This window comes from Pseudomonas sp. PDM26, from assembly GCF_019219185.1.
Lineage (GTDB): Bacteria > Pseudomonadota > Gammaproteobacteria > Pseudomonadales > Pseudomonadaceae > Aquipseudomonas.
Genome location: NZ_JAHUWC010000006.1, coordinates 172,632 through 230,302, shown reverse-complemented (window position 1 = coordinate 230,302; position 57,671 = coordinate 172,632). Strand labels below are relative to the sequence as shown.

General features: G+C 55.4%; 52 protein-coding genes. 21 read left to right on the top strand and 31 right to left on the bottom strand.

Translation table 11 applies throughout. The features are described 5' to 3' along the window. Positions 1–83: 83 nt before the first annotated feature. A complete protein-coding gene (locus KW849_RS14355) occupies positions 84–686 on the bottom strand; it encodes a hypothetical protein (RefSeq protein WP_218429971.1) in 603 nt (200 codons plus the stop codon). 135 nt (positions 687–821) lie between these two features. Continuing rightward, positions 822–1,265, bottom strand: a complete 444-nt coding sequence (locus KW849_RS14350) for a hypothetical protein (RefSeq protein WP_218429970.1) — start codon at positions 1,263–1,265, stop codon at positions 822–824. Between the two features lie 217 nt (positions 1,266–1,482). Here KW849_RS14350 and KW849_RS14345 point away from each other — a divergent pair, with 217 nt between their 5' ends. Further along, positions 1,483–1,728, top strand: a complete 246-nt coding sequence (locus KW849_RS14345) for an Arc family DNA-binding protein (protein WP_218429969.1) — start codon at positions 1,483–1,485, stop codon at positions 1,726–1,728. A 181-nt stretch (positions 1,729–1,909) separates the two neighbouring features. Here KW849_RS14345 and KW849_RS14340 read toward each other — a convergent pair whose 3' ends face one another. Next, positions 1,910–2,830 carry a hypothetical protein gene (locus KW849_RS14340; protein ID WP_218429968.1) on the bottom strand — a complete coding sequence of 307 codons (921 nt, stop codon included), beginning with the start codon at positions 2,828–2,830 and terminating at the stop codon, positions 1,910–1,912. Between the two features lie 62 nt (positions 2,831–2,892). Next, positions 2,893–3,252: a hypothetical protein gene (locus tag KW849_RS14335; RefSeq protein WP_218429967.1), complete on the bottom strand. Its 360-nt coding sequence runs from the start codon at positions 3,250–3,252 to the stop codon at positions 2,893–2,895. Positions 3,253–3,440: 188 nt separating this feature from the next. Here KW849_RS14335 and KW849_RS14330 point away from each other — a divergent pair, with 188 nt between their 5' ends. Beyond that, positions 3,441–3,776: a hypothetical protein gene (locus tag KW849_RS14330; RefSeq protein ID WP_218429966.1), complete on the top strand. Its 336-nt coding sequence runs from the start codon at positions 3,441–3,443 to the stop codon at positions 3,774–3,776. A gap of 486 nt (positions 3,777–4,262) precedes the next feature. Here KW849_RS14330 and KW849_RS14325 read toward each other — a convergent pair whose 3' ends face one another. Further along, positions 4,263–4,772, bottom strand: coding sequence for a hypothetical protein (locus KW849_RS14325; protein ID WP_218429965.1), 510 nt, complete (start codon positions 4,770–4,772; stop codon positions 4,263–4,265). Further along, the gene (locus tag KW849_RS14320) at positions 4,765–5,346 is read right to left on the bottom strand and encodes a hypothetical protein (RefSeq protein WP_218429964.1); all 582 of its coding nucleotides are present in this window, start codon (positions 5,344–5,346) and stop codon (positions 4,765–4,767) included. Before KW849_RS14320 ends, KW849_RS14325 begins: the two co-directional genes overlap by 8 nt. Before the next feature lie 281 nt (positions 5,347–5,627). Here KW849_RS14320 and KW849_RS14315 point away from each other — a divergent pair, with 281 nt between their 5' ends. From KW849_RS14315 to KW849_RS14300, 4 genes are all read left to right on the top strand, one after another. Then, positions 5,628–6,428 (top strand): phosphoadenosine phosphosulfate reductase family protein, encoded by an 801-nt coding sequence (locus KW849_RS14315; protein WP_256357224.1) that lies wholly within the window; start codon positions 5,628–5,630, stop codon positions 6,426–6,428. Positions 6,429–6,439: 11 nt separating this feature from the next. Continuing rightward, positions 6,440–7,213 carry a hypothetical protein gene (locus KW849_RS14310; protein WP_218429963.1) on the top strand — a complete coding sequence of 258 codons (774 nt, stop codon included), beginning with the start codon at positions 6,440–6,442 and terminating at the stop codon, positions 7,211–7,213. Between the two features lie 109 nt (positions 7,214–7,322). Next, positions 7,323–7,658: a hypothetical protein gene (locus KW849_RS14305; RefSeq protein WP_218429962.1), complete on the top strand. Its 336-nt coding sequence runs from the start codon at positions 7,323–7,325 to the stop codon at positions 7,656–7,658. A 316-nt stretch (positions 7,659–7,974) separates the two neighbouring features. Then, positions 7,975–8,337 (top strand): histone-like nucleoid-structuring protein, MvaT/MvaU family, encoded by a 363-nt coding sequence (locus tag KW849_RS14300; RefSeq protein WP_218429961.1) that lies wholly within the window; start codon positions 7,975–7,977, stop codon positions 8,335–8,337. 774 nt (positions 8,338–9,111) lie between these two features. Here the strand turns inward: KW849_RS14300 and KW849_RS14295 are convergent. Then, entirely contained in the window at positions 9,112–9,927 is an 816-nt protein-coding gene (locus KW849_RS14295) for a hypothetical protein (protein ID WP_218429960.1), read from the bottom strand. 211 nt (positions 9,928–10,138) lie between these two features. Here KW849_RS14295 and KW849_RS14290 point away from each other — a divergent pair, with 211 nt between their 5' ends. The 3 genes from KW849_RS14290 (at position 10,139) to KW849_RS14280 (ending at position 12,466) form a co-directional block, all read left to right on the top strand. Next, a complete protein-coding gene (locus KW849_RS14290) occupies positions 10,139–10,663 on the top strand; it encodes a hypothetical protein (protein ID WP_218429959.1) in 525 nt (174 codons plus the stop codon). Positions 10,664–10,823: 160 nt separating this feature from the next. Further along, positions 10,824–12,092, top strand: a complete 1,269-nt coding sequence (locus KW849_RS14285) for a DNA methyltransferase (protein WP_218429958.1) — start codon at positions 10,824–10,826, stop codon at positions 12,090–12,092. A 95-nt stretch (positions 12,093–12,187) separates the two neighbouring features. Beyond that, entirely contained in the window at positions 12,188–12,466 is a 279-nt protein-coding gene (locus KW849_RS14280) for a hypothetical protein (RefSeq protein WP_218429957.1), read from the top strand. A gap of 308 nt (positions 12,467–12,774) precedes the next feature. On the opposite strand, the gene KW849_RS14275 is transcribed toward KW849_RS14280, so the two are convergent. From KW849_RS14275 to KW849_RS14255, 5 genes are all read right to left on the bottom strand, one after another. Beyond that, a complete protein-coding gene (locus tag KW849_RS14275; protein WP_218429956.1) occupies positions 12,775–13,911 on the bottom strand; it encodes a hypothetical protein in 1,137 nt (378 codons plus the stop codon). A 583-nt stretch (positions 13,912–14,494) separates the two neighbouring features. Then, positions 14,495–15,979, bottom strand: coding sequence for an ATP-binding protein (locus tag KW849_RS14270; RefSeq protein ID WP_218429955.1), 1,485 nt, complete (start codon positions 15,977–15,979; stop codon positions 14,495–14,497). 189 nt (positions 15,980–16,168) lie between these two features. Further along, a complete protein-coding gene (locus KW849_RS14265; RefSeq protein ID WP_218429954.1) occupies positions 16,169–16,648 on the bottom strand; it encodes a hypothetical protein in 480 nt (159 codons plus the stop codon). Between the two features lie 145 nt (positions 16,649–16,793). After that, complete coding sequence (locus KW849_RS14260; protein WP_218429953.1) at positions 16,794–17,870, bottom strand: helix-turn-helix domain-containing protein; 1,077 nt, start codon at positions 17,868–17,870, stop codon at positions 16,794–16,796. A 687-nt stretch (positions 17,871–18,557) separates the two neighbouring features. Next, positions 18,558–19,250 (bottom strand): hypothetical protein, encoded by a 693-nt coding sequence (locus KW849_RS14255; RefSeq protein ID WP_218429952.1) that lies wholly within the window; start codon positions 19,248–19,250, stop codon positions 18,558–18,560. Positions 19,251–19,445: 195 nt separating this feature from the next. Here KW849_RS14255 and KW849_RS14250 point away from each other — a divergent pair, with 195 nt between their 5' ends. Continuing rightward, positions 19,446–20,264, top strand: coding sequence for an SIR2 family protein (locus KW849_RS14250; RefSeq protein WP_256357223.1), 819 nt, complete (start codon positions 19,446–19,448; stop codon positions 20,262–20,264). Positions 20,265–20,354: 90 nt separating this feature from the next. Here KW849_RS14250 and KW849_RS14245 read toward each other — a convergent pair whose 3' ends face one another. From KW849_RS14245 to KW849_RS14205, 9 genes are all read right to left on the bottom strand, one after another. Continuing rightward, positions 20,355–21,062: an alpha/beta hydrolase gene (locus KW849_RS14245; RefSeq protein WP_218429951.1), complete on the bottom strand. Its 708-nt coding sequence runs from the start codon at positions 21,060–21,062 to the stop codon at positions 20,355–20,357. Between the two features lie 253 nt (positions 21,063–21,315). Continuing rightward, on the bottom strand, positions 21,316–21,831 hold the full coding sequence (locus KW849_RS14240) for a hypothetical protein (RefSeq protein ID WP_218429950.1): 516 nt from the start codon (positions 21,829–21,831) through the stop codon (positions 21,316–21,318). Positions 21,832–21,917: 86 nt separating this feature from the next. Next, on the bottom strand, positions 21,918–22,310 hold the full coding sequence (locus KW849_RS14235) for a hypothetical protein (RefSeq protein WP_218429949.1): 393 nt from the start codon (positions 22,308–22,310) through the stop codon (positions 21,918–21,920). 133 nt (positions 22,311–22,443) lie between these two features. Then, positions 22,444–23,232 (bottom strand): hypothetical protein, encoded by a 789-nt coding sequence (locus tag KW849_RS14230; RefSeq protein WP_218429948.1) that lies wholly within the window; start codon positions 23,230–23,232, stop codon positions 22,444–22,446. Then, positions 23,216–23,605, bottom strand: coding sequence for a hypothetical protein (locus KW849_RS14225; RefSeq protein ID WP_256357222.1), 390 nt, complete (start codon positions 23,603–23,605; stop codon positions 23,216–23,218). Before KW849_RS14225 ends, KW849_RS14230 begins: the two co-directional genes overlap by 17 nt. Beyond that, a complete protein-coding gene (locus KW849_RS14220) occupies positions 23,568–23,909 on the bottom strand; it encodes a hypothetical protein (protein ID WP_218429947.1) in 342 nt (113 codons plus the stop codon). The genes KW849_RS14225 and KW849_RS14220 overlap by 38 nt, the downstream gene beginning before the upstream one ends. Before the next feature lie 128 nt (positions 23,910–24,037). Beyond that, positions 24,038–24,226 carry a hypothetical protein gene (locus tag KW849_RS14215; RefSeq protein WP_218429946.1) on the bottom strand — a complete coding sequence of 63 codons (189 nt, stop codon included), beginning with the start codon at positions 24,224–24,226 and terminating at the stop codon, positions 24,038–24,040. Continuing rightward, positions 24,223–24,615, bottom strand: a complete 393-nt coding sequence (locus KW849_RS14210; RefSeq protein ID WP_218429945.1) for a hypothetical protein — start codon at positions 24,613–24,615, stop codon at positions 24,223–24,225. The genes KW849_RS14215 and KW849_RS14210 overlap by 4 nt, the downstream gene beginning before the upstream one ends. Positions 24,616–24,629: 14 nt before the next feature. Then, positions 24,630–26,123, bottom strand: coding sequence for an AAA family ATPase (locus KW849_RS14205; RefSeq protein WP_218429944.1), 1,494 nt, complete (start codon positions 26,121–26,123; stop codon positions 24,630–24,632). A 633-nt stretch (positions 26,124–26,756) separates the two neighbouring features. Here KW849_RS14205 and KW849_RS14200 point away from each other — a divergent pair. Beyond that, the gene (locus KW849_RS14200; protein ID WP_218429943.1) at positions 26,757–27,650 is read left to right on the top strand and encodes a DUF4157 domain-containing protein; all 894 of its coding nucleotides are present in this window, start codon (positions 26,757–26,759) and stop codon (positions 27,648–27,650) included. A gap of 1,003 nt (positions 27,651–28,653) precedes the next feature. Here the strand turns inward: KW849_RS14200 and KW849_RS14195 are convergent. After that, positions 28,654–29,259 (bottom strand): hypothetical protein, encoded by a 606-nt coding sequence (locus tag KW849_RS14195; RefSeq protein WP_218429942.1) that lies wholly within the window; start codon positions 29,257–29,259, stop codon positions 28,654–28,656. Between the two features lie 207 nt (positions 29,260–29,466). Continuing rightward, positions 29,467–32,331 (bottom strand): autotransporter outer membrane beta-barrel domain-containing protein, encoded by a 2,865-nt coding sequence (locus KW849_RS14190; RefSeq protein WP_218429941.1) that lies wholly within the window; start codon positions 32,329–32,331, stop codon positions 29,467–29,469. 369 nt (positions 32,332–32,700) lie between these two features. Here KW849_RS14190 and KW849_RS14185 point away from each other — a divergent pair, with 369 nt between their 5' ends. After that, positions 32,701–33,090 (top strand): hypothetical protein, encoded by a 390-nt coding sequence (locus KW849_RS14185; RefSeq protein ID WP_218429940.1) that lies wholly within the window; start codon positions 32,701–32,703, stop codon positions 33,088–33,090. 86 nt (positions 33,091–33,176) lie between these two features. Further along, positions 33,177–34,379, top strand: a complete 1,203-nt coding sequence (locus KW849_RS14180) for an acyltransferase (protein WP_218429939.1) — start codon at positions 33,177–33,179, stop codon at positions 34,377–34,379. A gap of 298 nt (positions 34,380–34,677) precedes the next feature. Here KW849_RS14180 and KW849_RS14175 read toward each other — a convergent pair whose 3' ends face one another. Next, positions 34,678–35,928 (bottom strand): hypothetical protein, encoded by a 1,251-nt coding sequence (locus KW849_RS14175; protein WP_218429938.1) that lies wholly within the window; start codon positions 35,926–35,928, stop codon positions 34,678–34,680. Positions 35,929–36,120: 192 nt separating this feature from the next. Further along, a complete protein-coding gene (locus tag KW849_RS14170) occupies positions 36,121–36,636 on the bottom strand; it encodes a dual specificity protein phosphatase family protein (RefSeq protein ID WP_218429937.1) in 516 nt (171 codons plus the stop codon). A gap of 275 nt (positions 36,637–36,911) precedes the next feature. Between KW849_RS14170 and KW849_RS14165 the strand changes: the two genes are divergently transcribed. Continuing rightward, a complete protein-coding gene (locus tag KW849_RS14165; RefSeq protein WP_256357221.1) occupies positions 36,912–37,274 on the top strand; it encodes a hypothetical protein in 363 nt (120 codons plus the stop codon). A 145-nt stretch (positions 37,275–37,419) separates the two neighbouring features. Here the strand turns inward: KW849_RS14165 and KW849_RS14160 are convergent, their stop codons facing one another. Continuing rightward, the gene (locus KW849_RS14160) at positions 37,420–37,611 is read right to left on the bottom strand and encodes a hypothetical protein (RefSeq protein WP_218429936.1); all 192 of its coding nucleotides are present in this window, start codon (positions 37,609–37,611) and stop codon (positions 37,420–37,422) included. Positions 37,612–37,914: 303 nt separating this feature from the next. Here KW849_RS14160 and KW849_RS14155 point away from each other — a divergent pair, with 303 nt between their 5' ends. Together KW849_RS14155 and KW849_RS14150 are read left to right on the top strand one after the other, a co-directional pair. Then, positions 37,915–38,793: a hypothetical protein gene (locus KW849_RS14155; RefSeq protein ID WP_218429935.1), complete on the top strand. Its 879-nt coding sequence runs from the start codon at positions 37,915–37,917 to the stop codon at positions 38,791–38,793. Positions 38,794–39,108: 315 nt separating this feature from the next. After that, complete coding sequence (locus KW849_RS14150) at positions 39,109–44,379, top strand: hypothetical protein (protein WP_218429934.1); 5,271 nt, start codon at positions 39,109–39,111, stop codon at positions 44,377–44,379. A 109-nt stretch (positions 44,380–44,488) separates the two neighbouring features. On the opposite strand, the gene KW849_RS31350 is transcribed toward KW849_RS14150, so the two are convergent. Further along, positions 44,489–45,259: a hypothetical protein gene (locus KW849_RS31350; RefSeq protein WP_256357220.1), complete on the bottom strand. Its 771-nt coding sequence runs from the start codon at positions 45,257–45,259 to the stop codon at positions 44,489–44,491. A 258-nt stretch (positions 45,260–45,517) separates the two neighbouring features. On the opposite strand from KW849_RS31350, the gene KW849_RS14140 reads away from it, so the two are divergent. The 3 genes from KW849_RS14140 (at position 45,518) to KW849_RS14130 (ending at position 50,532) form a co-directional block, all read left to right on the top strand. Next, positions 45,518–46,498, top strand: coding sequence for a ParB/RepB/Spo0J family partition protein (locus tag KW849_RS14140; RefSeq protein ID WP_218429933.1), 981 nt, complete (start codon positions 45,518–45,520; stop codon positions 46,496–46,498). A 146-nt stretch (positions 46,499–46,644) separates the two neighbouring features. Further along, positions 46,645–50,001 carry a hypothetical protein gene (locus KW849_RS14135; RefSeq protein WP_218429932.1) on the top strand — a complete coding sequence of 1,119 codons (3,357 nt, stop codon included), beginning with the start codon at positions 46,645–46,647 and terminating at the stop codon, positions 49,999–50,001. Positions 50,002–50,115: 114 nt separating this feature from the next. Beyond that, positions 50,116–50,532 carry a hypothetical protein gene (locus KW849_RS14130; protein WP_218429931.1) on the top strand — a complete coding sequence of 139 codons (417 nt, stop codon included), beginning with the start codon at positions 50,116–50,118 and terminating at the stop codon, positions 50,530–50,532. A 90-nt stretch (positions 50,533–50,622) separates the two neighbouring features. On the opposite strand, the gene KW849_RS14125 is transcribed toward KW849_RS14130, so the two are convergent. Next, positions 50,623–51,054 (bottom strand): hypothetical protein, encoded by a 432-nt coding sequence (locus tag KW849_RS14125; protein WP_218429930.1) that lies wholly within the window; start codon positions 51,052–51,054, stop codon positions 50,623–50,625. Positions 51,055–51,635: 581 nt separating this feature from the next. Next, positions 51,636–53,033 (bottom strand): replicative DNA helicase, encoded by a 1,398-nt coding sequence (gene dnaB / locus KW849_RS14120; RefSeq protein WP_218429929.1) that lies wholly within the window; start codon positions 53,031–53,033, stop codon positions 51,636–51,638. 816 nt (positions 53,034–53,849) lie between these two features. Between dnaB (KW849_RS14120) and KW849_RS14115 the strand changes: the two genes are divergently transcribed. Then, the gene (locus tag KW849_RS14115) at positions 53,850–54,101 is read left to right on the top strand and encodes a hypothetical protein (RefSeq protein WP_218429928.1); all 252 of its coding nucleotides are present in this window, start codon (positions 53,850–53,852) and stop codon (positions 54,099–54,101) included. Positions 54,102–54,166: 65 nt separating this feature from the next. Here the strand turns inward: KW849_RS14115 and KW849_RS14110 are convergent, their stop codons facing one another. Next, complete coding sequence (locus KW849_RS14110; RefSeq protein ID WP_218429927.1) at positions 54,167–54,628, bottom strand: hypothetical protein; 462 nt, start codon at positions 54,626–54,628, stop codon at positions 54,167–54,169. 316 nt (positions 54,629–54,944) lie between these two features. Continuing rightward, on the bottom strand, positions 54,945–56,447 hold the full coding sequence (gene dnaB, locus KW849_RS14105; RefSeq protein WP_218429926.1) for a replicative DNA helicase: 1,503 nt from the start codon (positions 56,445–56,447) through the stop codon (positions 54,945–54,947). A gap of 276 nt (positions 56,448–56,723) precedes the next feature. On the opposite strand from dnaB (KW849_RS14105), the gene KW849_RS14100 reads away from it, so the two are divergent. Next, positions 56,724–57,653 carry a S49 family peptidase gene (locus KW849_RS14100; RefSeq protein WP_218429925.1) on the top strand — a complete coding sequence of 310 codons (930 nt, stop codon included), beginning with the start codon at positions 56,724–56,726 and terminating at the stop codon, positions 57,651–57,653. Positions 57,654–57,671 lie beyond the last annotated feature (18 nt).

Below are 57,671 nucleotides of genomic sequence, written 5' to 3'. Positions count from 1 at the left end.
TTCCTGCTGTGGGATCTAGTGCAGGAGACGATACTCAGCAGAGGGAACCGAAAGGGGCTAATCAGCCCCTCAAACTGGCTCGGTTACCGGGCGGCAACAAGCATGAGAGATGCAACTGAAGGCAGTATCGGGGAGTGGATTTGGGTGGCCTGACGCACCTCTTTTGGAACCACTATCAGCTCGCCACGACACGCCAACACACAAGCCAGAAGCGGACCCATTTCACCGCGGCTACAAGAAGAAGAATCTTCTGCCTTGTACCGAGTCACTAATTGAACAAGTGAAGCCGTCGTCCACCCAGCACCAGGTAGGCTTTTCGCTTGAGCGCCAACGAGATCCAGGCGCTGATCCCGCGTCAAGATTGGTGAGAGTGCGTCCATTAGTACAATCAACCTGTGGCCATATGCGCCGAGAGTAACCGCCAGGTTACTCATTCGCGTGGCAATGAAGCGGCTTTGTGCCAAATGGCTTTGATACACAAAGATGTCATCCCTTGGGAGTCCCTGCCCTTGCCCTTTCGCATCCAGAATTCCCAGCGCGCGTTCGGCAGATCGCAACTTCTGGCGCTCCTCGACGAAAAGGTGAAGTACACACCGGGCTTCTTTGCGCATCAACAACAGCTCTGCCCTGAGGGCGGTCTGGTCTTTCAAGTTAATGGTCCCGTTGTCTGACAGTTGAATGGCCATTATCACCTCTGGGCGAGTTGCGCCTGTGGCGGTTCGCCCCTTTTGGACTGATGGTTGCGTTCACATCCGCTCAGAACGCTTTAGGAAGTGGGGGTTGAACTCTCCACCGATGACGGAAGCCACCCCCCATGCCTCTCAGGCGGCGAATCGTGCCCGATGGCGGTCTCGAGCCTCACGGCGCTCCTGCTCTTCCACGCAAAGTTTGGCGGATGGCAGTACCAGCAACCGGCGCAGCCCGATTTGTGGCCCGGTTTCACAGTACCCGTAGCTGCCTTCTTCAATCCGGCTGAGAGCCTCCACGAGCTCATCCAGAGCCGATGAGTCACGTCGGATCGAGCTGGTTACCTTTTGACGCTGCTCTTCGATTGTCGCGGCGTCGCCAGGATCGGGAACAGTCTCCAAACGCTCCAACTCCTCCCGCCAACCGCCGATACGCACCCGCAGCTCGCTGATACGGGCGTTGATCAGTTCGCGGAAGAACTGAAGCTGCGAGTCGGACATGTAGTCTTCGGCACTCATGAGCAAAATTTCACTTTTCGTCACATCAACCTCCAGAGTGTTTTTTATCACCTGAATCATGCCGACAGTTTGAAATATGCAACCTGCTAAATGTGGCCCTATGGTGGCCATGTACTGGGGCGGATTCGAATCCCTCAATGACGCGTATCAACGAATATTACCGGCGATGTTGAACGAGGCCCGTTACCCCAATCGGGTGCGCAATAAGACTCTTTCAGTTCGACCTAAATTTCGACACGACCATGGAGCCATGGTCGTTTCAAAAACAGGAGTACGCATGACAAGAAAGACAACGACAGACCCAGATGAAAAATGTCCAGACGCAAAGTTTCCTGCGCGACTGCCAGGGATGCTTTTCGAGCGGATCAGGGAGAAAGCACGAGCAAACAATCGAAGCATCAACCAAGAGATTGTTCACGGAATGACCCAGTACCTTGATGGACTGGACGAACTGGAGTTGCTCATTGCGAGCGTGAAGCGCCAGCTCGTTGCTATTCAGACCACGGAAGAGCTGCCTGCCTGAGCCATATTCTACCGACCACGTACCGCAGACCATTGCTGGCGCAGAACCACATCACGCGAATTTCGTCCTCCACTAGAGAGATGGTTGGTCAAAGTTTTCTAGCGCAAAAAAAGCCCTCACGAGGAGGGCGATTTTATTGTCCGAGATTGATTAGGGACCCAACAGCACGGCGGACACAGCCTCAATAGAACGCAGATGGTCCACGCTCACTGTCAGGCAGATAAAAGGCCGTGTCCTTCGGCAGGTTCTTGGAAAGCGCGGTTGCCAGTTGCTCAGACGTCACTTCACCACGGGTTTTGAGCACAACCGAGTCGAAGAGCGACCCAGAGGCCGAGCCGTTCGTGGTTTCGTGCCCAACAGGGATAGCCACGATTCGAGCAGGGTAACCACCACGATCCACTGGGGCATAGCCATCAGCAGCAAGGATGCCTCGGTGCCCCATGAAGACTTTGGCCGCCTTCAGGCCCGCCGGGGTTTCAATTTTGCCCAATCGGAATTGTCCGTTCGGGAGATCATACGATTTGGTAACGTCGACCACCGTCTTGGTAAACATCGCTTCCATCCGCGATCCGCATCCTGCCACAGCAACCGCCATGTCCTGGCCATCGACCTTAGGCATGAAGCAGACAACATAACCCTGAGTGACGCGAGGATCGAACTTTGGTGAGCCGGCCACCAGGCTAAGCACCATACCGGCACCACCTACATCACCACCGATAGCGTTTAAGCCAATGGCTTCGAGATCCTTGCCAGTCGAGCCCGGACGAGACGAGTCAGTCGACATGTAGCGGATCGTTTCCTCCTTGGTCGACTGCCGCAACTGAGTGCCTGTAAACGAGCCGGCCGGAGCGGCCTTTAACGACGGCATCCCCATCACAGCAAAGACCTTGTCGGTCGCCGTTGCAGTGCTGGCAAATTTCTGAGGCTCGCTGTTAGCGTGTTTGATGGTCATCTCGTCAGCCGCACGAAACTCGTATTGGACTGACGCTGACTGTGCGGTGTCCAGTCCTTCTACTTGGGCCTTTTTGGCGCCGTCATACGCGGCGCACCCACCCAGGGAAGCGATACCTGCGGCGATCAGTGTGTATCCGATGGACTTCATCCTTGGACCTCTCTTTGGTTTTTCTAAATGAGACCACAGGGCCGGTAAAGTGCAAACTGGATCTAGTCGAACGCTTTGCTCTGCTGATCAACAGGTACACAGAGATCGCTTACCTTTTTCAGATCCCGATGAGTAATTTCTCGCCCCTCGCGATTCGCATCAGCGAGCATTTTTTTCGCACAACCCGACTCGACAATCACTGCCCGAATTTCATCGACGGAGGCCACTTGATTCCACTCGTTTACTGCTGTGACCAATAGATAGGCCATAAACACGTAGAACGCTAAACCTCCAATCCATTTGCAGACCAGGAGATAGGTTCCGGTCCGGGCTCCTGGCTCGCTCAACGATTTCTCGCCTTCTTGCGGGTGTTCAGAGTCGGCAGAATTGCCCAAACCAGCATCTGTTTGATTGCTCATCATTATGGTTTCCATAGCTCAAAGATGACGCTTATGGTCTCAGGTGTCACAAAGTTGTGAGCTTGGGTTTGCTCCTTGGGGCGGGGCAAACACGGCCGATGCGCCTAGTGGGGGAATGTGACTATGGTGCGAATCCGAGTGCAGACGAACCGCCACCCTGCACATCCACATTACTTTATGGACGAGTACGAATGACGGTCAAAAATCACATAGCCCGCGCCTTGCCTGCTGAGCGTGTTGCGGCGCTGATCTACCTGCTCTACATCTCCGGGTATTTCTTCGGGATCACAGCTCTAGTCGGGGCAGTCATTGCCCTCCTCTACAAGAAATGCCCTGATGAAATTCTGGCGACGCACTTTCGCCACCAACTCCGAATCTGTTGCTGGAGTCTGCTCTGGGTTGGGATGGGTGGGCTTACCGTTAAGCTGGGCCTTGGCTACCTCGTCCTCACCAGTTGGTTCATCTGGTCCGCATGGAGAATCGGGCAGGGCCTGTTCAAGCTTGCTAAGTACCGGCCCGCAACCTAAAAAAAAAACCCCAGCCACAGACGTGACCGGGGGTTTAATTACTTTGTGATGTCAGACGCTACAGCAGACAGATTACCTGCTTCAGAGTAGAGCGATGCCACGCCCCAAGCGGGAAGTGAAACACCACATGGGTTTGAGATGTCATTTGCGGTTAGAGGACGATTCGAAGATCCGAAGGCCGCACGGGGATCGCTTGCTGAGGGGTCAGTTCAATCCACTGACACTGGTATGGGCCACCGTACTGCTGGCACACGGGAATGGTTCGAGAAAGGACGGAGGTCGACGAGTGCTCGGCCGGGGGCATGTCAACGCAACCGGACATAACGATCGCTGCCAAGACCAGAAATTGGGAACTTTTCATTGGGACTCCATGGAAATTCACGAGTCCCTCCCCGAGCGGGAAAGAGCCCGCAAGGGTTGATGGTTGCTGTAACACAGCTGGTGGCCAGGTGGCCTCATGTCGGCAGATCAATCTGCAGTCATGCATTAGGAGACGAAAGAATACTCTGGCCGCAGGGTAGGGTCCAGAGCGCTGGCACGAACCCACAGATGCGCCTTGAGCACTGCCCCCGCGGCCTTCATCTCACTATCAACCCGAAGCGACCCGTTGCTCAGGACCGCTTCAAAACCTGTGGCCATGATGGAGAATTTAGATTGGTCAACGACCGCTCCTACCCTGGACAGTAGCTCCAGGCGCAGCGCGGATATCACGCTGATGGTGCCGATCGTTCCATACAGTCCATGGCCCATGTAAAGGCTGAAATCAAATCGCAAAGCGTTATAGCGGTCCGGCCTGTACTGAACTTGCGAGAGGACGGAATCACACGAGATTAAGCGCTGTGAACCATTGCTGGTCGTTTTTACGGGCTCCCCACGATTGAGCTTGTGCTTCGCGTGAGCCTCCTCAAGAAACCCCTTAACAAGGGTCAACAGCTCTGGCGCGGAATCCGTGTAGTCAGGCCAAACCACAGGTGCGGTTGTGTGTTGTTCAAGCATGTTTTGCTTCCCATTCCCCAGCGAGCTCAGCGAGCCGCTCAAGTGAGAATTGTTCGCCCGGCTTACCCGAGTCGGTTAGCCAAGAGATGAATCCATGAATCGCCTTGTGGTGCACTTCTTGGGGCTTGTCCCGGGCCTCAGCAACTTCTCCAGAGCTCGGAAACTCAGGGCCGGCGTTTTCTACCCCAGCCATGAAGGGCGTCACGGCCGCGACCACCAACTTTGTCCACATGGGCACCTTGGATGCGAGCTCCGGTTGCAATGACAAAACCGCGGAGACGCATTGAGCCAGGTCGGCGTGCACAGCTGCTGGGCCCACATAATTAGCCGCCTGATCCGCCTTGCTCGAAGCACCAGCAACTGGCATTTCAATGCCTGCCGCCAGTCGTTCAAACACCATCACCGCCAAGGCTGCATACCGGTGACCGAGATCAGTAGACCTGCAGCGAAATACGGGGTCATTGCCGGCAAAGATTGCTGGCGCTCCGCCCTCAAGCTCGCCTGGCGTTAGATGCAGAGTGGGGACAGCTTTGACCAGGGCCGCTAGGTCATGACTGAGAGATTCGGTTGTCATAGAGCACCTCCAATATTTGGCGTCATGTTGACACCAGTTTTGAAAATGCAAGTTCAGGGGTAACAGCTTTTCCTTGAGCGATCTGTTGAAGGCGGCCGATCCCCTATCTGGTTGAAGATCAAGACACCATCGGCGGATCTATTTGCAGGTACTGGCTTTGACCTGATGGTTTGAGGGCGTGGTTTGGGGCTTGCATATCCCATTGCCGTGGGAGAATTGCCACATCGAGTTGAGGTTTGGCGATGTGCCGATACTTCGCCTACCAGTACTGAGGAAAACCCATGAGTGTTCAGCTGCGGATGTTGTTTGGCGATGAAGTGGGTATTCGCCCCTTCTGGGTAGATGAAGTCGACCGGCTGATCGAGAGTGGCGCGCTGTTTGTGGCGAATCATTCTGGAGGCAAGGATTCGCAGGTTCAGCTGATCCGCCTGCTGGAGCGCGTGCCAGCGTCCCAACTGCTTGTCGTTCACGCTTCGCTGGGAGCAATGGAGTGGCCTGGTGCAATGGAGTTGGCCCGGGATCAAGCGGCCGACGCTGCACTGCCCTTCATCGTGGCCAAGGCCTCCAAGACACTGCTTGAAATGGTCGAGCGCCGGTTTGAGAGTCGCCCCGAAGTTCCAAGTTGGCCTTCTGCCTCAACTCGCCAGTGCACCAGTGACCTGAAGCGCGGCCCGATCCAGCGTGAAGTGCGGCGATACGCCAAGGCTAACGGATTCAAGTCCATCGTGAACTGCCTAGGTCTGCGTGCTCAGGAATCACCTGGCCGTGCCAAGCGGGCCGCGTTCAGCCGCATGGGAATAAGCAACTCAGTACATACATGGTTCGAATGGCTACCGATCCATGATATGAGTGCGACGGAGGTTTTCGACGCCATCGCGGTAGCTGGCCAGAAACCTCACTACGCCTATGCCTTGGGAAATGACAGGCTAAGCTGCGTTTTTTGCATAATGGCTTCCAAGACTGACCTTCGTAATGGTCGGACTGAGCGTCCTGAGCTGTTTGAGCAGTATGTTGAGCTTGAGCAGCGCACGGGTTACACCATGCATATGAATCGCATCCCGCTCGTTGAACTGGCGGCATAGGAACCGACGCAATGACATTTGAAGCCCCCCAGAAAGGCAATCCTCGCAGACTAACGGTGAACCAGCACACGTTTCCCAGCGCAAGCATCGCCCGTTTTGCCGGCGCCCGGGGAAGCGTCCAGGTTTTCCATAAGCGGACTCAAAAGGTTATCCCGGTGAAGCCAAAGGATCAGTTTTTCTGCGCCCAACGGGTGTGGGATCAGAAAGCTGAAACGGGGTTCATGAAGGGGGTGGAGGATGCTTTCCAAGAGCTGGCAGGAGAGATTCTCTCAGGGAAAATCCACCGGTTTGGGGCGAGCGAAGCGGAGGTGATCAACGAGTTCTACTGCCTATGGAACATCCGTGCGCGCCACAAGCAATTCCGCATCGCCGATCAAAGCCTGGCAGACTACGGTGCGCTGGCGGTCGCACGCGAGTACACGAAGGACGAGCAAGAGATCATGGAGCTCGAAGGTATTGGATGTATTCGCCCCGATCTTACAATGGCGAGTCGTTTGCTGGTGGCCCCCACCATTAGACTCAATCTAAGCGACTCGGTCCAAATGTTGCGTGGTGCACTGTGGCAAGTGCTCCGTGCCAGAGAGGGCGCGGGCGAGTTCATCGTGCCAGATAACTTCTACAAGCTTTGGGCGGTGCCGCTATCACCCACAGTGTGTCTGTGGGCCCATAGCAAAGAAACCAACAAGATGCTTGATCGTGCAGCACTAGCGGTGATCAACCGAGATGCTGTCGAAACAAGCCTTGAATACTACTTCGCACGCGATCTGTCTCAATGCCCACGCTAGCCCTACACGGCTCACCACATCCGCATCCAGGTAATGAATCGAAGGCTTCAAATCAAGAAGCTAAAAGGGTAACGCGCAGGCAGCACCCGTGAATCAAAGGACAATCGAAATGAAGCATGTTTTGCTGGGATTAACACTAGCTCTTTCAATGGCGGGCTGCTCTGATCCTACTGAAACCTCCAGCGGTTCCAGCAAATACGTTGGTACGTGGAGCAATGAATCCGGCGGCGGCGGATTGAAGTTGGTCATCGATCAAAATGGCCACCACTTTACCGTTAAGGAGCTTGCAAAAAATAATACAGTGCTCGGGGTAAGTGTCGGTGAGGTGGAGGACGGCTACTTAAACGCAAAGACAGGAATCGGCCCCAGGATTTTTTATTCAACGAAGGATGACGCTCTGATAATCGAGCCTTCACCGACCTTATTCTATCGCCAGGCCCAGTAACGGAAAATCCGTTCCACACCTGCCCGCACTCGCGGGCATTTTTGTTGCCGCCATATGCAACAGAGTTGTATTTTTTCTAAAGCTGACAGACTCAAAAGAATCTTTTCCAGTGCCGAGCGATTGTCGTGTGCGAGCTGATGATGAACAACTACAGTTCCAATCTGCGACGCTTATGTACGCAAACTAACCGATTGATCTCCTGCCCCAGGTGTAAGATTCTGTAAGAGAAGCCCGCCGACCAAATAGGTCGCTCTAAAACCGATCCCATTGCGTTTATCCCAACAACCTCGGTTTGAAGATATCTTGGAGAACTACGATGTCCCTGATCCACGAGTACCGTACAACGGAAGAAGCCATCAAGGAGTTGCAAAGCCGATTGGCACAGCTGAGCAACGATGACCGCCTGAAAACCGAGCTGGAGTTCGAAGAAAAGCTGCGCAAACTGATGGGTGAATATCAAAAAAGTCTGCGCGACGTTATCAACCTCCTCGACCCTCACCCGGCCAAATCCAGCCGGCAGCAGGCAGCACCTAAGATCCGTCGCGCCCGTGCGGTCAGGGTTTATCAGAACCCGCATACCGGCGAGCTGATTGAAACCAAGGGCGGCAACCACCGCGGCCTGAAGGCCTGGAAAGAGCAGTACGGTGCTGCCACAGTTGATTCCTGGTTGCGCGGCTAACTCTGGCGCCGACAAGCAAAACCAAAACCCCTGTCTTCAGGGGTTTTTTATGTCCGACGCTCACAGGGGGATAGCCAGCGAAACACTCGGGTCACCGCTTGCCTGCTGAGGGCCCCACTGGCATTATGCCCACTCATCCTCTGGTGCTTGCTCACCAGATCGGCGAAAGCCAAGCTGCTTGCAGCACCTACCTAGCGTTTTTTTCGATTGTTTTGGCCCCGTCCTGAACCTTCAGGATTCAGCCTCGCCCACATTCTAAAGCTGTTTGAACCTCGCCGCATAAAAGCCGCTTCGTTCATGCAGCTGAACCAACAACCCATATTCAAATGCCGTGACCTGGTCCGATTTCAGGTGCTGGCTTCAGATATCCAACATTTATCGACACCCTATTAGCAATGCCTCCAAGGTGAGTCATTGCTCCTGCTCACGCAGGAACAAATTCTAGACGTCCAGATGGCTGCCGCTGTCAGTAAGCGGGAACTCAACACTTCGGTGTAGTTCCGGGCCAAGGTTTTTCAAACTTGGTCAGCGAGGTCCGCAGTCGGTGCCTCGGGATGCTTTTAGTCCCGCAAAACAACTGCAGCTGCAGATGGTTCGTAGAGCTAGTTACATCAAGTAGGGTTCCCCCGAACGAAAGGACTAACTCGCCTCCACTCTGCACTGCAGAGTTTCCTCCAGGCGACTGGCGGACCAGGCTAAAGCACAGACCCTCGCGAAAGCGTGGTCGAAAAAAAACCCGGCAGAGATGTCGGGTTTTTTTTCGCCTGCACAATCTCAACTCTCAGCCGGCACCAGATCCTTCGCGGCTGATGCCACAAGGCTGCAATAGAACAGCCAACCGCAAATGCTGGCCAGTAGCAGAGCCACACCAAGTGAGTTCGTCGCAGCGTCAAGCCACTTCGCAGACGCCTGCAGGAGAACACCACAGATCACCAACAACCGCATGGGACCAAGAATCAACTTGTCGCGCTTCGACAGTCCTTCCTGCAAAAGCTTGGCCTTCTCCCAAGTGACACGCCCGGACATCATTGCCGCGACCAGGTAAGGCTCGACCCTGCCCCCCATGATAATAAACAGGGGCATGATGCTGAGCTGCTGCTCGACAGCACTCGTGTAAAGGATAACCAGGAGGTTCCTCTTCCCTTCTCCCAGCAACTGGTCAGGGATTTCAAACCGCGGGAGAGTCCCTGCCTGCCACGCCGAAATATCTGAACTAAGCATTGCCCCCAACGCTACGAGGTTTAGCAGACCGCCAATGATCAGCGCGAGGGGCGTGGCCAGCCTGAAAAAGTTCCGCCAGGGAGAACCTGGTCCGATTGCCTTTGTGAATACCGACGAGCTGGTGATGGAACCGGCTTTCCAACAGCACAGGGCCAGGACAATAAATACGAGAGGGCTCGCCAAGCTGAAGACGTGAAAGGCAGCCTTGCCCACTGTCAGCAACAACCCAATTGCAATCATCGCGGCCAGAAAGGTGACCAGGAAATAGAGCGGCAATACCCTGAGAAAAATGGGGAACGCGCCAGCTAACCAGGTTCGCCATTGGGCAATTGTGATCACGGCTGTCGGTCTCTGCACGAACGTTGTCAATCTCATATTCCCTCAAGTCGAAGGTGGTGTGGCCACCGACCTTTTCTCCATGTGCATGCAGGTACAAAAGGAGCTGCGCACATTCAATCCAGAGGCAAGACTACGGCCACAAGCGAAAAGCACAAGTGCCGCCGGCCAAGAGCGCCACGCTTGCATATTGAAAAGGTGTGAGAGCGTGGTTCCACTTACTACAGCTCAAGGGCGCCAAATCATGTCACAAACAGTCGATACCGCACTGCCTTTCACCACCACCCCGACCACTCCAGCTGCGCTCCATAAAAAACTGGGTCTGTACTGCGCAGCTTGGGAGCAGATGGTGCTCAACGTCATGACGTATCTCCTGGGCAGCGAGTATCAGGGTGGCAGCTATGAAATTCGTGAGTACCTCAATGGCGCCTTCGCGTTGATCCTTCCAGAACAGGGCCCGAAGAAGGTCGTCAGATTCCAGCAAAATGAGGAAAACATGACCCTCGAAGCCGCCTCGTTTGTCGCAAACCTCATTGCTTTCTCAGCTTGCAACTCCACGGCCTTTGAAAAGAAAGACGAGGCCGGCAATCAGATGCTGCACGACTACTATTTTGCGTTGAAAGATGTCGTCAGCGGCCGGTACGGCTTCATCATCGACGCAAGCACCGAGGATGGTACACGGCCGCTCAACGAGGATGAACTTGCCAAGGTCCATGCCGAAGCAAAACCTCACCCTGAGCGAGACGCCATTCTCCGCATGATCGACTGATCCTGCATCTCACCCAGTTTCTCAGCGGAGTATCGGACGGCGGATGGTGTGCCCTCCCCTAACGAAAGCACTGCTCCCTCGACCATAAATACGCCCGCTGCCAACAACGCTGCGGGCGTTTCAAATCTGCACCATCAGCCTAGTAATCCGAGGCAACCCCATGTCAGTTCCCCCGGCAAAACCCCAGCTCGATCTGTTCGAGCATGTTGAAAATGCGTTCAAAGCGAACCCAAACCGTCCTCTAAGCAACGACGAGCTTTATCAAATCGTTGGCCGCACGGCCGAAATTCCTCAGCATGTGATGATCGCACGTACCCCGATCGGTACCGCCGGCGATTTGCACTCCACTTCCCGTAGATCGATCCGCTGGCAACAGCAGACGCTCAAGGCTCTAGGAATAATCGAACGGGTCGAAGGAACCCGAGGGTTATGGCAGCTTGCCGGGGAGGCAAAAAAAGGCCTGAACAAGCCCACTCCAGGTGTCACGCTACTGGGATTTAGCACCAACCTCGGCCTTGCCCTTTGGGGTACCACTCCGGACGCGCTGGCAGGGCTCGAGGAGCCAATCGAGCTCGTCTTAACGTCCCCACCATTTCCGCTTAAAACCTCTCGAGCTTATGGCAATCCCACGGCGAACGAATTTGTCGACTTTATCTGCCAAGTTCTTGAGCCAATCGTGCCAAAGATTTCGGCTACAGGGTCATTGGTACTCAATCTGACAAACGATTCCTTCCTCGACAAATCCCCAGGAAGGTCAACGTATTTGGAGCGCACAATCATTGCCCTTGAGGATCGACTGGGGCTGACAATGATGGACCGTGTCCCATGGGTAAATAATTCGAAGGCTCCCGGCCCGATGATCTGGGCCAGTGGCACGCGCCAACAGCTCAATGTTTCGTGGGAGCCTTGCTTGTGGTTCGCCCGCGACCCCATTTTGTGTAAAGCAGATAATCGAAGGGTGCTCAGGCCACACACCGCTCGCCATACCCAACTATTGAGGCAAGGCGGTGAACAACGCAGCACCAGCTATGGAGACAACGCTTATCGACTCCGCCCTGGGAGCTTCGGCGGAACCACCACCGGCGCCATTCCAAAGAACACACTGCAGATTGGCCATTCCTGTGCCCGCGGCCGGGAACACCGAAAGGTCTTAACCGGCCTGGGTCTGACTCAGCACGGTGCAGGCTGGCCCTTTGCAGTGCCTGATTTTTTCATCAAGTTCCTGACAGAGCCCGGCGATTTGGTTGCTGACATTTTCTCTGGCCGGGCCATGACTGGCCGAGCAGCTGAGGAGAATCATCGTCGATGGATCTGCGTCGAGAGTGCTCTGCAATACGTCCGAGGCGCAGCAGAGCTCTTCCGCTCTTTCCAAGGCTTTTGGATCAACCCTGCATTGGAGGAGGCATTCAGGTCATCCCACGCCTCATAACTGGCGACCGATACCCCTGATATGGCTCAGATAGAGCATTTGCATCCAGGCCGAATGGGTAGCCTCGACGATGAAGATTCAACGAGGCCGCCGCTATGGTTACTAAAAAAACGATCGCAACCGGGATGGGCATTGCTGCGCTATTGGCGCTTGGGTTTGCCGCGACGATCAGCACCGGAATGATGGCCGGAACAATACCGGCGGCACTCTATGGTCAGAACGGTAGCGGCCCAGGTTGTCTTACGAATTTTAATCAAGGATCCGAGCAGTGGGCTGAGTTATCACGAGCCCAACTGCACTCCGAGCCATTAATGATAGATGGGACCTCCAGCGGATACTGCTTTAACCCGCCGACCAAATCCGGCCATCTCTGACGGTCAGATCCCTGCCACGCAGAGCATTCATCTTAAGCCCGCATAGCATCCCCCCTCTGCCCTGTCCACAGCGCAAAAGAATCTTCTGATCCCCAGTTTGCTCTCCAGCACAGCGTGCCCCGAGAGCATACGGGGCTCTCTTCTCTACGATTGACTCGTAGCCAATTGGCATCCCGTATTGAGGGACGCATGCGACTGGCCAAATCACCTTACTCCCGTACCCCAGGCCACCCTGCTCAAGAATGCCCTGACCGAGATGGGGATAGGCATGTTGGGCGCCTGAACCCTATGGGCTCATTCTCGACTGCTCAGTCATTGACCGAGTTAATCTGTCGCATCCAGTCCAAGACATGAACTTCAAGCTCTTTCTCGAAGTTACCCATGTACATGAACTGCACGTTGTCCTTGTGTGCAGTGGCAAGGAAGGCATTGGCCGCAAAGCCAAAATGACCGTCGTATTTCCTGATGAAGGGGATTGTGAAACTGCCGGATGGCTTTTTAACCTTGACCAGGTAACAGAGAAATTCGCCCAGAAAATTGACGCCCTCGCAATCATCTTGAACGTAGGTTTCTCGATACCGTGTGATCGGAGCAATGGTGAACGTCCGGTCATTTCTGGTTGTGTAACCCTCTTCCTCCTCGTCGTAGTGAATTTCCACGCTCCTGATTATGAGGTCCTCACCTTGGTAGGTGGACTTGAGCAGAAACTTTGGATCGTCGATCTGAAGAATTCCATCAGCGTCGAGCTCGGCCTCCGCATAGGCGTAAACTACATCTGGAATCTTGTGGAACTGGCCACTGTGGTACGCCACCACCTCGAACCCACCTCCAAACAGATCAGCAATGGTCTCGGACTGGAATTTTTTTTCGAATTCGCCAGTCAGGTGACGTGCAAACTGATCGAGAGCCATGCAGGTGCCCTGCACAACGATGTCCTCCACCGGAACATCGAACTCTTGAAGAGCGAATTGCTCATAGTGCTGAACGGCGTGTTCTAACCCAGATCCTCCCACGTGTAGCTCAAAGTGCTCGTTGGAGATTCCATACTCCGCGCAGTAGTTCGTGATTTGGATTTCATCGTTCTCGACACTCATAGCGATAGCTTTCAAATCAGCTGTTTTCAGCCGGTCGTCGGCAAGGAGGGCTTCCATGAAACGCTTGCCGGTCAGGTTAGGGGCTTGTGCCTTGAGCTTATCAATCAGCCGTATAGCGTCCTGGATGTCGGGAACACTCCCGGCAAAAGCGACGGCGAAGTGTTCGTTCACTACCAGGATCTTTTGGCAAAGCCCGACTACGGTATGAGCCTCCAGGTCGGGGGTGTCAGCAGTGGTTTGAAAAGATGGGATCTGCGAAGGGGGCATCCAAGTGCCCTTGGGGCTGGTGAGAAGAATGTCGGCCGTGAGGAAACCACCTTCCTTCAGACGAGAGCCTGTGATCATTGTCATTGCTATATCTTCGGCGGGAGCGGCTCAGTAAGTTAATCTCTATGCGTGTAGAGCGAAACTCATTTCTTGCGCTGAAAGTACCGTCCTAAACACGTTTTCTACTGCCCCGTGCCAGGCCTTGATCAGTCGCAGCCAGCGTCGACTGTCGTCTATAACGACCGGTGTCGCGCTCAATTCGACTCAATCAGCACTCCTTTACCCGGGCGCCCAATGACCTAGCATTTAACGCAGCTCGCCATTCAAGCTGGGTTTCAGAGTATCAATTGGTTGGTCCAACTGGAGGTTTTTGTAGAACCTGCTCAGCTGCAATGGTGCGGCACAGAGGCTTGTTAGACTCATCTGTCAGAGCAACCAGGCGGGGAGCTTTCTCCCCCTCCATGACACTCCACAGGCAGCCGCGGCGATCCTGCAAGATTGCACCCTTGCCAATGGGGAGGGAGATACGTTCAAGCCGATCTAACATCGCGGCCTCAGGCACAGGCTCAACTACCGGAGTCTGTGGGGCCGGGGCCGGCTCAGCAAATGCAAAGACCGGCAACAGAGTTAAAAGCGCGATTGGTAGAGTTTTCATTTTGCTGTCCTATTAGGCAATTGAGCACCAGGCCCAGTCGTTTTGCGTTTCACCCTTCATCTTCAGCTGAACCAGCATCGTCTTGGTCGAGGTCACCCATGCCAATGCTTCTTCTCGCAAGCGCAGCTTTGTCGCGCTTGGCCGCCAGTAGATCTCGTCAATACCCAGCACAATCTTGGTGGCCACAGAAGCGACGAAATCTTCGGGGAAGTGGGTTGGACTTTGCGAAGCGGCCACGAGCATCACGCCAAACTTCCGTGCCTCTTTCGCGATGGTGTTGATCGGATTATCAGGATCATCGTCGGCGTAGATATGGGCTTCATCCAGGATGATCACGTCCTGAATATGGTCCTGAGGCCCCCGCTCCACCGCGGCCATGAATAGCTCCTCGAGCTTGAACAGGACGAACAGCTTTCGCTCCTCCATGGACAGCGCATGGATGTTGTAGCGCCAGATCGGGTTGCTCATCTCGAACGGTGGGGGCGACGGTTTGAAAATCCCGATCGCATCAAGATTCTGCAGGCGGTCGACAACAGACTTGAGCACGTCAGTGCTGTCGTACTTCATCAGGGAGTTCAGCTCACGGCCCGTGGTGATGGATTCCACGTAGGTAGCAAATGCGTCGATTGCCTTCTTCTTCGCCTTGTCCAGTTCGAGCTTGCCGGCCTCATCCTCAAAGTTCGCCTCACCCTTGCGAAGGGCTTGAATCGCCTTTTTTCGGTAGGACTGAGCCGATCGGTTGGCAAGTTCTAGATAGGTGACAGCGTCGGCACCGGATCCCAAGAACGATTGCTGCAGGATGTTCTGGGCCATTCGTAGGGCGTCTTTGATCGACGGGTTTGTTCTGGCCATCAGCTTTGGTGGCCATCGAGTCACTGCCCCCTCATATTGGTCCTGATTGATGTACCAGGAGTAGAGAGGCCCACCGCTCCAACGGGCACCCAAGGCCTTTGCCTCGTCCTTTTCCGCCTTTGGTACATCAAGGAACAACCGATCCTCATGACCATCGCTCATCAGCACCGCGGTCTCGTCCTGGACATACCAGGTCGAAGGATCATCTTGTTTGAACCCGTACTGGGCATAGACGTCGGTCAGGATATTGCGCAAGCAGGCCTCTTGCTTGGGCCCCATCGTGCGCATCGTTCGATTCATGGTGGCCATGAAGGACTGAATACGCTTTCGCACGCCGCCAAAATGCGGATCAGGGTTCACCTTCAGCGGATTCAGCCCCCAACACGTCTGCTCGGAGAAGCGGACCTCGGAAGCACCAGGAATCTCCAAGTCTCCATGCACATCAAAGAGGTGAACGCGCGGAATCTGATGCCCGGCGGTTCTCAGCGCCTGGGAGATCATTTTTCGGAGCGTGAAGGTTTTACCCGAGCCGGACATGCCCACGATCAGGGTATGACCGTTCACAAGCTTTGAACTGTCCCAGAGAACAGGGACAGTCTTGCCTAACTTCAATTGCTGGGCGTCGAGGCCGAATCGAATCTGCATCTACGAATTGCCTTATCCACTCTTTGCCTAGCGACGCTAGGCCATTGATGGGAGCAACTGTAAACACCCGGCCGAGCCTGAGGGGGCAGGTTTGTACCAGATCAGGGGGCAAACAGGTGGTTGCGGGAAGCGGATGAGCCGGCGTGCCTGCTCCCCACCTTAACCAAACAAAAGAATCTTTCTCGCGACTCAAGCGGCCGTGACAAGACGTAGACCTCGCTGCATATGAGCCAAGCGCACCTGAGATTGCGCCAGCGGCTCACCCGACGCCGATGAAAGCCTGACCGCATCAACCAGACCCGCGCCGGAAATTCGTCTCATGTCATCCGATGCCTTCATAAGTGCAACTGCGCAGGCGCGCATGAGATCAGCGAGGGCCGCCTCGGAAAGCTCGCAATCGGTGCCGAGAAAGGCCCCCTCTACATCCTCAGCGTCAACGCACAGCAGATCGGCTACACGCTCAAGCCACGAGGAGTGAACTGCCATGGCCGCAAATGGGTGCACGTAGAGGTGCCCATCGCTGATTCGATGAAGAACCTGGCATTCCGCATCATCCAAGGCCTCCACGAAAAGCCCTTGAAGCTCACCAGCAGATACCGTCATCACCTCCATGGACAGCGAAGCGGACAAGGCCGACATGTGGGAGGCAAGGTTCAAAAATGGCGTCATCGTTAAAGCTCCTGAAAGGTTTGAGTTCACGATACGACGTAACCCCAAACTGCAACCTTGGATCGCGACCTGCTGAGAAAAATGTGGCGCTCCGCAGTGGGGTGGCATCAGCGTTGTGAGCAGCTACCAACTCAGCACCAACTGCTCACTCAGGGATTTCCTGACTGGCATCGATTAGTGCAGCTGCGAGCAAGGAAACTTGCTCCCGGTTTAGGACAGCAAACTCACCCTCCGTTCCCATCTGGAGGTGCACCGCTTTATCGACAACATCGACCCTAACAACTGTGGTGGTTGATGCCTCATGGTCACCGGTCGCCTCAACTGCCACGGGACCGCTCAACCGCCGACGCGAACGAACAATCGCCTCTTCTGCCCCAAGCGCTGTCGGCGTGAGGAGGTACTGCTTTGTTGCTTCGGGGAGCGATCCAAAAGCGAGCTCATTGACGCCGAAACGCTGCCGCATCTGCCATCCTTGCACATGAGCCCGATGCTCGATGAACGTTTCATCAATGGCCATACCCGGTAGCCCGACCAGGTCCCTCACCGGTAACCAAAGCCCTTTCGTGAGATCAAGCCGATATACCACTTGGGGATCGCGGTGCTCCGGCCCCTTAGCCCGAGTCCTTGCCTTTGGAATTGGTCGCCCCAAGGCGTCATAGCGCTCAGGCCAAATCTGCTCTGGCCTGACTCCCAAGCATCTGGCAACCAAACGCTGCAGGTTATCCAGCCTGGAAGAGCCCAAGGTATCCAGAGCAGAGCGCCTGATACCGAGGAACGTGGTAAGGCTGATCAAAACGAAACCTCGATTTCGCAAGGCGGACTTAACCCACGCCAGGCGCGCAGGCTCTTCACTTGGCAGCCCTTCCAGTTCGATTGGGATACCCGAATGATTGTCCATGAGATCGCTGAACTGCTGTCGCGCAGGTACCGCCACAGGGAGGCCAAAAAGCTCAGGTAACGTGACCTCAATTTTCGCCTGGAGCTCATCGCTCCAGACGACATCGTAACGCTCTGGGAAAAGCGTACCCTCCGTTACTCCGAGCGCTTTGGCGATTTCGGTTTGTGCCGCTGGGTAGTTACGATTTCCAGCCGAAGCGATGCCGGTCACACCTGAGGACTTGGAAAGGGAAGAAAGGGAAATTCCCTTCGCCAACAGCGCTACCTTGATTGCATGCCATCGAATAGCCAATGGAAAATCAGGGTATGTATCTTTAGTTGTCATACCAAACACCTCGCGTCTTTGGTACGACCCTCTCATGGACTTCTTAATGTGCAAGACCGGGCTCCACTACGGTGAAAAGGCCCTCCATTGCTTTCCATGCTGGTGGCTCGGCATCACATTTTATGATTAACAACAGGCTCCGCTGCAAGATATATTTTGCCTGTCATATTTCACCTTGTTTAGCGATATTTCAGATAGGACTAAATGATTTACAACCTATTTCAGGAACAATCGTACGATCTCCCTGTGATTAACCTTTTCCCCAGCAGCGCCTTCAATGAGTCGATTCACGCCATCTGTCTTGCTTCGCGAACCGTATTGATAGGCGCATGGCACAACAATAGCAAAGTGCAATTAACCAAAACGGACTATGGCCAGCATTACTATGATGACTGACATACTGAGGATTTTTTCCCATATAGAGCAAGGCGTAGTGGCATCTTGCGATCACGTCGCATACCACAGTCTAAAGGGGCAGCCCGTATAACGAGTGATAAACGCGACTTATAAGGCCGGTTCTGCAACTGACATCACAGAATCGCCACCTAATTTGGCGCCCACGATGGACGTCTCGGCTACAGGATATCCAGATCAGCGTCGGAGCAGAGTTATTAACCATGTAGACCGATAATTCTGTTAAATAACGCTCCACTCGGTATCAACTAACTATCCCCAATAACGGCAAATTTAAACATTAGATTTTTTCTTGCGCCTGCGGACCAGGCCAACCATTACGCAAAGAACGGAAAGAGTTCCGGCCACGCTGCCATACACTAACTTACCTTGAATAAGAGAGTTTATTGCATCGATTGCTGAGATGACTGCCATAACAAACAATACAGCTGGCGACGGAAGCCTCCGATAATAGTCGGTATATTTTTTATTGCTCGCCCTAGCCTCCACAAGAACTTTCCGCGCCGGCCCAATTAGTTCTCGCAAGTTTTCCAGACTGCGTTGGTCATCCGCCAATACGTTGTTCGGTAGATTGTAGAGAGCATCCGATATTGACTCGATCAGTGCTGGATCGCTGCCGGCGGCACCGCGAATTCTAGCCAACCCTTCGTGCATCAGGTTAGCCGCTTCTGCACGCAGAAACGCACGTTCATCGCCATTCGTGAAGGCATTGTCAAATGCAGGGCGGTGGTAGGTTTCGACCGCTTCTTCGCCCCCCCATTTCCGAAGACATTGCTGGACCTGTAACTCAGTCGCCCCAGGCAGGCGAACAAAATACCCACTCTTCCGAGCTGCCGAACTCATATCTTCAAGTAATGTTTGATTGCTCAGGCTTCCGTCAAGCACTGCACTCAAGCAATTTTGGTCAATTACAACGGCAATAATGCCAGCCTCATTGAGATCATTGAAAAGCGATCGAATTGACACGTCTTTGCTCCAGGGGACTTTCGCAAAGAATCACAGATCGCTGCTTTGTCTATGACAGCTATTCGCCCCAGCAATCGGGCTAAACACGTTCTGATATTTCGGCAAACGCTCTTTTCCTAAGAGAACCTAAAGACCGGGCTTGCATATTTCGCAAGCGCGAGAGGATGGAGTCTGAATTCTCTCAGGTACTGCGCAATGTCAGTCTCAGATACTCCATGGAAGTACGCATTCCATTCCGGCATGTCCTCATCAGCTGACCTGCGGGCCGCAACTGATCTCGGCTTACCCGTAGGCGTGGTCGCCACACTACTTACCACTCGCCAGATCTTCCTTACCCTGCCAAAACACCTGAACGCCGGCGGGAAGCTGTTCGTGGATTCCGGTGCGTTTAGCGCTTTCCAGAAGCGTACAAGCATGGACTGGTTGAAGGTTTTTCAAACCTACGAGACGCTGATTAATCAGACTGTTCAGTCTGGGAATCTTTCTATCGTTGCTCCCGACGTTGTTGGCGACCAGGCCTCCACGCTTGAGCTTTGGGCTGAGCATGCCCAACGTGTGAGGCGCTGGATTGAGGCGGGAGCTCGCGTCATTGTCCCACTGCAAGTTGGCCGCCTTAACGCCGGGGATCTTCTTGAGGAAGCGTTCAAGCTCTTTGGCACCCGCAAAGTCTGCGCAGGGGTGCCTTCTAACCTGGCAGCGATGTCTGCGAACGATGCCGCTACCATCAGGCATGGCGACTTCCACATCCTGGGCCGGGTGGTGCTCACCCCTGATCTGGCCGAAAAGGTATCCGCGATCCTTCAATCAAATCCGGATGCGCTACTGACAGCCGACGCTAACTGGCTCCGTGCAAGAACCGCGCGCATTTCCACCCTCGCTCGTGATCTCCCCCGGTCCAACCTGCCCTTTGACTGCCGCCGCTCGAGAGCAATTAAGGAGTTGCTGGTAGCGGATGGGTACCACCTCCAAGCCCCTCAGTTCGGTTCAGCTCCTCGAGTGCGGTCAGCCTGTTGAGGGACCTCCCGATTGGATTTTTAGACGCTCAAAAAAAGCCGGCGCATAGCGCCGGCCTTCGTTTCTTCAGAAATACATTGGTCGCGATAGCTATTTCACGCAGCTGGTAGGCCGTCGGCTATAGTCCGCCCAGGCGGCTGGCCACCCGTCCTGATGGTTCGCATGGACAGTGGCGATCTCGACGCACAGCGTGCTACCCAGCTCGGACAGGTACGCCGAGGAAACTGCCCGCGGGACTACATCGTCCTGATCCCCAACCAGATGGCGCTGAGGAATAGTCCTGAGCTTGTCGGCATAGTTCGCGGGGTCAAGCGATCCAATCATCGGTGTCACACCATGCAGCTGCGCCCAGGCCGTCACGGCAATGTTTCCTGCGAGGGTTTGCACGGAGGTAACGTCGTCCCTTTGGCTCGCCAGGAGCAAGGCCACCGCTCCGCCACCGGAGTACCCCACCAGCTCGAAGCCCGTCGCGCGGTAGCGTGACTTTATGGTGTCCAGCGCTGACGACATGGATGCAATTACCTGGGGACTGAAGCGCTGATCGGTCCACGCCTTGGGATTGCAATGTTCGTTCGTGACAAACTGGCAGGGCCTGGCCAGATACACCGCACCGACAGGATCGGTAGCAGCAAGACTTGCTACAAGACGTTCATGGGGCGTTGGATCAGTGCTGGGCTGACTGGCCGTCGCCCAAGCATGGCCATCGCCTTCGATGTAAACCCTCAACACCTCGCTTTTCACCGCCTTAGGGAGCACCGCTTGAACTGGGTAGAACCCATCGGTGTAGAGCTCAGTCATTCGGCCGGCAGCATGGGCATCGCCTTCAAGCCGAGCAGTGTAGTTAACACAACCGGCACTCAGGGAGGCCCCAACCACTACGAGGCTGATCTGTGCATACAGTCGGAGTTCAGCGAAGGGCATCGGGGGTTCTCAGTTTCCAGTGATTCGAAATTCAATGGTACCTGAGGGTTTTGGTATGCAAGCTGGGCGCCCACTCCGAAAGTTACCCCATAATCAGGTACGCATTCCCACGATGGGAATGGAGAAATCCCTATAATTCAATGAGTTGGTAATTTTCTACAGCCAGCGACCCTCGCCTTCTGAGCGTTGCTTGTATTGCCTCACCGCTCGGCTTTCTCATCCAAAAAGTCGCGGATTCGGCTCCGCCGAATTCCAAATGGATGACTGCCTCAACTCGATGGGTCATTCCAGCGTTCTTGTAGATGCGATCAAATCGTTGCACCCGCGCCGTCGTCGAACCCAGGCCCGCGCGTGGACTGCACTCACCGTGTGGCACCATGTTGGCTGAGTCCTGCAACGGCTTGCCTCGAAACCCATCAGAAGAGTCTTCTGGCCATAGGCAATTACGGCGGGTTTGGGAGGTCCAGCGTTGCACGAGATCGAACACTGCCCTTATAGGGTGAACTGACAAACCTCTCTCGAGATTTGAAGCCCTGAATGTCTGTCCGGTGCCTGTAGCCGTTTTGGCCGGGCTGAAATTACTGAGGTCTGGCATGGCAGCATCCTGCTTGGCGATTTGTTCCATTCTGATGACCCAGTTGGTCATTGATCCGTCAATTTGCCCCAAGACCCAGGGCATTTATGAACACCATTAATTCTTGAAGAGTGCCGGCCCTTCCATGGTCAACGCTCCTACTCGATCCGTGCTGGTGCATTCTCCTTGGCCAGCAGTGCCGCTACGACTATCAGGTAAATTCCAGTACCCAAAAGCACAACAATGGCCGAGGTAACTGCCAGAAGGTTCAGGCTGATCAGCAAATCCAAATGGCCGGCCATCGCATACACACCAAGGTAAATCGCGTAGGCCAAAACCACCATCAACAGCAGTTTCAGGACAGTCAGGATTTTCGTTCCGGCGAGAGTGTGTGCCAGGTATAAGCCGGACATGATGACCAATGCGGCAACTAGGTACTCAAGGAAACCGGCTGCCATATACGTCACACCATCGAGGCCAGACTTAATCGCAAACAGCTGAATCAGGATGTAGAACGCGGAGCAGCAGATGATCGGTTTGATGTACTTCATGGGACGGACCCTCGACTCGTCTTTGACAGGTGAAAGGGTCGCGCATGTGTGTAGGGAAAAGGCGTCTATTCGCCCCAAAGCGAGGGTGCTAATGCCGGGGCCAGTCGCTCAGAGCAAACGAGCCCCTGAAGTATCAATCCAGAAAAAGCCTTCGACCAGACGCAGGAGTGGGATCTGGTGGCAGCAGGGTCGATGAGGGCATCACCGTCGCGGAGGGCATTGGCTGTGCCGATGGCTCCAAAACCAGTGGCGGGGGTGTATCAACCCGAACTGTAGGACGCTGGGATGCCTGCTCATCCCTCAACTGGGCAAAGGTGTCACTGCTTTCAGACACGGTCGGGGACCTGAGTTTGTCTGGGTCGAGCACCACCATTCTGAAGATGAACAGAACTACAATCCCAAACCCGACTCCAAAGAACCAACCAAGGGTGGATTTGGCAAGCTCGTCCGCCTCGGTGGGATTACGGGTGGCAATCGAGCTGAAATCCGTTAAGGATGCCACCCGACCACCAGTAGCCTGGTATGAGAACTTGATCTGCAACCTGTTCTGGTCGCCGTTCTGGGTGATATCGAGAACCTTGGCAGTATCCCCCGCCATTTTTTTGATCGCGTCCTGAGCGGTCATGGACTCACCTGTGACCATGCCACCCAGGAGCCCATTGAGACCACCATCGGGCACTCGGCACCGTATCTCCCCATCAATTGAACGAAATCGCCCCGGGCAAACTTTGAGTTCGCTTCCTGCCTCATTACTCCACTGATCCCCACGTAGATTCAGCGTCTTGACCGTCGTAATCTCTTGCTTTCCAGGCTGAGTCGAGGACGCGCCCTCCTCTGCAGCCGCTGTCCCAGCGCCGCTACCCAATGAAACCGCCAACAGAGCAACCGCGATCCGCAAGAAACGATCAATCAACACTTTCATCACTCCCACCAAACTGCACAGAGCAACCAAATTTTCCTTGCCTGTAAATGAACTCCTTCTCGAAGAGAATCGCAGCCGAACGGCTTTCGAATGGCCCAAACGAGTTGTTGTCGATCTGGACATTCCACTGACAGCGCCAGAGCCGAGTCCACGTCGCGGCTTTGGACTCATCACTTACCACCGCACGAAGCACCAGGAAGCAAACTCGTTGAAACCGCCCTGTAGGAAGGACACGGGAGACGCGTTTCTTGTCGAGCCCCGTTAATGTAAGGCCCGCAAAGTTGACCTCATCGGCAAACCCGGTAACGGTTCCATTGCGTATGACAATTCGCCTTTTATGAGTCATGAATGCCCCTCTCAGATCGGTCATCATCGGAGTCATCCTCCAAAAACAGACGCCTACCTACGGAAGGCCTAACGTTCCCTTCTGTTGTTGCGGGCAACAGGGATTCCTCGGGCAATACCCGCGCGACAGGCGCGATGGAAGCTATTTCCGGAGCAACAGCACTGCTGGTGGTTTCAACTTCCCCGGCTGCACCCGAATCGCCGAACACTCCAAACGAGCCGAACAGTCCCAACAAAAGGGCCAAAAATAGAAGAACTCCCCAGCCAGTTACCACCCAACCAATGAGTGCCGCGACTGCACAGATGGCGAAGATCCGTTGTGCGATGTTCATCAAAAAACTCCGTTGACCTTGCTGCCAGAATCCGTCTTCATCGACCCATAACCCCAGACCAACCTCGCGATCCAGCTGCAGTCGATGCTCAAGCTTTGCTTGGTAAGGTTCTGGGGTAAATCAGCCGATTAGGATGAGACGTGCTCTGCCTGAGCGTTTTCGCTCTGAAAGTCATATTCAGGTTTCCGTTCGACCTCCTGCAGTTCGAGCCCTTCGGGGCGCAGACGCTGCTCCAGTGTTTCGCAGGTCTTGCCGTGGAAGCCCTGGAAGTCGCCGTTGATACGGCCGCCCTTGATCGTGATAACGACTTTCTTCACCACACAACCTCCTCGGCAACAACCTCAAGCGTGCCATCGGCCTGGGTCATCACCGTCACGTTATAGTTTTCAGCTTTGAGTTGTTTTTCGTAGTGGTACGCCAGGTAGCGATCGACGATTTTGGTGCTGGTCTGGGCAGTCCAGGTCCCATAGGCCCCATAGTCTTCCTGGTACTGATTGAATACGCCGCCCTCAAGACGAAACCCGATGCGGCGTTGATTGTCATTGGGGTCCACCAGTACCAGGGAGTAGCGCTCATCGGTGTAGCCAATACCCACTCGATACAGCTTTTCCTGCTCACGAACTTCGCCGAGCCCAGACAGAGCTTTGACCAGCACATCCAGGTCCGTATAGGACACCGATACCTTTCCTTTGACGATATGACTCATTGGTATTTTCCTTGTTAGTCGACGTTGAGCTGCCGCCCCATCGTCGAGCCGGGGACTTGGTCGTAGGTGTTGGCTGGGTAGAAACCTTGCTCACCCAGGCGCCGGATGCTGTCGATATCGGCCTTGCGCGTTACGCTCGTTGGCGTGATATCTCCCAATGCCTCCAGCAAAATAGCCTGGCTCAGCGCTGTATCCTTGGCATTGGCGATGTACAAGGCATCAACCACTGCTTGTTCAATTTCAGCCCCGGTATAGCCTTCACTTCCCTCGATCAACGCCGGCAGATTGAACTCGGCGGGGTTGGCCTTGGCCTTGTTGATGTGAATTTGAAAGATCGAGGAGCGTTCCTCGATACTCGGTAGGTCAATGAAAAAGCACCGGTCCCATCGTCCTGCTCGCATCAGCTCAGGTGGTAGCTGACTCACGCGGTTGGCTGACGCCACGATGAAGATTTTGCCCTTTCGCTCTTGGAGCCAGTACAGGAAGGTACCGAGGAGACGCTTCGAAACTTCATGCTCCCCTTCGGAGCTACCAAAGAACTTTTCGATCTCATCGATCAGCACAACAACCGGCGCGATCTGCTCGACGGTCTGCAGCGCCCGTGTAAATTTGGCCTCAGTCTCGCCGAGGTATTTCGAGTAGAAGCGGCCCATATCCAGGCGGACCAACGTCGTGCCGAAGACGCCCGCAGCTGCTTTGGCCATAAGCGTTTTACCGCCGCCAGGCACACCGGCCAAAAGCAGGCCTTTGACTGGAAGATTCTTTTCCCAGCCAGCCTTACGGATGTTAAGAAAGTCCTTGAGCGGTCCCAGTCCACCTACCGTGTCGATGGCCACTGGTTCCAGTACATCCAGCCCCACATCACGCAGGATGTGATTCTTCTCCCGGCGGATTTCACCAAGGTATTCATGCCCTTTACGCTTCAGATAGGCCGAGTAGATGAACACGTTACGCATTTGGCTGTGAGACAGTCCCATCGCGTGGTTCGCGATAATCGCGCGTTCTGGCCCACTGAAGATCGTCGGCATCTTCACTGCCCGGCCGACCAGACTTTCGCTCGCAAACTGAACGTCCCGCTCAGCACTTAGGAGTACGTCAACGACCTCCTGTTGATCCATCGGCGGGAGGTCGATGTGGTAAACAAACTCCTCCGATAGCGTATCTCGGCCGGCGATAACGTAAGTCACCCCCAGCTCCTCGATTGTGGTTAAGGACGCTTTCAGACTCGGCAGGTTTTCAGGATTGGACTTACTGCGGTCAAAAAAGTACTGGTCAAAAATCACCAGACCTCGTCCGCCTTTTTCAGCCTTGCCGGCCAGGCTCTTAATGTAATCGGGTGAAGGCACCTGCTTGAAGGGCATGGTTTCAAACGCCTTTTTTCGCTCCTTCGCTGCCGCCACGACGACTTGAACAGCCCGGCTCATCTCAAACGTGTTGATGGCCACCACGGGGAACGCGAGCATTAGCGGGATGCTGATGCGATCGTTGTTGGTGTCAGGTACAGACATCAATCTCATCTCCTGATGAAAAATCTATGGGTTCAGTCTTTCACGAGGCCATGGCCAACTGGGGCTTCATCTGAACCGGAAACTGGGGCAAACCACGCTTGCACTGGGTGGGCTCGCTCCTGCCAAGAGATGAGCCCGGGAAGGCATTGCGAGCATGCCACCCATCTCAGAAATGCAAGCTTGTGCAGGGGGTGCCCATGACTGGAGGGGCATCAGGAGAAGAGGTGTTGCTGCAGGAGGGAGTCGGCCACTAAGACGCACGGGTGTTTGCTTAAGCTGGGCCAGACGCACATCTCCTGACCAGAATCGCCGGGAGGGTTTATCGATCAACTTGGATTCAGAGAATTAAAACTGTCGCAGGAGGGCCATGAATTTCGCGGTCTTCAGCCTCATTGAGAGGAAGCGCAAAACTGTCGCGATCGCCCAAAACGCCGGTTTGGGCAGATGCGCTAGAGAATAAAAGCTGACGCAGCAACCACTTTCAGATCACCTCAGATTGACAACCCGTATGAGTGGGACTAACACCAGTAGAGCAAGCGGTTCATCATGAACCGACTCGACAATCGATCGTCCAGCGATTTATCGGTGGTTTGCTGTCCCGAGCGTGGATGACATTGCTCAAAGGGGATAGCTATGCGTGTGATTAAGCTCAATGGCCGTCGGCAGCGCCTGGCCGCCGGAATCGCCTCATTTCTCCTTTCATCATCGGCCATGGCATGTGGTGGTGTCTTGGACGTTGCCTGCAACTTGCAGAATGGCGGCATGAGCCCTGAGAACTTGGGTAGACAAGGTGAAATCATCGTCCAGGATGCAGGTAATACTGTTCAGAAGGCCGGTCAGGATGTCGCGAATGCCGTGAACGAACTACAAGCCAACTTATTGACTGGTCCGATCCTAGAGCAAGCCATACGGGCTTCGCGGGACACGGCAATCAATGGCTCTGTTCCTATACCGGACTCCATCCGGCGGCAGCTGACAGGGTACGCGTCGGAGGATTCCATGAATCAGGCCAGATACAAGATCGGGGATAATGGGTTTGTGAACTTAGCCCGCCTTCTTGAACAGGGTGGCGCTGCACAGGCAGTCACCTTGATTGACGTCATAGTGTTCAGAGATCCAACAGGCGCTGCTGACCCTTCGTTATGGGCACATGAGCTAGCACATGTTGATCAGTACAGTCGCTGGGGTGTCACCAGTTTTGCCGTGCGGTATGCCCGTAATGCCAACAGCGTTGAGGACGAAGCTTACGATAAAGGGGATGGCTTCTTCGCTTGGGCCCAGCAGGTGCGCCCAGGCCAAGTGGTGACTGCCACGGTGTCCTCACCTACGATACCTCTCCCCGTGCCTAATCCGATGCCAATGCCCGTCGGCCTGATGCGTGGCGCGGTAACCCAGCCTTGCGGTTGCTGGGGCCCTACGACTGGCGTTAACCCAAACTCAAACTGCGCCAGCGGCACAAACATAGCGGTGGCATGCTCAGGCTTCTGCTACGCAGGTGGTAGACCTTACGGATGGGTTTGCCAATGAAACGAAATTAGAGAAATAGAACTGTCGCAAGAAAACCGCGCGGAGGTGCAAGCGCAGGCTTGTGACCGTGTCCGGCGCTACGGGAGCATGGGCAATAGCACCACGCGGTACGCATTGGACCGGGTGCCTGGCAACGCCTCCGGTGCGACAGACTGCCGGCGTGGCCATCCAAAAAACCGCTGATCAAATGCGGCAGCACCGGAAGGTGCCGGTGGAATAATGTGTGTATACCCCATCATCTGTGGCTGGGTGCGCAGCTTTTAAAGGTCTGCGACAGTTTTAATTCTCTAAAACCAAACTCGCGGTGTGATCCATCGAGCCCTCGCCTTTTTTACCCCATAGTTAGGTAAGACGCACCTGGCGGACGTCTATGACGAGCCTTTCGATAGTAACGAGCTCTAAACCTACTTTTTGCCCTATAGAACTGACTTAGGGGTAAAACTCAATCGTGTAACCGAGATCAGTCCAAATGCAGCTTCCGCCCCACCCTCCCTGGTTGGTCCGGTTGAGTCGGCAGTAAGGGTTCAGTCTTGGTTATCGCAACCTGGTCGGCCCCCCCTGAGGTCTGCTGAAGGCCATCCACGGAGGACGGTATCGATGCTGGTATGTCAGCGCTCACTTCCTGTTCTACAGATTGCTCTGAGCCTCCTGAGATACATAGGTGGGATATGCCCCATAACAGAAACGCTGCGAGCATGAGCGAAGGCAGGAAGCTCGCATATGCGTCGAGGCTGTCGGTCATTTTACTGAGGCTAGGTTCAGCTGCGAGCGTAATCGCCGGGAAGATCGCGAGTGCTAATAGGAATGCAATCCCACAATGTTTACCGCGCATGAGGCATCTCCGAGTAGTGATGCCCCATTCTCCAATCAGCCCCAGTTGCCAGGGCTCTAATTGGGCCTCCGTACAGGGGCGAACCTGACAACCTCCCTCGCACAAGACAATGCGGTTGGAAGGTGCGTCTCGCGTTTACCGTACCGCTTAACTGATGCTCACATCAGGCAGTTACGCAGAGACTTTTTCAGGGTCACTACTTGGAACCTGAGCGGCGATAGATTCCTTCAGGTTGTCCCTGACATAGGCAATCGCTTCCTGCGCAACGGCTGGCCGAGCCTCCAGCCAGAAGCCAACTGCCGACGGGCTTCTCTGAGGGTTGTCCTGGCATTGGGAGCCACGAAGCAATAACGAAACATCCCCTTGCAGGGAATACCAACTGTAATTTTGCTTTTCCACATCCACCCAGTAACTCGCGCTGGGCACTTGGAACATCAACTCCAGGACTTTTAGCACCACACAGGCCAAAGGGTCGGTCGATACCTGCAGGTGACTCATCAACGGCCCCAGAGTACGCAGACGCTCGATGCGGACACGATTACCCCAACTGATCAGGCCGGGCGTACGCCCCTGTAGCTTGGGGAGGTCAATCTTATGGAAGCCTTTGCCCCGAAAGGCTAGCCAATCGGTAACTTTCTTACCGCACGCCCCGCACAAAGTAGCGCGGGCGTAGTTCAAATCGCTGCGCAGACCACTTTTATTCCTGTAGTGGAACGTGAACACATCGGTGTGAGCGCACACGCGTTTTGACGGAGCGCCATGATGATTCGAGGCCATAGGTTCACCACTGATTACGATAGTGAATCCAGTGTCACTCAACTTTTTAAAGTGCAAGGGGGGCGTTTTATTGTCTTGAATCACACTGAGGGGGGCACAGCCAGCAACTTTGCGATACCACCCAAGCCCCTGAGGCGGTCCTCAATGAGCCGATTCCTTGCACGAAAAAAAACCCGCCGAAGCGGGTTTTTCTCTTTGAGCTGGCCGCTAGAAATCGTATCGAACCCGACCAAGCACCGTTTGGCCGTCGAAGTCAGTTTTGGTTTGGTAGGTGTAGCTTGCACCCACGGTTACCGCACCGATTTTGTAGTTGGCGCCAAGGGTTGCTTCGTAACTGTCACGGACCGGCGAAGCACCCGAGGTGACAAATGGGCTACCGCCCAGGACGAAAGCGGAAGTCGAGGACACTTTGTCACCGATGAAGTCGTGCCAAGCCATCACGGTAGCCTCTGGTTCGAGGCTCCCCATACCCAGTGGGAAGTCACCGGCAACGCGAACCCCAGCACCTACCTCACCAACCTCAAAGCGCTGACCACCGACTTGCAGGGAGGCCGAGGAGCCGTGCTCTTTGAAGCCGTCAATCTTCACATTGGTGTAGCGGGCACCGGCGCGAGGCTCGACAACCAGATTGTCAAAGCGGAAGTCGTAACCGCCCAGGACACTTGCACCCAGCAGGTCAGAGTCATAGCTACCCTTGGCCTGAGTCCCCACGACGAAGCGCTTGGAATCGTTGTCGTTCTTACCGGCAGTCATGCTCCCGTCCACAAACCAGTTGCCAAGCTCGTAGCTGCCATAGAGGGTGAATGCGGTGCCCTGCACCTCAGTCTTATCGCCGCTGTCGCTGGTCACGTTGGTGTTCAGGTAGCTGAACGCGGCACCGATAGTGGTTTGATCATTGATCTTGCCGTCGGCGCCAATCGCAACACCAGCACTGTTGGACTGAAAGCCATCAACACCACCTCGGCTATTCTGGTCCGAGTTATTGGACAGCGCCTGAGCCCAGATACCGGTTTCCTTCAGCACATCACCCGACGACAGGCCGGTGCGCAAACTGCTCACACGATTGCTTACTGCCCCGCCAACAATGGTTTGCCCAGAGAGCGCAGCCGCAGTGCTCCCACCGTTAACTTCAGGGGTCAACTGCTTGGCGATCTTGAGGACTTCCTCACGAGTTTGTGCATTGCTCAACGCCTGGAAAACCGGGTCGGTCGGCTGCAACTGGCCGAGGATGCTGTTTTTCATTGCCAGAATGGCGCCAGTGGTGCCATTGAAAACGGTGCCGTTGTCACTGTTGCCGGTATCGCCGCCGGTATTGCCGCCGGTACCGCCGCTGCCGGTCTCACCACCGGTGCCGCCATTGCCGGTCTCACCACCGGTACCGCCATTGCCGGTCTCACCACCGGTACCGCCATTGCCGGTCTCAGCACCGGTACCGCCATTGCCGGTCTCACCACCGGTACCGCCATTGCCGGTCTCACCACCGGTACCGCCATTGCCGGTCTCACCACCGGTGCCGCCATTGCCGGTCTCACCACCGGTACCGCCATTGCCGGTCTCACCACCGGTGCTGCCATTGCCGCCGCCGCTCGGTTCTTCGATATCACCGATTTCATCGTCGGTCTTTGCCCGAACGACTGCTTTAACAGTCGTACCATCGACGGCAAATTGTTTGACGTTCAACAGATAGGAGCTGCTGGACACGGCCACGCCGTTATCGGCGATAGAACCTGCTTTCACCAGGACATATTCAACGCCGTCTTTCGTAGGTGTGAAGTCGAACGGTTTGGCCGAAACCGTCACCGCCGAACCCTTATCAAACGTTGCTTTGCCAGAGACATCCAGGAAGGCTGTGTTCGGGTCGGTGGCATCGGCGAGCATCAGATCCATGGCAGATCCACCGGCAAGGTGCAGATCACCCTTCAAGCTGCTTTGGGACGTCCGCAGATATAGGTGAGCATTCTCGCGAATGTTCATCGAGCCGGCCGCGATGTTCTTTGCTGTGACAATACCGGAAGTGTCCTGCAGGACATTCAATTGGCTAAGACCCAGCACGTCACCAGTTACCGACCCGCCCCCCAAGTTCAGGGTTGTGTGATCGCCACCGTCGATGGCCGCGATATTGCCCAGAATTGTGCCTCGGCCGCCATTGTTGATTACCAAATCAGACGCGCCGGTGTTGAGAATGCCAACGCCCGAAGAGGAGATAATTGAAGTGTTTTGAATGACAGCGGCACCAAGTTTACCGTCGTCGTATCCCTGAACGTTGTCGACATAGATAGCAGTCACACCCCGGTCTGGGACGCCTTGTGCGCCTACGGCGTTAATCACACCGGAGTTGACCAGCGGCCCAAATTTCGAATTTTGGAGCACAACCCCTCGGGCGCCCGAACCGTTTGCGTTAAGGGTACCTGAGTTGGCAATACCGCCTTTTACATCTGCCCCTGCCAATTTAAGGGCAATGGACTGTTCTCCGCTGACCGAAATCACTCGGCTGTTGGTTACCGAGCCACCGATCTGGTGCTGGCCGTCATCGACGATCCCCAGTCCCACAACGGTGTGACCGCTGCCGAAAATTGAGTTGGTGTTTTCAATGTTGCCTTCGATATCCGAGTTCTTCACCAGAATCCCGTAAGTGGCCGGGGTACCTACAGGAAAGATGCGACCTGATGCATTGATAGTACCTGCGTTCGACAAGGAACCGCTGACGGTGCTCATGTCGAGCAACATCCCGATGCTGTTTGCACCGTTGGTTTGGATTTGCCCGGCATTGTGCACATCGCCATCAACGATCGCATGATCCAACGCGAACGAGACACCACCGTCGGCAAGAGCCCGCAAGTTACCCTGGTTGGTGATGGATTTTGTGTCGGTGCCGTTGACTTCGAGTAGGCGCAGCGGACGGCCACTGATGTCGACAAGCGTCAAACCACCGGTGACAGTCAGGTCTTCAGCGATACTGGTATTCCACACTTTAGGTCCGGCATTGACCGCATAGTTTTCTGCATTGGCGAAGCTGGCCGAGGTCGCTACTGCGATTGCCAGCAAGGAGAGTGGAAGCGAGATACGATTCATGTGAGTCCTTGAATATGCTTTGTTTTTTCACGCTGGAATGCGTGGGAGCAAATTCAGAGTACCGACGCTTCGTAAACTGCAACCCCCCAATTCGACCCAATTCTAGAACCATCTGCCACGCCTAATTGGCTGGCCAATTCAACTACCGCAAGAACACGCAGTGCGCGAAGCGGACATCATCCATGAGGCAATCCGAAGCAAAACTGCGTAGCCAGGACACTCAACGACTCCCATAGCAACAACCGGTACCCCAAGCTAGAATCGGGGCCTCAGGCATTCCAATCCCTTTGCAGCGCACGCTCTTGCAATCGGTGATTACTGCCTTACTTTCGCCTGACCAGGCCGGAGATGCTTAAGCAGTCCTAACCCATGAACCACATCAAACTACTCGCCATATTCGCCTTGGCAACCATCCTAAGTGCTTGCCAATCGGGAGAAGATGATGCACTTGTTGTGCTCGATCAGCATGACAGGGCGACCATCTCGTCCTCCGTCAGTGACGAGCCAGTCATGTTTTTTGGTACATACAAAATTGAGCAAACGAACCATGGCCATTTTGTTGTGATTACGGCGCAGTGCGGTACCTTGAGGTTCATCTATCAGCGCACCCAGGGTTTGCGCATATTGGAGGACGAGGTGACCAACGAGTCAGCCTATCTGTGCGGTCTAGGCACGCAGGCAAGTAGTAAAGTTTGGCATTTGGCCTTGAAGCCTTTGACTGGCCCATCCATGATGCCACCAAGCGACTGGCCTAATTAGCTCGGCGATTCCCCAGGTCAAATTACTAAAGCAGGCAACCAAAATCTGGATGCAGTCCTGTATTGGCACAAAAACAAGAGATATAGATGAACGTTAGAAAAAATATTGAAATTGAATATTTGCGCGGGATCGCCATCGTTATGACGGTGGTGACGCATTCAAATCAGCTCTTGCCTTTCCATGCAGGATTCATGGAAAAGTTTTTTAACATCTATTCTCCCTGGACAGGAGTAGATTTGTTTTTTTGCATATCGGGGTACGTCGTCAGCAAGGCATACCTTGACTACTTCGATAGAAGTAATGCGCAAGGAAAATTCGGAATTGCAGCGGCATCCTTCTGGATCAGACGTGCTTACCGTCTTCTTCCTACTGCATGGCTATGGGTGCTTATCCCTCTCGTCTTTTCGATATTTTACAATCAATCGAATGCGTTCGAGTCCTGGTTTTACAATCTACGCAGCTTCACAGCCATTGCTACATTTACCGGCAACCTCGCGAACCAATACGGCTTACTTCTAGGCCCTAACTCTGTTTATTGGAGCCTGGCGCTTGAGGAGCAGTTCTACTTCGTTTTCCCTCTTTTTCTGCTATTGATAACTTCCACTCGATGGCGAGTAATAGCCCTGATCGCGCTAATAGCTGCCCAGTTTAGTTTAGATCGACAAGCCTTCAGCACTCCTCTCGCAGGCATGCTTTTCTCATTTCGCCTGGATGCCATGATGTGGGGGATTCTGTTGTGTTTGTTTACGCGCACGACTTTGTACAGGGAACTTGAGCCCACTGCACTCGGCACCAGTCTACTCAAGCGATTTACTTTGACCGCGTTTCTGCTTTACATGCTTGGTGCTATTGCCGGCCAACTAATGGCGATCCCCATAGCCGTAGGTCTGATTGCAATAAACGCTTTGATCCTAGTTTGGCTTGCGAGCTACCAAAAAGGCTACATTTACTGCCCATCGATGCTGAGCAACCTACTTCAATGGCTGGGTTCGCGCTCCTACGCTCTATATGTCATCCATATGTTTGCGTACCACTTAAGTACGGAAATTTGGAGCCGGGCAGCCCTGAAAGAAGGGCTGACGCTTGCCCAAGGCTACACCACTGAACTTTTGCTCACATCAGTAATCATTATGATAGTGCTCAGCGAATTGAACTACAGGTTTGTCGAGGTTCCATTGCGTCGGAAAGGTGCCGAGATAGCGCGTCAGAAGATGGAGAGCGTTTTCGACGATGGTGTGGCCAGCAACCACCAGGTAAAGACAAGGACACAACTGAAAGAATTTTCATAATCAGAAAAGTTAACGAATTATTGAAAAACGACTAATGAAATAGTCGAAAACTGGTGACCAATTAAATCCCGCTTCGGCGGGATTTATTGTTTTTTACGTATTTGTTCTGATTGCGAATGCGGGAAACGCAATATTGAGAATCGCAGCGTTGGGCTGTTTTCAGACCGTCGGGAGAAGCAGAAAACGACACAATTCAGCCGTAGGCTGAAAAGTCGGACAATAGCGCTAAGTAATTCGGCGGAGACTCATGATTCATAACGGCAGCGTCCAACAACTGCCGCAACCTTTTCGACCAGACCTATGAATTTTTACTGGTGAGGGAGGTATAACTCTCGATTTTTATAGCCGCCCAATTTGCAAGGGCTGCACGAATCAACTTAATACATTCGCGGTACCGGTGTTCGGACATTCTCTTTGAGCTTCCACTATAGATATTTAAGCGTCTCGTCTGTTCAAATTCGCCAAATGGAAACTCTCCAGAGTGGAAGTGTGCCGACCTAACAGAACGATGCATAAAATTCAGTAAGTGATCGATGTCGTGCGTTGGCATTGCGTAGTGGCGCACAAATGAACTTGGGTCTCTAAACTCGACCTCGGCTTTACACAGCGCGTCGATAGCAGCAACTAAATAGGATAGCTTCACCGTGGGTAGATATTTGCCTGCGTTCAGCGCTAGCTGATAGAGAAAGGCGCAATTATCGAATGCTGTTGCGGTGCGACTGTCGGAATTATCAATGGCACTTATTAACCTTCTGGTTTCAACGGGGAATTTAATTGTTCCCCCAAAATATGGAATCCTGTAATGCATTGAGTGTTCAAATTTTCCTAGCTTACAGATATCTCCCTTGCGCGGTAGTTCTGCCAGCAGCGGTCCATTATATCGATAACCAAGCTGTCTTCGCTCACAAGGCGACTCATGATCTTCAGGTATTGTCCATCGATGCTCACTTGAAGGGCTATATATTCCGACGTTCAAAATTAACGAAAGTCGGGCAGCAATGAGATTCGCGCGATTATTGGCAATCACGATTGCGCCATGAACGTCAATGGCTTCGACATTCATATCTATAGAGATGTAGCGCTCGGAACTTGCAAACTGAGGGTTTGGGTCTTCTGGATCTACCGGGGCTATCCGGATATTACTACCAAGCCAGTATTCACCATCGAGATGCTCACCAATATAACAAAACCAAACCCTTCTGAAGAATGGTTTCTTTTTGGCTCCCAAAGCGTTACCGAGCGACTCTATTATCAATGTGTTGGCAAGCTTTTCTGTTGCTTCAGAATCAGGACTCTCATATTCGATACTTTTTAAGTTGTCATCGTCGGCTGCAATTATTCTAATGTGAAGGGTACCAGATCCTTCTTGGAGTTTTACGTTGAGTGCAGTTTCGTCGACATAGTCGCCATTCTCATCATAGTGATTACTTCCTCCTGAAGAGTCACTGTACTGTCCTAGCGCTGCATCTAGATACTCCAAGAACAATCTCTGTTTTGCTGGGTCTTCAATATTGGAAAGTGAGATTGTATTTTTAAATGATTGGCGCATTTGTTGCTCCTGCATACTCACCCTCTCTTTTTCTGGCGGGGCAGCATAACGAACGGTTTCGTAACGCTCATTGCCACAATGCTCAAATCATAGAGTACCGTCGAAATCGTCGATATTGTGATTATTTCTCCTGGGCAGCCGTATCATGAGACCCACCAAATGCAGTCACTACCTGGTCAGCCTCCACAGCCCTTACAAACTCAGTAGTCTTTTCAGAGCACCGGGTTTTAGATCATTTTTTGCAGAGACAGGCGGCAGCGTCGCGCGATATGCCACCAGCAAATCCCTATCTCGACGCAGCATGCGAAGTACAGTCTGATTCGCATCAGGCGTCTCCTGGTTCAGCGTATAACCATAGGTCTCGCAGATGAATTGCGACACGGCCGCGCTTCGAGAGCGACCTGCCTGGCAGTTCACGACAATGTCCAAGCCAGAAACGGCCAGCCGACTGATGGATTCGCGTAGACGATCTGCCTTGGGAATCAGAAAATAGTCGCGAAAAAAATGCTCAAATTTAAGGGAAAACATCGCCATTTTTTCCTCATCAAAATCCCCATCAACGAAATGGTGAAACTCAACACTCTGCCAATGGCTGGCCTCGACCACAGCTTGATCATCCTCCCCGTCAGAAATGGACAATAAATGCGCCGGGCTTGCCGGCCGATACCGTTGCGCGTCGATTCGTGACATGAACTTCACTGTGGGCATACGCTCTCCTTCGGGATTGTCCTGCGCCTTAAGACCAGGCATGTCAGGATCACAGATTGGTAGCATGGTTTGGGTTGAGTTCGGCCCTCACATCAGTAGCCAACTCTCTGGAAGTATCCCGGCGGGCACGCTTCAGTCCCAGCACCATCATGACAAGGACCCTAGGGGCAAGGCCTAGTCTGGGGACTCGCCTCTTGCACAGGTCGCCCCAGACTTGCGGTTCAAAGAGTCCGTGGGAAATTCGGATAACCCTATTCCGAAGACAGGAGCTGACAATGAATCCCTCCCTCACGCGAAACGAACATACCGAGCTCGGTGCAGCATCCCATCACGATGAAAGCTACAGCGCTCCTCTAACACCGGGCACACCTCGAAAAATCTACAAGCGCATCCCCTTCTCCCGCCAGCCCGGCCTGGGATGCTACAACGCAACGCGGGAGGAGTGGCAAGGTGCATACAGAGAAGCACGCCAGCGCGCACGCCAAGCGATACTGCCCGACGCAACTCAGAGTGGCATTGAGTGGAAGGCTCAACTCATTGTCACCTTTGAGCGAGGCCTGTACGTCGATCGCCTGCAGTCGCCGGTGAACAATCGCTTAGCTGAGAAGCGGCTGATTGATGAGATCGTAGGGGAATAGACCCGCTGCTGAGGGCAGTTGGCGCATGGAAAAGCTTTTATCGCGCCAATTGCCCGATTTAAAACAACCCGGTGAGGTAATAGATTCGCTACCCGCTGCCACAGCGTCAGGCACTGCTCTGGGCGCACAGCGGTGATAACGCAAATCAGGAAACTGGAAGGCTCCCTTTTAAGGTCTCTTCGCAGCGCTTGCTGAGCAGTTCCAGCAGAACCTCAGCATCGTTCGCTGCATCGACGCAATCACGTTCCAGCGCCCGGCCAAGGGCCTCCTTGAGCCAGTTGCTGGCAACTGGCGAGTTGAGTACTTCTCGAATCTCTCGGTCGATATGCGTGCTCATTTTTCTCCTCGCTGAACCTACGATATTCACTTCAGCAAATATTCACACAAGCACCGATCAGGGATTCCCCTATTCACCCCCAAATACGGCTCCAAACCATGGGGCTGTCTGTATGCTTCCAAATTAGATGCGACAGAATCGACACGAGGTGCGACCTGCAGAAGGGACTACAGAAACACGCAGAGACCTTGTCGCAACGTTCGAAGAAAAGTTATCAGTTCGAGAATTAGTAAAGGGAAGCCAGCTTGGTGCTGGTTTCGGGCACGTTATTTACATCACAACAGGGATTGGTCGGGGATCAAGATGAACAGTAAAACGGCGTACTCGAATGAAAAGGTTTCAGGCTTTAAGGGCTGCAACGAATTGCTTGATGCAGCTGCCCAGTCCGTGAGAGAGAATCCACAAGGTTCAGTATCACTGCCGTGGTCGGTGGGGTCGCTTGGGGTTGAGTCAAAAATACTTGTAAGTCTGGCGAATCGTTACGGCGCCCTGGGCGTTGCATCGAAGGGCGAGGGTGCCCAGCGGAAGTTCAAGTTCTACTTCAGCCGGGAATCGACTGGTAGCTGGTTCACCGAGGTCTGGCCAATGTGGAAAGTGGCGCTCTCGTTTGTCGCGCTGCTGTTCTTCTCGGTGGGGTTCTACCAGATGAAAACTGGTGCTGGGTGCTTCATCGTAGGTGTCCTGTTGCTCCTGGCATTTGGCCCGCGAGCAATTGCAGCACATCGCAATTCGGCCGTCGCGGGGAAATTATCGGGCTACAACTATGCGCGTGAGACCTTCCCAATGTTGGTGGCCGGCGCGGTAATCGGGATTGTGATGCTGGAATGGGCGTATGTGCTCCCATGGAACGCTGGTAAAGCAGTCGAGGGGGCCAGTGGTGTTGCAGGCCTGCTGTTGATGCCTTATGGCTTTGGTGCATTTCTGGGCCACTTGGCTAACGCCGCTATCACCCCTGCCGTGTTTGCGGTGGGCTCGGTGTTTATTTATCAAGCAGTCGCGGTAAATATGATGGTCGGATGGTTGCAGGCTGCCGATCGTGACGGTTTTATATTTGCACACCCAGAGGCGGGCACTTGGTTCCATAAACTCATGGTGACCGGATCGAACCCTTACGCGGGGCTGTTCAGGCTGGCATTCCTCGTGACGGCAGTAGGTGGGATGGCAATGCCGCTGCTGAAATAGAAGCTCTCCCCCTGCATCAATTACAAAAAACCAGCGATTGCTGGTTTTTTTGGCGCTGGTAACTATCGGCCAATATCGGACGTTCGGCTTCGTCCGCTTACTCTTTGGGGACGTTCAGGAGGTCTGTCCCGGGTGCTGCCGGCGCGGTGGCTTCGGCACCTCCTCGGCTGTACACTTTGCTGGCGCAACTCAGTGTTGCTGAACTAGCAATCGGGGACCTTCGACGCGCTTCAAGCCCACCATAAGGCTGCGTGGAACCTGCGCCCCCTGCTTCTTGCCAACAAATATGGCACAGCTATAAGCATTCGGAAGCTAATGGCCCCATCTAAGAACACATCAAATCCGAAAGCGCCTCGCGGCGGCAGCGCGAAAACCGCGTCCGCGACGCTGCGGTCGACGAGCGGCGCCGGGTTCGAGTTCGAGGACCTGATAAGCGCCTGGCAGTTGGTGAAGGCCCTGTCAGGTGAGCAGGCACCAGGTATCGGTGGCGTGGTCACGCAGATACAGGCCCAAGTCTCGACCTTGGGGTGGGGCATTGACGACCTGTTGCTGACGGCCCAGGCCACCACCGCGCCGCGGCGGCTTGCGATCTCGGCGAAAGGCAATTTGCAGGTGACCGCGGCCGGCCTCCCCGCTGACTTCGTGATGCGCGCTTGGGAACATTGGCGTGATCCGCAGGGGCCGTTCAACCGCGCAGTCGACGGACTGGCCTTGGTCACGCTCGGCACCCAAAAGACGTTCGACCCGGCGTGGCGCGAAGTGAAAAACGCGTGCAGCGGCACAGATACTTCGCTCACTATGAGCCGTATCCGCAGCAACAAGAATCAGTCGGGTGTCTTCGACAGCGTCCAAAAGCACGGCGGTGCGTCCGATGAGGAGACAATCGAGCTCATTCGACGCCTGCACGTGCTGCCCACCGACTTGCAGCTCGCACACTCCGAGAACAAGGTCCAGGCCATCGCGCAATGCCGACGCTTGCTCGCGTCTGGCAGCGACGGCGAAGCGCAGGCTCTTTGGGAGGGCCTCATCAACGTCGCGAAAGAGGTGCGCCTTCGCAGCGGGACCATCACCGTCCCGGATCTGTTGTGCTTGCTTCGAGGCCAGTTTGGCCTCCGCCATCATCCCGACTTCGAGCGTGATTGGGAGACGCTCTTCAACATTACCGCGGACTACAAGGCGCGGATAGAGACGGAGCTACCGTCTGGCTACGCCGTCCCGCGAACAGCGGAGAAGGCGTCGCTCCAGTCAGCTGTCGCCGATCACCCAATAACGGTGGTCTTCGGGGAGTCGGGCTCCGGCAAGTCGGCGCTGGTCAAATCTGTGTTGGACGACGCGTATCCGTCCTGGAACCAGGTGTGGTTCGGCCCGGAAGAACTGAAGACTGCGCTTAGCGCCGCGCGCCGCGGCACTCTTCCTCTGACGCACGAACTCTCGCTGGTGCTGAATGTCACGGTGAAGCCGCATAACGTGCTGGTTATCGACTCCGCGGAACGCGTCGAGGCCCGCGAGTTCGTCGTCATCCGCCAACTGCTTCAAGCTATTCTGCCGAGTGATAGCGAAGAGAACGAGGGCGCGTGGCGTGTCGTCATCGTCACGCAGACTCAGAGTTGGGTCGAAGGCGAAGAGACGGTACTCGGCGGGCGGAAAGCGCATCCTGTTGAGGTCGAAACGCTCAAGCACAATGCTGTGAAGTTAGCGCTTCTGCCTTCACTCACCTTGGGCTGGTTGGCCGCGCATGACGACACCATTGCGGCGCTTACGAACTTGCGGACATTGGCGTGGGTCATCAAGGCGGGTGCGGCGCTGGGGGCGAACGCTGGTGGACTGGCGTCTCACACCGCCATTGCCGATCGCCTCTGGAAGTATTGGACGAAGGACCGCACCGACGTGAAGGCGCTGATGATGCGCCTCGCCCAGCGAGAAGCATCGTTCGAGCGAAGCTTCGCGCTAACTGACCTGGAACCGGCGGACACGGCGACGCTCACGCCGTGCCCAGACGAGCTTCCGCTTCGCTTGAACGAGCGGACCAACCGCATCGAGTTCGAGCACGATCTCGCGGCGGATTGGGCGCGCTTCCAGTTCTTGAAGCAGATTTGGACAGACACGCCACAGTGGGCCGCCTTGGCCGGCAATCCGCTCTGGACGAACGCACTCCGAATGCTGGGCCAGTTCCTGCTACGACAGCCGGCCGAGAATGGCACGGCCTGGGACCTCGCTTTCGGGGACGCGGAAGCCGCAAACAACGACCTGGCAGGCAATATCCTCCTTGATGCGCTCTGCTTGGACTCCGACGCCGAACGCTTCATGACCGAACACGTCGACCTCCTGCTCGACAACGGCGCGAAATACTTCAACCGGCTGCTCCAGCGCTTCCATCACATCGCGACGGTGCCGACCGGCGGCGGAAAGGGGGTGGACGTGGCAGTCGGCTTGTACATGGAAGCGCAGTACCGCTCCATTGTTTTCGGCCGTTGGCCGCCCGTTCTACGCTTCCTCATCGCGCAGCGGGAGCGACTGGCTGGGCTGGTTTCATCCGCACTCGCGAAGGTTATCGAGACTTGGCTGTCGAAGACGCCACGCACGCTAAGCAATGGCAATCTGATGCCTTTCCGTCTGGAAATGGCGGAGATGGCGCTGGCAATGGCTCGGACTGTGCAGGTCGAGAAGGGCCGCGGCGTGATGTACCTGACGCACGAGCCGTTGCTGTACACCGCGCCACTGGCTGGCGCGGCCGACCTGCCGACCGAGGTCAAGAACTGGGCGCTCGAACTTGCGGGACGCCGAGAGGTCGACGCTGACGTCAAACGGCGTATCGACGAGGTTCAGCTACAGAAGGCGAAGGCGCATGCCGAGCGTCTGAAGACCGATATCGATTACAAGGCGCGGCACGAAAAACGGAAACAGATACCGCGCACCCTAGGGTCGTTCCGCGAGAGATTGCAGCCTTGGCCGCTAGGGGCCAGCGACAAGATCGACATGGATTTTCGGACCGCCTGCATCAAGGGTAACGGCATCCAGTCTCTGATGCGTGCGCAGCCTGAGCTAGCAGCCGAAGTCCTGCTCGCGCTCATCATCGAAGACCAGCCGGAACGGGAGTACGGGTCTGGGCGGTTCGAAATGGAGCTCGGACTCGAATACCCTCAGGACGCGTACCCGACGGCCTTCTGGAAAAGCCCGTTCTTCCCCTTCTTCCAGCTGGCTCCGAAAACGGCGCTCACCTCGCTCATCGCGCTGGTGAATTTCTGCACGGAGCGCTGGGTCGCCAAGGTCATGAAGGGTCGGACCGGTGAGGCTCTCGGGGTAACACTACAATTTGCGGACGGGTCGGAGAAGAGCTTCCCTGGCTGGTGGCAGGTATTCGGTTGGCCGCAGTCCAATGAATCGATGCGCAACGGAAACCTGTTCTGCGCTCTCGATGCGTTGGAGCGCTGGCTTACGATGCGGCTCGACACGGGGGAGGACATCACCGCTGATATCGAGAGAATACTTCGGGAGGGAAACTCAGCAGCGCTCGTCAGCGTGCTCCTCAACATCGCTAAATATCGGCCATCGCTTCTGATGGGGCCCCTCGCTCCCCTGATTACGTTCCCGGACCTGTTCTTTTGGGATAGTGTCCGCGTGGAGCAGGTTGGCCATAACTTTGTTGGTTGGAGCTGGCTCAGGGACGGCCAGACGATGATTGACTTCGCCCGTGATTGGACCCTGGCTCCCCATCGCCAGCAGAAGTTCGTCCATGTCGTTGTCGAACTCCTACGGACAGACGACAACCTTGCGGGGCGTCTTCAAGCGCTACTGTCCACTTGGGCGTTGCCTGAAGATCCGAAGGAGGCGTTGGAGTTCAAGCTGCTATTCGCTGCGCTCGACCGGGCCAACTACCAGACCGTCACTGACCCGGCGACGGGCGCGGAAACTGAAGCTCTCGTGTACCCTGATGAACTGCGCCTCGCAATGCAGTTGTGGCAGACCGAAAGCGCACCAACCCTTGCGTATCTACTCGTGCCGGATCGTTGCGAGCAGCGGCTTCGGGGCGGCGAGCCACTCTCCGACGATGAGGCCGCGTACCTCTTTAATCTGTTCCAAGAGTGTAAAACCGGAGCAGAAGGCGAAGATGAGGACGCGAAGTCGAAATGCCGTCTCGCTGCGGCCAGTACGCTTGTCGTATTGGGAGGCGCTTGGCTCGCCCAGAACCCCGAAGCGCAGAAGCACGCGCTCGAAGTCGTGCGCGTCTGTATAGCGGCGGTCGCGTCGACAGTAGAAGAGATTCGCGCTCAACGCATAGGGAACCTCCGTGACGAGCTGAAGTTCGTCGCCTATGCAATCATGCACCTGTGGCTCGCAGGTGGAGATGGCGTTCAGGAATGGGAGACCGCCGTCCTGCGCCTTCTGACGAGCGGCGAAATGCGAGCAACCGCCGTTGTGGTCGGCGTCGCCTACGCCAATCGAGAGCAACTTGGCACCGCTTGGTGGCGGCTGCTCCGCGCCGGCCTCCTCTGGTCGGGCCTCATCCTGCTCGCTCCACGCCATGGCGATGGCGACTATGCTGAGCGCGCCTGGAGGTTGTGGCTCGCGCGGCTGCGGCGCTTTCCACTCCGTGGACCGAACGCGACCCTGGATGAGCTCGATTTCAAGCGTGTTGCCGCGGGTCGAGAGCGTTTGGACTTCCAGCGCCGGACGCGGCTCTACAATGCCGGCCACCAGACTTGGCGCGGAAAGCCGGAGCGCGAACGAGGTGGTTCGCTAGACGGTCAGATCCTCGAAGTCCTGTTTAACTGGCTCATCGAAGGCAGTGGAACTGGCGACCGCGATCTCGACACGCGTTTGGCGCTGCGCATCTGGGATTACGACGCCACGCGCGCTAAGGCGCGCGCGAAGAAGCATGGCGAGTACGACTTGCCGAGCCAGGACCTCGGCTACGACATCCTTCTGAAGCTCGGCGCCCTGTCGATCGCGGCGCCCGCAGGGGAAGAACGCGCGGTTTGGGAACCCGTTCTCGCCCACGGTCCGGCCGCACACTCCGCGCTGCAGCACTTCATTCGCAGCTTGTTCCTGCGCCTCGGGAAAGGTGACGACCCGGTGGCGTTTGAGCGCGTCTGGCGGGCTACCGCGGAGTACGGCCTCTCAGCCGATTGGTCTCAACCTGGCCTCTGGTACTACGGCGAGCGCTTGACTTGCGACCTGCTTGGCTTCGGGAACGAGGATGCCCTGTCCCGGCTCCACTCTGGCGCAGCTCTGCGGATGATAGATCTCTATAAACGCTGGGCCGCTACGCACCTGGCTCGCAACGAAGAATGCGTCACCCGTTTCTGCCACTTCCTGACGACAAATTTCGGAGCCCCACTTCGGCTTGACGGGCTTCGCTGGCTCGCCGCCACGCTGAAAGAACACGAGTCCTCCAATCGCTGGTACCGCGAGGGTACGAGCGACGCATTAGTGGAGCTGGTGGCGGCGGCATTGGGTTCCGACGCACAGGCCCTGTCACAATATGCTCAGGCGCGGCAGGCGCTAATCGAGATAGCGGCCGCACTTGCAGCCATGAACATCCCAGTCGCCCTGGCTCTCCAGGAGCGTATTAAGCAGCTGCGATAGGCTTGGTCGGCGTGACGAAAGTTCGCTACCGCCCCAATCTAAATGTCTGTAATTGGCCATTTTCTGCCCGTGGCAAAGGGCGCCCCCCGGACCCACTCTGAACACGCCTTCAGGGCGTAATTTCAGCGTCCTCGGGAAGGACCATGCCCATCATTTCCATGAATAGCATCTTGTTCAGGTAGTAGACGATCTTCTCAGCTGGTATGAAACTTAAAAGGCCTTTTGGGTTGCTTGCGAGTGTGACCATTCCGCCGAACTTCCACTCACCGTCCTTCTCAGCTATGACCATGGAACCGCTCATGCCACGAAACTCAGCGGGACGCTTACTCACAATTCGCACGGTAGTAAGTCCAGGAAGCGCCGGCTCGGTTAGCAGGCCACTCACGCACCACAGCTCTGCCGTGAGCGATTTCTCGTCGTATTCGTATCCTCGGTCTTCATCTGGATAGCCGTAAATGTGAAAAGCATCGACATCCTCAATCTGTTCAGTTGGTATGCAGTCTGTCGCACGCACACATGAGAGTCCTGCTGCGAACAAGGCTTCGTGCTGAGATTCCACAATCCGCATGATGACAAGGTCGGAGTCCGGGTCGGGATCAGACTCATCCCGAAAGACAACGCGTCGGTCGAAAATGATTGAAATAGGGGCATTGCGAAGCCGAATCAGCAAGTCCTCATGCGTCGCGCGTTGGCTGTTCAGCACATGCTGGGCCGAGACAACAAACAGCTCCCCCGCGTGCTCCAGCACGAAAGCTGTGCCTACGCCATGGTGAGAAATGTACTCGTCCTTTTGTTCATTGCTGAGTATCACTGGATGAATCTGACCTTCCAACAGATCACGAAATTCTGCCGGTGAGATGAAATCCTGCGGCTGTTGCATGCTGAACCTCGTACGTTGGGCCAACATTATGGCTACTCCAAGGCTCCAGCACGAGCCTGCTCACTGATCGAAAAGATTCTTTTTGACCTACTCCTGCCAGCAAACAGGCCGTCGGCATGGCCATGCAGATGAGTTCGGTAGGCGCACGCTTGACCCGGATATGTAGCCGGATTGAGGCCTTGCAGTTCTGCGATCGTGAGTATTCTCGAATCATGAAAGGCACATACGCCGAACAAGATCCCTCATAGGAACGAGACCATGACCGAACACGTAACCACCCTCAAAGAGACCGATATCCCGGCCAGCGAGTACTCCCTCGATTTCATGTTCGGTTCCATTAAGGGCGCTATCGAGCGCGGTATGGGAGCAAAAGCGCGCGACCTCTGGATGCCATCGGTCAAAGAGATCGACAAAATACAAGTGATGGATGGTCTGAACGTCCGCGTCAACGATGCCGACTTGCAGGACCATATCCGCAAAATTGCAGACAGCATGAAGGTTAACGGCTTCAAAACCTCTAAACCTCTTGAGGTCTTTGTCGTCGAAAAAGAGGACGGTAGTTCAGTTTGCTACCTCGCTGACGGTCATTGCCGACTAGCAGCATTGCGCATCGCGCTGGCCGAAGGCGCAAATATCCTGAACATCCCGGTTGTTCCACTGCCAACCAAAGGCATTGGCCTGCACGACATCATTGCAGGGTTATACACCAGCAACACCGGCAAGCCGCTGACGACGTTTGAAACCGCACTGGTGTGCAAGCGTCTGGCAGGCTTCAACTGGACCCCGGCTCAGATCGGGGAAAAGCTGGGTTTCGGCGCTGAGTATGTGGACCAATTGCTTGAAGTCGTTAGCGCTCCAATCACCATCGTGACGATGATCCAAAACGGCGAGTGCTCGGTCGGCCTCGCCTTGGACATGCTGCGCAAACACCGTGGCGGCGCTGTTGATGTGCTCAAGCAAGGCTTGGAGAGCGCCAAGCGTGCCGGCAAGAAGAGCGTTACGAAAAGCTTCATCGCCGGCGCCAGCCTGGAGAAAGTCGTCAAGAAGCAGGCCAAGCCGCTTTACGACGCCGCCAAGAAGGTCATCGAAGACCCGGGCTTCGAGGGCTTGAGCCCTGAGAACCAAGCCTTGATGAAAACGCTACTCGACGAAATCAGCCACAAGGAAAAATTGGCAGACGAGAAAGCCAAAGTTCAGGAAGCAAAGGTTGCCGCCGAAGCTGACCCAGCCGCCGCTTAATGCCAGCCCCGCCGGCCCCTTCGGGGGCACGGCCTCTACCGCCCCCATCCCCCCAAGTCTCCCCTTCCCATAAATGCCACCGTTGAAGGCTTGCATATCCCAGCCTCGTGAGAGCCTTCCTTCAACGCAACTGCAGGAATGCACTCATGTCTGAGCCTCAGAATACCCAAGTAACCACCCGCCGCCCTCTTGAGGATTTTGAGCGCGTGGAGAAATTCCAGTCTCTTCAGGCCGGCCAATATTGGCGAGCAACCTCCGCGGTCCCGCAAAAGGGCATCAGCCTCGACTCGGTTCTGTTGCTGCAATCCATCAAGTGGGTCGATAACACCGCGCACACGATTGTCCTGCGAGCGGACCCGTCAAAAATTGGTACTCGCGAGGAGGTTGAGATCCCGCAGCCCGACGGCTCAACTCGGTCAACCTATGTGAGCCATGGCACCTATGAGTTCTTGCTGAAAGACTTCCTGCTCCAGTTCGAGTACGAACCGGATGCCGACCGAATTCGTGCCGAGGAGACCGCCCGCATACACAGCTCAATGCAGCAGCTGCAGTCAGAGCTGATGGAAGCGCAGTCAAACCCGGACATCCTCGCGCGGGTGGTAGAGGAACAATTGCGCAAAAGCGCAGAAGCGGGGGGTGAACCAGGAAACGAGGGTGGCGCCTTGGTGCTGTTCGACCACTCAGTGCGCCATGAGATGTCACAGCTGGCAACCGGCAGTGTTGCCAATGCCTTGGGCAGCGGAATCACAGCTGAGAAGGTTCAGGCAATGAAAGCTGTCGCGGAGCGCGAGTACCAGGTGGCCACGATCCAGTCGCAATGGATTCAGGGTAAGACAACCGAAATTGCGAACGTAGTTCGAAAGCTCACCCCCTACTTTGAGGAGAAGGCCGCGGCGTCCCTGGCCAAGACGGAGGACATCCGTTCATACGTCGCCAAGCTGATCGAGGGCATTGAGTCCCTGGACCTCTACGTCGGCAAGGGCGTCGAGGTTCAAACGATCCGCACCGGTAAGCAGGCCGCCACATCCGAGCCGCTGAGTTTCATTCAGAAGAAGCTGATGGTTGACGAAGAGTTGGCCGTTTGGGCAGATGTCAGCGAAGACTTTGATTTCTCCAAAGAAGAGCTTTTCTTTGAAGCACTGCGAAATCACGATGAGCTGGTCAACCAAATATTCCCCACGGAGCGTTGCGTCCTGGTGATGGCAACTACCCGGCGCGATATTGATTACGGTGATCGATGGACCAATCAAGCCAAGAACGATGAGAACCGCAAGGTCTTCTTGATGGTGCGGAATGGCGAAAATATCTATCGGGTGTTCAGTCCTATCGAAAGCCACTTAGGCAGCAGCCGGCTCTTCCCTTCCAAGGACGACCAAGACAGAGTTTTTCGCGGCGTAGACGGGTCACAGATCAAATTTGAGGACGTGGCCTACACAGCTCATCTTTCCAGCCATGAAAGGTACGCGTTGCACTACAAACGCTTCCTGCTCCTGATGTGCGGCCTGGACCACAGGGTGAAGTTGTTTGGGGATTTTTACGACGGGCCGGAGTCTCTGCACTTTGTCACCCTGGCATTCCAGGAGCGGTTTTGCCGGTTCATTCATGACGATGACGGGGCAGGCCTGATCGAGTCCAGGCCACGCCAGCCGGTTGCAGAATGGATCAAGGAAAGGAACGCTTACCTCCGCTCTGGAAGCCGGGTTCTGTGCCTGTGGCACGAGCTCATGAATCCTGACACGGCCCCAAGCGCCTGTAAGGAACGACAAGGAGACTATTTTGATCGGGTATTCAGCCCCTCTAACCCGATCGACTTGAAAATTGCCGCAAGGATTGCTGATTCACTCTGCGTCAAAGTCGATGTGAGCGGTGGCTACGGCTCCAGAACCCGAACGTTTGCCTGCAACGTAAATCTGACCTCCTTTGACCGTCGTACCTGGGCATCGGACAGTCTTGCCTTCCTGTGCCTTGATACGGTCGAACCAGACGAACTGCGGTGGTACATCCACAACCGTGAGGCTCGTTGCAACCACCTACAGTTCATCCGTTTCTTCAAGCTGGCGCTGGTGCATCTCGAGCAGGAGAGAGCAAGCGAGCATGACGCCCGTAATCGGATGCTCCAGGCGCTTACCGATGGTGCCATTGCCCACGGCGAAGAAGCCCGTGGAGTCATCAGCCAAACCGTTATTGCATGGCGTGCAGCAAACCGTGGCAAGGCACTCCCACAGTTTGTGGATGGCAAGCCCCCCTCGGCGTGGAAAGGCCTCCTCGACCAGATGTACGCTCTGGCCGGGAACGGCAAACGTCAGGCCCAAGAAGTTGAAGCCTTCGTTCGACAGTCGGGCTACCAGCCGTTGAGAATTGCTCTGACAGGTAACAGCAAATTCGTAGTCTACGCCGCCCCAAAAGCCAACGAGCTCGATAACCGACTTGAACCCCATGCGTGGGTGCACCGTATGGTTGTTGAGCACGGCAAAGACAAGTATGTCGAGAAGAGTCGACGTTGGGTGATCCTGCGTCAGGTCGACGCTGCCGAGACTTCCTTTGCGGAATGGTGCGAGATCAAGGAGTGGTTTCGAACCTCGGCATTCGAGTCCTACGAGCTCAAGCAGGAGGTTTTGGGTGAGGTCATTGGCTACGCCGGCAAACTCGAGCCCCTGCTAAGTGGGCAGGATGTGGCAAGGCACCGGGTGCTGGTCGAAGATTGGTTCGAAACACGTAGCGAGATGACTGAAGGTTCCAAAACGGTCGCCAGTCCCAATCTGGTGGTACCCGTAGGCGCCTACTTCTTTCCCAGGACCAGGAACGTTTGCTACATCGGCGTTGGAATGACAAATCCCTATGGCTGGCTGTACAACAATGCCCATGACGACAAAATCCGTGCTGAAATGCGCCGCCGCTTCATTCGTGCCTACCTCGATGAGGAGGATGCCGCCTCGCATCATGACCAACTGATAGTCACCAGCTCACAATGGGCCCTCGCGCAATTGTCGGATGATCACCGATTCGAAGGGATGAAACCTGTGTCCGGTGCCTACATGCGATTTATGGGCAGTGGATCGACTCCTGACCCGCGTCTGGCCCCGGCCTTTGCGCGCTGGCTCACCCGAGATGGCCGAGATGCTAACGTTTGGTTCGCAGATGGTTGCGTCGATGAAAATGGGGCACTCCTGCTGGATTCGCTGCTTGGCGTGTCCCTGCCAACTGACTACGATCCCCGCGATGTACTTGAAGTGCATGCATCGACGGCCGATGGCAAAGAAGTGCCTTTCGGAAGGTTGCTTGAAATCGTTCCCGCAGGCTCTGATTACACGGCAATCAACCGCAATGTTGTAGGGGCAAATGGTTACTCGTTTACTACCTCGCATTTTGCCTCACCCGCTGAAGCGCGGGACTTTGTTCGACGCAGGGCTAAGGCTGCTGGTGTTGAAGTAAAACCTGCAGCAATGGTGGAAGGAGCGCCCCTACCTGCCGAGGGCTGTGAGCGGTGGATCATGCTTAAGTGATCAGGGGCGAGGGTTTTCCATTCGCCAATTGAGTATTTCAAAGCCATCGCACACCATCGCATCCGTCGAAGCAACCGTGTGTGAAGGCTGCAGCTGGACCAGTGAGGAGAACAAATGACGGAAGAGATGCTGGCGTCCTGGGAGCGCCTAAACGCCACTGCGGCGCGAATTTCCCGAACGCCGGCGCAAGATCTATCCGCCGCCATCGAGGCGCTGGAACGCGCCCGTATAGCGTTCAAGATCATGGTTGATGCAGGCCGACCAAAGCCGCCGGTGGAAAAACACCCCGAACACGCCCAGGACTATGTGCAGGCGCCCGACTGGGTAACCCATATCTTGGAGGGTTGGCCGGCTCCGGGGGTATTCGTGTATGCCCGCGCAGATGGTGACCTGTACCGCGGTTCCCCTCATCTTCGCACCAGCCATTTCAGCAGCTTTGCCGTACTCGTGGTTGATACAGACGCAGACGACGAGCCGAGTTGGCGGGTGGTGTCATCGCGGCCGGCGCTCGCGCCACCCCGCCTTCGATGATCAGGAAAAAAAAAGCCCGGCTTAAGCCGGGCTTTCTACATTTCACATCCAGGAGCAGCGACAACACTGCACCTCAAGAGCAATCGTTGCCTATAAGTGGAGGAATGGTGTTAAGCCAACGAGGAACCCCATAACACCAAGGATGCCACCCATCACGCCGAGCCGAGTCGAGAGCCGAATACCCAGATCAGGATGGTTCCAAAACCATTGGTAGATCTCGAAGGTCGACGCCCGCCTGATTTCCAGGTCTACGTCGGTTTTGAATTTGATACCGAGAACGTCGACAGCATCGTAATCCAGGGCAACAGCACGCTTGGTGATCGAGATGCCGCCTGGTGTACCCATCGCGTACCGAAGTACCCGTGAGCCATTTTTTGAATTGCAGATGACCACCGCTTCACGCCGGAAAAACCTTTCAGGGTCCAACCGTTTTGAATCGATGTTGCTGTTGTGCAGGCGGACGATGGAATGTTGAAGACCGCAGTCCTCGGGGAGAAGCTGAACGACCGTTTCCACTTTCATAGTCACACCAGCCTTCCGGAGAGACCGGAAATCGAGTGGTGCGCCAGGATGACCGTAGGAGTAAAGCGGTAGTGAAACCAAACAACCTCACCGGTTGTTGCCTCGAAGATCCACCCTCCTGCCGACTTACGGTGGGACCGCGCAGCCTCAATGGTTTCAAAGCCGGAAAAAGTTGGTTCTAGTGACATAGTGCGTACCTCCAAATTAGCTTTGCAGGCACACCCACCCTACCGGGAGAGTGTGCCCGGTAGGCGAAGAACCCGGGCAGAGTTGCCGGGCGTTTGAGATGAGAATCAGGTCATAAACGGACCAAGAATTCCCAACGGTGCGAAGTGCTGGCAGAAGGGCCAGCTACCCAATTGGTTGCAGATCATTCTGCAGGCCAAAATCAGGTTCTAAGGTAGCTTTGGGCCCGGTCAAAAACAAGCATACATACCGAGCAAAGGCTCAAATGAGTGAGGAGCCCTCAGGACGAGATCTACGGTACCAGCGTCAAAGCCAGCGTTGCCGCTGGCTTTGCTTGTCCCTTGCACCGGGCGGTGAGCTAGGGCCTGAACAATGACTCAATGGCCACCGGACGCTTACTCGTCATCATCGAAGTTGTAGCTGCCCGGCGCCAGGTTCTCGAAGCGGGTGTACTTACCGATAAACGCCAGACGAATGAAGCCGATCGGGCCGTTCCGCTGCTTGCCGATGATGATCTCGGCAATGCCCTTGTGCTCGGTCTCCGGGTGATACACCTCGTCGCGATACACGAACATGATCACGTCGGCGTCCTGCTCGATCGCTCCGGATTCCCGCAAGTCGGAGTTCACCGGGCGCTTGTTCGGCCGTTGTTCCAGGGAACGGTTGAGCTGCGAGAGCGCCACCACCGGGCAGTTGAATTCCTTCGCCAAGGCTTTCAGGGATCGGGAGATCTCGGAAATCTCGTTGGTCCGGTTGTCACCGCTGGAACCGGGGATCTGCATCAGCTGCAGGTAGTCGATCATGATCAGGCCGACTTCGCCGTGCTCACGCACCAGACGCCGGGTCCGGGCGCGCATTTCCGACGGGCTGATGCCGGCGGTATCGTCGATGAACAGCTTGCGGTCGTTGAGCAGGTTGACCGCGGAGGTCAGGCGCGGCCAGTCGTCGTCCTCCAGCTGACCGGAACGCACTTTGGTCTGGTCGATCCGACCCAGGGACGACAGCATACGCATGATCAACGATTCGCCTGGCATCTCCAGGGAGTAAACCAGCACGGCCTTCTCGCTGCGCAGCACGGCATTCTCCACCAGGTTCATCGCAAAGGTGGTTTTACCCATCGATGGACGGCCGGCGACGATGATCAGGTCGGACGGTTGCAGGCCGCTGGTTTTCTCGTCGAGGTCGGTGTAACCCGTGGACAGCCCGGTAATGGCGTTGTCGGTGTTGAACAAGGTGTCGATGCGGTCGATAGCCTTGGTCAGCAGGTCGTTGACGCCCACCGGGCCACCGGTTTTCGGTCGGGCCTCGGCGATCTGGAAGATCTGCCGTTCAGCCTCGTCGAGAATCTCGGTGGCAGTGCGACCTTCAGGGTTGAACGCGCTGTCGGCGATTTCGGTACTGATACCGATCAGCTGGCGCAACGTCGCCCGCTCACGAACGATCTGCGCATAGGCCTTGATGTTAGCGACGGACGGGGTGTTTTTCGCCAGTTCGCCCAAGTAACCGAGGCCGCCGACCTGTGAAGTCTGACCTTCCTTGTCCAGTTGCTCGGACAGGGTCACGACGTCGATCGGCATATTCTGATCGGCCAGCTTGGCGATCGCACGGAAAATCAGGCGGTGGTCATGTCGATAGAAATCGCCGTCGGAGACTTGATCGAGCACGCGCTCCCAGGCGTTGTTGTCCAGCATCAGACCACCGAGCACGGCCTGTTCGGCTTCGATGGAGTGCGGTGGGACCTTGAGAGCTGCAGTTTGTAGATCGTATTGCTCAGGAGCGGTCATATCGTTCATGGGCTCGCTTTATCTTCATCTGGTGAAATGAAAACCCGTTACCTGCAGCCCCGGTCGAATCTGCACAGGGCCCGGCTGCTTTTGACTGCACGCAATTGACCCCAGACAGGGCCTACACGTCAATCAGTGAATTAGGTGGGTTGCAATCCTACAGTACCCTTCGCGGCCGGCTACGAAGGCCATGGGACGCTTGGCCTTGGGGCACAGCAAGCCGTAATTGTTTCACACTTCCAAATTCCACAAGCTCCCCTCCCATCGGGCCAGTCATTTTCCGTTGTGGGGCGACCTTAACCTCGTATTGTCGATCCTGCATGGCGGCGTGTAACATCGAGGCTCCTTACAGCCGCCGGCTGTCCCCTCGGGGCAGGTCAAGCTGGACCTGGGTTCGCCGAACAAAGCACATCAATCCACCCACCTGGGGTTTCATGCCCCTGTCGGGACGTGGAACCTCAATACGCATGAGGTCTCCATGGAAATTTTCCTTTGGTTTATCGCGATGATCTGCGGCTCTTATCAGTACGAGCCGACATTCCTTCTGCTGCTCGCTTGTGTATGCCTGGCCACCGCCTTTGTCCTCTCCCACCTCTGGGGGCGATGTACAAAACGGTCCAAGGACATCCCCTGAGATGCCGGACTTGTACCGGTTACTCTTGGCGTAAAAGAATCTTCGCAGTGGTCCCGTTGGGAAAAACCACTTCGATGTGATGTTGATCAATGCGTAAAGCTCAGTTGCCAGGGCTTCGTCTAAAAAACTCAACCGCCGGTGGGGCAATGTCCCCGCGGGGCATCGCCTCACTCCCCCTGCAGGAGCGAGAAATGCAAGATCCCATTATTGTGTGCGGCCAAACCATTGGCGTAGATTCGTATCTCGGCACATCTGAACAAGCAGAAATTGTGACCCACGCCTTGATCAGCTTCGGCCACGTTCTCAAGGACGGGTCAGCTCAGGTCAAACGCATCAGTTTCGAAGGCTTCGCTGATCGAATCGAGCAGTGCTACTCCCCCACCTCCCGTACGGCTGAGGTGGTTAGGACTTTGCGCTCGGTTCAGCTGCTTCAACTCAACTAGGTCGTACCCAATAAAAAACCGGCGCAAATGCCGGTTTTTTATTGCCCAAAAATCAGGTCGGTCCGCTAGCCGGCCTTGTGAGCCAAACTGAGCTGAATATCGCCATCGGCAGCGAGGCCCAAAGCGCGACGAATCAACAGGTGTTTGCGGTCGGCAAAGTAGTTTACGAAGCCGAGCTTCAGGAACCCGCAAGCGGTACCCAGGCCGGCGGCGAATCCACCAACCAGGAGTGAATTGTAAACGCCAACAACCATCAGTCCCGCGGCGTTTTCCGAGAGTAACTCGTTGAACCGGTCCGGCGAGTCGATAGCGAACAACGTCCCACCCGCAATCAGGAGAAAGGGCGCAACTTGGACGGTAGTTGCCACACCACGCAGAATGCAGCCGGCGACGTTAAGCCCCTGCACCCAATATAGGCGCTTGTCGTGTTTGGCCTCCAGCTCGAAGGCTTCAATCTGTTGACCGTCCAACTCGCCAACAGAAACACCATTCATACTTACCACCCATTTAGCCGGTGTGCTTTCCACATCTCATTCCTCAGTCCGAGCTTCCGGTCGGGGCGGGACGCATAGCGCCTCATCGAAATGCCAGATCGTGCACAGCCTTATGGCCCGCCAAACTGGCAACGTCATCTGCTGGGCAATAGTCATAAAAGGAGGTTCACTCAGGGGGATCCCCCGGGCACGGCCCATCACCAAACAGATCGAAATGGTCTCACCTGATTGAAATGGGCAGTGCTCAATCCGCCCCAAGTTGCAGGGACGAACTTGCTACGTGGCGTTCAGGTGTGCTGGAAAGCCGGCCCAATGAACCGGCATGAACAAGAAGTGCTGCTGCGAACGCCTACTTCTTGCGTGGCTTGCGCCGTGACTTCTTGAAGTTGTCGACGGTGGCGACTTCGGGGACATGGACGCGCCCAACCCGCGGCGATACCCGTGGGGGTTTGCGCCCCATCTCAAGCTCATTGAACTCGTGAGTTCCGGCCTTCAGATTTTCGAATCGGCTGTATTTGCCGACAAAGGCCAGCCTGCAGAACCCGGTGGCGCCTTCACGTTGCTTGCCAATGATAATCTCGGCAGTGCCCTTGTACTTCGAGTCGGGGTAATACACCTCATCGCGGTATACGAACATGATCACATCCGCGTCCTGTTCGATGGCGCCCGACTCGCGTAGGTCTGAATTGAGAGGGCGCTTATCCGGTCGCGACTCGAGGCTGCGGTTTAGTTGTGACAGTGCAACCACCGGGCATCCGAACTCTTTGGCGAGTGCCTTCAGGGATCGGGAGATCTCAGAAATTTCGTTTGTCCGATTTTTCCCACTTGAACCTGGAATCCTCATCAGCTGCAGGTAGTCGACCATGATCAGGCCGATCTCGCCGTGCGCTCTGAAAATTCGTCGTGTCTCGGCCCGCATCGCCGATGGGCTTACCCCGGAGGAGTCATCGATGAAGAAGCGGTTCGGCTGGTTGAGCAGGTCCGCTGCCTTAACCAGCTTCGGCCAATCCGTATCCTGCAGTTGACCGTTGTTAACCTTGGTCAAATCTATTTCGCCAACCGAGGCAATCATCCGGTTGACCAAGGAGATACCGGGCATCTCAAGGGAGTAGACGATCACCACCTTGTCGGTCTTGAGCACTGCATTTTCAACGATGTTCATCGCGAAGGTGGTTTTGCCCATAGAGGGACGACCCGCGACAATGACCAGGTCAGCGGGTTGCAGAGAATCGACAATTTTGTCCAGGTCATCGAACCCCGTGCGCAACCCTGCTACTTGGCCTTTTGAGCGTGATTCGATCTTTTCCCGGCCTTTGACCAGGAGCTCGTTGACCCCAACGGGGCCGCCCTCCTTCGGCTGCTTTCCAGAGACCAAAAGAATCTTTCGCTCGGCCTCTTCAATGAGGTCGGACGCTGACCTACCCTCCGGATGCAGGGCGTGTGCCTGGATGTCCTCGCACGTGGCGATGATTTCCCGCAGCTTTGCTCGCTCCCTGATGACGCTCGCATAGGACTTTGCATTTGCGTCGGACCAAGTGTTCTTGGCCAGCTCAGTGATGTAATCGAGGTCGGGGGAGCTTTCATCAAGGCCTTCCAGGGTCAACCGGTCTCGCACCGTAACCACGTCGAACGGATGCCCACGTTCGGCCAGCAGGCTGATCACCCGAAAAATATGACGGTGATCGCTGAAGTAGAAATCACCTTCCGACACCACGTCCGAAAGCTGTTCCCAACCCAAGTTCTCACGCAGCAATCCGCCCAGAACAGCCTGCTCCGCTTCCAGAGAATATGGGGCCTTCCGCAGCGTTTCGCTGAGCGAATCATCCGGCAATGTGGTGAGGGGATTGTTCAAGGGCACCTGCTGGGGTCTGGAGGCAGGGTACCCGGCCTCAGTTCTTAACCTCCGGTTACCACCGAAAGCTGCTCGCGATTTTGCCACAGTTGAACGAAACGCAAGCATTTGACGATTGCCGACCGCTGATCCGCCGACTGCCGGACGCTGAGCCTCGCAAACAGCTCATAGATCCCTTCTGTGGGTTGGGTCTGAGTTTAGGGGCCGATCTGGGCCTTATCAGCTGTTCCTTGGGGCATCCTCACCCAAAATATCAGAACCCGAATGAGGATTTGTATGACCCAACCTATTGAGGTGCTCGACAAGCTGGTCCACGAGATGCTCCGCGAACAACGAAGCCGGCGCCGTTTCAAGTACGTGATGTGGATAGGCACACTGGCGGTCATCTCTACCACGCTGGCGGTCGAACACTTCAGCGCCGACGGCGCTGACGCCAAGGAAATCACGGCACGAATCGATGTAAACGGCCCTATCGCCGAAGGCGAAGCAGCCAGTGCAGAGGCTCTGAAGAAAAGCATTGGCCAGGCCTTCGGCGATGCTCGCACCAAAGCAGTAGTGCTGAAAATCAACAGTCCAGGTGGTAGCCCGGTGCAGGCCGGCTATGTGTACGACGAGATCAAACGCCAACGCGGTTTGCACACCAACACCAAGATCTATGCCGTCATAACGGATCTGGGTGCCTCAGGCGCGTACTACATTGCCAGCGCCGCCGACGAGATCTACGCGGACAAGGCCAGCCTGGTCGGTTCCATCGGCGTCACCGCTGCAAGCTTTGGCTACGTCGGCGTGATGGAAAAATTGGGGGTCGAGCGCCGGGCCTACACAGCTGGCGAGCACAAGGCGTTTCTGGACCCGTTTCAGCCTAGGAACGCTGACGAAACCGCTTTCTGGGGCGAGGTCCTGAGGACCACCCACAATCAATTTATCGAGGCGGTCAAAGCCGGCCGCGGCGACAGACTGAAGTCAGCGGACCACCCAGAGCTCTTTTCAGGGCTCATCTGGTCCGGCCAACAGGCACAGCAGCTTGGCCTGATCGATCAGTTGGGGGATGTGGACTATGTTGCACGCGAGGTCGTAGGCGCAAGCAAGGTTGTGGATTTCTCGACCAAGGACAACCCCTTCGACCGATTCGCCAAGCGGATCGGCACGTCGGTGGCTCAAGAACTCTCTATGACTCTCGGTTTCTCTGGGCAAAGCCTTCGCTGACGACCATTGACCCGGCCC

Excerpts from the sequence above, each read along its gene's own strand:
- KW849_RS14245 (WP_218429951.1), bottom strand. The coding sequence starts at position 21,062 with ATGACTGAGCTCTACACCGATGGGTTCTACCCAGTTCAAGCGGTGCTC.
- KW849_RS14175 (WP_218429938.1), bottom strand. The coding sequence starts at position 35,928 with ATGCGCCAATCATTTAAAAATACAATCTCACTTTCCAATATTGAAGAC.
- KW849_RS14260 (WP_218429953.1), bottom strand. The coding sequence starts at position 17,870 with ATGACAACTAAAGATACATACCCTGATTTTCCATTGGCTATTCGATGG.
- KW849_RS14130 (WP_218429931.1), top strand. The coding sequence starts at position 50,116 with ATGACGGAAGAGATGCTGGCGTCCTGGGAGCGCCTAAACGCCACTGCG.
- KW849_RS14170 (WP_218429937.1), bottom strand. The coding sequence starts at position 36,636 with ATGCCCACAGTGAAGTTCATGTCACGAATCGACGCGCAACGGTATCGG.
- KW849_RS14265 (WP_218429954.1), bottom strand. The coding sequence starts at position 16,648 with ATGACGCCATTTTTGAACCTTGCCTCCCACATGTCGGCCTTGTCCGCT.
- KW849_RS14135 (WP_218429932.1), top strand. The coding sequence starts at position 46,645 with ATGTCTGAGCCTCAGAATACCCAAGTAACCACCCGCCGCCCTCTTGAG.
- KW849_RS14335 (WP_218429967.1), bottom strand. The coding sequence starts at position 3,252 with ATGATGAGCAATCAAACAGATGCTGGTTTGGGCAATTCTGCCGACTCT.
- KW849_RS14115 (WP_218429928.1), top strand. The coding sequence starts at position 53,850 with ATGCAAGATCCCATTATTGTGTGCGGCCAAACCATTGGCGTAGATTCG.
- KW849_RS14155 (WP_218429935.1), top strand. The coding sequence starts at position 37,915 with ATGAACAGTAAAACGGCGTACTCGAATGAAAAGGTTTCAGGCTTTAAG.
- KW849_RS14125 (WP_218429930.1), bottom strand. The coding sequence starts at position 51,054 with ATGAAAGTGGAAACGGTCGTTCAGCTTCTCCCCGAGGACTGCGGTCTT.
- KW849_RS14300 (WP_218429961.1), top strand. The coding sequence starts at position 7,975 with ATGTCCCTGATCCACGAGTACCGTACAACGGAAGAAGCCATCAAGGAG.
- KW849_RS14165 (WP_256357221.1), top strand. The coding sequence starts at position 36,912 with ATGAATCCCTCCCTCACGCGAAACGAACATACCGAGCTCGGTGCAGCA.
- KW849_RS14230 (WP_218429948.1), bottom strand. The coding sequence starts at position 23,232 with ATGAAAGTGTTGATTGATCGTTTCTTGCGGATCGCGGTTGCTCTGTTG.
- KW849_RS31350 (WP_256357220.1), bottom strand. The coding sequence starts at position 45,259 with ATGCAACAGCCGCAGGATTTCATCTCACCGGCAGAATTTCGTGATCTG.
- KW849_RS14225 (WP_256357222.1), bottom strand. The coding sequence starts at position 23,605 with ATGATGACCGATCTGAGAGGGGCATTCATGACTCATAAAAGGCGAATT.
- KW849_RS14180 (WP_218429939.1), top strand. The coding sequence starts at position 33,177 with ATGAACGTTAGAAAAAATATTGAAATTGAATATTTGCGCGGGATCGCC.
- KW849_RS14325 (WP_218429965.1), bottom strand. The coding sequence starts at position 4,772 with ATGCTTGAACAACACACAACCGCACCTGTGGTTTGGCCTGACTACACG.
- KW849_RS14160 (WP_218429936.1), bottom strand. The coding sequence starts at position 37,611 with ATGAGCACGCATATCGACCGAGAGATTCGAGAAGTACTCAACTCGCCA.
- KW849_RS14290 (WP_218429959.1), top strand. The coding sequence starts at position 10,139 with ATGTCACAAACAGTCGATACCGCACTGCCTTTCACCACCACCCCGACC.
- dnaB (WP_218429929.1), bottom strand. The coding sequence starts at position 53,033 with ATGAACGATATGACCGCTCCTGAGCAATACGATCTACAAACTGCAGCT.
- KW849_RS14355 (WP_218429971.1), bottom strand. The coding sequence starts at position 686 with ATGGCCATTCAACTGTCAGACAACGGGACCATTAACTTGAAAGACCAG.
- KW849_RS14310 (WP_218429963.1), top strand. The coding sequence starts at position 6,440 with ATGACATTTGAAGCCCCCCAGAAAGGCAATCCTCGCAGACTAACGGTG.
- KW849_RS14100 (WP_218429925.1), top strand. The coding sequence starts at position 56,724 with ATGACCCAACCTATTGAGGTGCTCGACAAGCTGGTCCACGAGATGCTC.
- KW849_RS14350 (WP_218429970.1), bottom strand. The coding sequence starts at position 1,265 with ATGATTCAGGTGATAAAAAACACTCTGGAGGTTGATGTGACGAAAAGT.
- KW849_RS14210 (WP_218429945.1), bottom strand. The coding sequence starts at position 24,615 with ATGAGTCATATCGTCAAAGGAAAGGTATCGGTGTCCTATACGGACCTG.
- KW849_RS14205 (WP_218429944.1), bottom strand. The coding sequence starts at position 26,123 with ATGTCTGTACCTGACACCAACAACGATCGCATCAGCATCCCGCTAATG.
- KW849_RS14275 (WP_218429956.1), bottom strand. The coding sequence starts at position 13,911 with ATGACAATGATCACAGGCTCTCGTCTGAAGGAAGGTGGTTTCCTCACG.
- KW849_RS14280 (WP_218429957.1), top strand. The coding sequence starts at position 12,188 with ATGGTTACTAAAAAAACGATCGCAACCGGGATGGGCATTGCTGCGCTA.
- KW849_RS14340 (WP_218429968.1), bottom strand. The coding sequence starts at position 2,830 with ATGAAGTCCATCGGATACACACTGATCGCCGCAGGTATCGCTTCCCTG.
- KW849_RS14185 (WP_218429940.1), top strand. The coding sequence starts at position 32,701 with ATGAACCACATCAAACTACTCGCCATATTCGCCTTGGCAACCATCCTA.
- KW849_RS14285 (WP_218429958.1), top strand. The coding sequence starts at position 10,824 with ATGTCAGTTCCCCCGGCAAAACCCCAGCTCGATCTGTTCGAGCATGTT.
- KW849_RS14140 (WP_218429933.1), top strand. The coding sequence starts at position 45,518 with ATGACCGAACACGTAACCACCCTCAAAGAGACCGATATCCCGGCCAGC.
- KW849_RS14150 (WP_218429934.1), top strand. The coding sequence starts at position 39,109 with ATGGCCCCATCTAAGAACACATCAAATCCGAAAGCGCCTCGCGGCGGC.
- KW849_RS14345 (WP_218429969.1), top strand. The coding sequence starts at position 1,483 with ATGACAAGAAAGACAACGACAGACCCAGATGAAAAATGTCCAGACGCA.
- KW849_RS14200 (WP_218429943.1), top strand. The coding sequence starts at position 26,757 with ATGCGTGTGATTAAGCTCAATGGCCGTCGGCAGCGCCTGGCCGCCGGA.
- KW849_RS14320 (WP_218429964.1), bottom strand. The coding sequence starts at position 5,346 with ATGACAACCGAATCTCTCAGTCATGACCTAGCGGCCCTGGTCAAAGCT.
- KW849_RS14190 (WP_218429941.1), bottom strand. The coding sequence starts at position 32,331 with ATGAATCGTATCTCGCTTCCACTCTCCTTGCTGGCAATCGCAGTAGCG.
- KW849_RS14250 (WP_256357223.1), top strand. The coding sequence starts at position 19,446 with ATGTCAGTCTCAGATACTCCATGGAAGTACGCATTCCATTCCGGCATG.
- KW849_RS14195 (WP_218429942.1), bottom strand. The coding sequence starts at position 29,259 with ATGGCCTCGAATCATCATGGCGCTCCGTCAAAACGCGTGTGCGCTCAC.
- KW849_RS14330 (WP_218429966.1), top strand. The coding sequence starts at position 3,441 with ATGACGGTCAAAAATCACATAGCCCGCGCCTTGCCTGCTGAGCGTGTT.
- KW849_RS14270 (WP_218429955.1), bottom strand. The coding sequence starts at position 15,979 with ATGCAGATTCGATTCGGCCTCGACGCCCAGCAATTGAAGTTAGGCAAG.
- KW849_RS14315 (WP_256357224.1), top strand. The coding sequence starts at position 5,628 with ATGAGTGTTCAGCTGCGGATGTTGTTTGGCGATGAAGTGGGTATTCGC.
- KW849_RS14240 (WP_218429950.1), bottom strand. The coding sequence starts at position 21,831 with ATGACCAACTGGGTCATCAGAATGGAACAAATCGCCAAGCAGGATGCT.
- KW849_RS14220 (WP_218429947.1), bottom strand. The coding sequence starts at position 23,909 with ATGAACATCGCACAACGGATCTTCGCCATCTGTGCAGTCGCGGCACTC.
- KW849_RS14305 (WP_218429962.1), top strand. The coding sequence starts at position 7,323 with ATGAAGCATGTTTTGCTGGGATTAACACTAGCTCTTTCAATGGCGGGC.
- KW849_RS14235 (WP_218429949.1), bottom strand. The coding sequence starts at position 22,310 with ATGAAGTACATCAAACCGATCATCTGCTGCTCCGCGTTCTACATCCTG.